We start from the raw sequence: 55,709 nt of genomic DNA, 5'->3' as shown, positions 1-55,709 counted from the left end.
GAGAAATCGCTTGGCTGCTTTGGCATTGCGCGTCGGCGACAGATAGAAATCGATCGTGTTGCCGAACTTGTCGACGGCCCGGTAAAGATACGTCCATTGTCCGCGAACCTTCACATAGGTTTCGTCAACGCGCCAACTCGTCGACTGTGGCCGGCGCCAGTGCCAGCGTAGTCGTTTTTCAATCTCTGGCGCATATTTCTGAACCCAGCGATAGATCGTAGAATGATCAACAGGCACGCCCCGTTCACCCATCATCTGTTCAAGATCCCGGTAGCTGATCCCATAGCGGCAGTACCAGCGGACCGCCCAAAGGATGATTTCACCCTGAAAATGGCGCCACTTAAAATCGCTCATTAAAAGTCTCGCTGAAAATCTTCAGCGCTCTTTCGGCGATCAGCCGATTTTTTGCAACAGAGCCGATCAGCCCGTATGCCTGGACCACCTGCGAAGGTTGACTTGTCTCGTAGTCATAGACCTCAACGGAGCGTACGTTCGCGACTTTGAGAATGTTGGCGGCCATCGCGTGACCACGTTCATTAACGGAGGCCATGAAAAGCTCCTCGTCGGACAGAAATTGAGCGGACGCATCAGGCACTCGATATGCGCGATGGTTATGTCCCTTCGCCCCGTTGAGCCATAAGGTTTGCCCTGGACCATCCGATTTATGGAGGTGCGAGACTTCCCGGGCATCCGCTCCGCAACCTCTAGCCTCTCATTGCCTGTCAGATTCGGTAGATAGCTCTCGAAAATCGCCATCTGACCTTCAGAATCGGGAAGAGGAAAATGGACGTGTTTTTCGAGTCTTCCGCTTCTCAATGGCGGGGTTGATCTTATCTGGATCTTATGAAACGCCGCGTCGTTACCTGCCACGAGGCCATGCAGTCGCGCGACGGCAAGTGGCTGGAGACCGCCGGCATACTCGGCGTCTACGCCCGCACCAGCGGGAAGGGGAGGTGGTGCATCTCCTTACTAACCTCCCGGGAGAGCCTAGAACCGTCGGAGACCTTGATGACACATTTCCGCTGCTGCATGGGTGCGAGGATGAGTTTCATAATGGATCCTCGACGCCCCATCCCCGCGAGTTGCCGAAGGGGCCACGGCCACGTGACATTGTCGACCCTATCTCCATCTCGATTTGATCAGGGTAACGACACGGAATTTCAGGTAGCCGCGGCGTAATTCGTTCCGGTGCGAGTGGTCAGGCATATCGCTCGATCGTCATGATCATCAAAGGCAGATAAGCAGGCGGCCCGCTGAAAGCAGAAGCGCCAGGTAGGTCAGGATCATGCCAACTCCGCGAAGCGACGCCAAAGATTGGAGCATTCCAATGGCGTGCAGAAGCCGCCCGAACGCAAGTGCCGCACCTATCCCCCACACTAGCCATTCCGGCGCACCTTGAGCCTCGACAAAACCGAGGCCGATTAGGCTAAGTGGAACATACTCGATGAAGTTACCCTGAGCGCGGATCCGACGCCGCAGCAAGTCGTCACTGCTGTCGCCGACCATATCCCCGACTTTGACGCGCCGTGAGGAGATGGGGAGCGAGAGGCTGACCAGAGCAACAGAAAAGCCCGCCACAAACAGCGATGCAATTGGAAGAGATATCATAAGCCATTCTTCTCGCTAGTCAGCTATCTTGCACGAGGTCGAACTTGTTCCCGTCGGGGTCCGACAAGGTCGTATAGCGAATCTGCGGGAGTTCGGTTTTCTGCACGACGGTCGCGCCCAGCCCTACCAGACGCTCCGTCTCGCCGTCGAGATCCGTTGTTTTGAGATCGACATGCACACGGTTTCGTTGCGTTGGCACGTCTTCAATCTTCTGGAACTGAAACGGCAGGAAATTCGGAGATGCAGCTAACTGAACGATCCGGCCATAATCGTTCCCGATCCCGATCCCCAAGACTTCGGACCACCATGCCGCCAGTCTTTGCGGGTTCGATGTGTCAATTGTGATAGCGTGAATCCTCATATTCAATTTCCTTTTTTGGATGTTGGAATGCGCGGCGGTGGAGGCTACTCTATGGCGCGGCGCGGCCCCACGGCGGCGGCCACGATGGCCAAGACCGCTTGAAGAAGGCCGCGCCGCTGCAGTGCTTTAGCGCGCGCTGTCGATGATCATTCCGCCATCGGGAGTAAGCGAGTAGCCGGTCAGGAATTGCGCATCTTTGCTCGCCAGGAAGAGCACTACGGGCGCGATGTCTTCTTCAGGGGAGCCGTAACGTCCGAGCGGATTGGTCGCCGGCGGAACGTTTGCCTCTGGCCCCCAGGTCTCAGCGACCGGCAGGACGTTGTTGACGGTGATCTTGTCAGCAGCCCACTCGCGCGCCGCCGTTCTCGTGAGCGCGCGCACGGCTTCTTTCGCCATGTTGTACGGCCCCATGCCAACCAGCCCAACCATGCCGGCCATTGAGCCGAAATTGATAATGCGGCCTTGTTCGCTCGCCTTGAGGTGCGGATATGCAGCCTGCATAAAGCGCAGATAAGCAATCGGGCCGACATCGAAATTGCGCTGTAGCTGATCGGTTGAGAGTTCGAGGATCGACGAGTAAGGGATCGACGGATCGAAGGCGTTATTCACGAGAATATCGAGCCCACCATAGGCGGCGACCACCTTGTCCACCGAAGCCTTGATCTGGTCGGCGCTCCCAATGTCGGCGGGAACCGCCAGCGCTGTCCCACCGGCGGCCTCGATCTCGGCCACGACCGCCTCGACGCTCGCTGGAGTGCGCGAGAGAACCGCGACCTTGGCGCCTTCGGCGGCAAACAGCTTAGCCGTGGCGCGGCCGATTCCGCGACTCGCGCCAGTGACCAGCGCAACTTTTCCGTTAAGTCTTCCCATTTAAAGCTCCATTTAGTTGGGTTGGTGGGGAATTCGAGCCGCGTCAGTGCGCGACGGCTTCGTAAGCAGGCGCGTAAGGCGACGGTGCGTCGCGAGCGGAGTTCTGGGTTGCGAAGGAGGCAGCCAAGAGCGCGAGGCCGATAAGAGCTGGCACAGCCCCCTTGGGCTTGCGCACGCCAAGGTGGGCCGAGCCGGACAGCAGCAGGTGAAAGAAGATGCCGGTATAGGCCAGATCGCTCAGCGGCACGCTGATACGCGAGAGGATCGCCGCAGGCCCCAATACCTTCACCACGATCATCAGCGGCACGAGGTAAGGCGCTGGATAGTTCAGCTCGGCGAGCGTCTGGCGAACCCAGGTTGCCTTGGTCAGGTAGAGAAATGCCGAGCTGAGATAAAGCAGCGACAGCAATATCGTGCTGATCCAGTATGTGATTATCACAGCCATGTAGTTTTCCTCGTCGCCGCTCATTGTAGGATTTTCTGTTTTGCAGTTTTCAAAGCTACGAACGGTCGCGCTGCTACGGGCTCCGTCGCCGATCACATTGAAAATGTCCTTCAACAATGATATTTTCAAGTAGGATGAATTTATCGCAGTAAGTATGGAAAACATGACTATGGCCGGTGAAGAGATCAACATGCATGAAGAGATGCGGCGCGCTTTCGGAATGCTCTCCGGGAAATGGAAGCTGGAGATCATGTGGCTTCTCCATCAGCGCACCCATCGGTTCGGTGAGCTTCGCAAGGGCATACCAGGCATCACGCAGCACATGCTGACTGCTCAACTTCGCGAGCTGGAGGCGGACGGCCTAGTATCGCGAACAGTATTTGCCGAGGTGCCGCCTCGCGTCGATTATGAGATGACTGACAAAGCGCGTGGCCTTGGACCAACGATGGTAGCTCTGACGGCGTGGTGGAATGATTACGGAAAAGACTCTCCCCCCACACCAAAGCCTAGGGGACGTAAAGCCCGGAACTGATAGAGAAGGCGCCCCCAGAAACAGCGGGGAGTATGGTATTGTGGTTCTGGCACGAAAGCCATCCACGGGTGCGGCGCAGTCTGAATAGTCCGCGCCGCGCCAACCATTATTTGCTTGTTTCGGTTGTTTTAGGGAACGTGCCATAAGGCGACAGCTTGCGGCGCGCAGCGTTCTGGGTGGCGAACGAGACGAGCAAGGCCATCAGGCCGACCAGCGCAGGTGCAGCCTCAACGGTCTGACCAGCATTGAAATGAGCGGAGATCGCCAGCAGCAGGTGATAGAACATGCCTGCATAGGCGAGGTCAGATAGGGCGACACTGAACCGCCAGAGGATCGTGACGGCCGCGAGCGGCTTCAACACGGCCAGGATCGGCACAAGATACGGTGGGTAGCCGAGTGTCGGGAAAATCTTTTGCACTCCGGCTATGTCGGAGAGATAATAAGCACCGCCCGCGAGATAGATGAGGGCGAGCAGACCGGTGGCGGTCCAATAGATCCACTTGAGCTTCATTGATAACTTCCTTGTTTGTAAGTCGTTGGCCGGCGCCGTCAGGCAGCCGAAGTTTGGAGAAGGGCGACGAGCGCGTCGCGTAGCGGCTTAGGCCGTCGACCGGCGAGACGCTCTACATCACCCGTCACGATGTCGAAGGCCCCCTTTGCGAAGCTCCTCTGGATGCTCACAACGGCATTAACGATCGTTTCCGGCAGTCCGGCCTGCACCAGTCCGGCCCGCATTTGCTCTTCCGGCAACAGGATGAAGGATAGTGGCCGGCCTGTGATTTCTGCGATGAGCGCGGCGCGTTCAGCTCCCGATATACGTTCCTCACCGGTCGCGTTGTAAATGGCGCCCGCGTGTCCCTCACCGATGAGCAGTCCTGCGGCGGCTGCGCTTACGTCGTCCCGCGAAACGAAGGCGACCCGATTCTCCGCAAGAGCGGCGAGCATGCCTCCATCCAGTGAGCTCCGCGCTTCGTCCGCAAGAGCCTCGGCATAATAGCTCATTCGCAGGATGGTCCAGACGGGAGCTGTCACGATCAGATGCTGTTCGGCATTCCAAAAGGACGCTCCTAGGGCCGGTTCTTGTGCTCGTTGTGTACCGGTGGCGGACATGAGGACGATCTGTTTGACTCCCGCCTGCGTCGCGGCGTCGATCGCTGCGATCAACTGTGTCGCGCGCCGGCCGGGCTCCAGATCGACAGTTGGGATCAGCAGCAGGCGATCGAGGCCCGCATAGGCCGCCGCGAGACTGTCGGGTTGATCGTAGTTCCCAAAGCGCGGTTGCGCGCCTGCCAGAACGGCTTCGGGAGTTCGCGAAATCGCCACCACCTCATGTCCCGCCTCCCGTTGAAGCAATTCCGCGACGACGGATTTGCCGAGATGGCCGCTCGCACCACTCACACCGATTTTCATTATTTGCCTCTCTGCGTTATTTAACGAACATTCTGTTCCTAACGTTGTATATGTTCTTGCAGCAGCGCGTAAGAATGGACAAAACTGTGCGTCACGCACCTAGATGTTCGCGGAGAGTGATTATGACGGTCAGGCCAGTAGAGGTAATCTGTCTTGAGGATCAGCAGCATGAAAAATGCAAGCTCCTCGGTCAAATATTGGACCGGATTGGCGATAAGTGGACGATCATGGCGGTGGGCGCTCTTTCAGGCGGCCCAATGCGGTTCAACGAGCTCATGCGTCGCATCGGTGGGGTATCGCACCGCATGCTGACCCTGACATTGCGTGGCTTGGAGCGCGACGGTATGGTCCGCAGGACCGCCTATCCCACAATTCCGCCCAAGGTCGAATATGAGTTGACGCCGCTCGGCCGTTCACTCACGGAACCGTTGGCGATCCTATTGCAATGGGGAGAAAAGCACAGCGGTGAGATCGAGACTGCGCGAAACGTGTTCGATCAAAGCAGAAATTGATCCCGAACGCCCGTTGTGCTGGAGCTGTCGGGCGTCAGCTTGGCGTCAAATGCTAAATGGTCTAAAATTTGGGGAGATTTAGTGCCGACAACGATGCGCAGTAGATCGGTCTTAAACGATCCATCCGCCTCCACACATGCTATGCCGCTGCAATTTCATCGGGAAAAGCCTGTTTGGTCGACGGCCCGAGTCATCGTCATATCTCAAACGAGCTCGACGATAATGTCGAGCACATCACAGTCCTCCTATCTAACGCTCCGCTATCGAAACGTCGTGAACTTAATTCGATAGCATGACGCGAACGCCGTCAGAGACACCTTCTGTACCGGATTGTTTGTCAGGTCGAACCGGCGCATCCACGACGCCGCGTAACTCTCGATACTTGAAACGCGCATGGCCAATGCAAAATATGCATTGGCCATGCGCGTTTTGATGTGCCAGCGTATTGATCAGTAATCTTGCTGCAAAAAAGGAAGTCAATGTCGTGCACCAAAAGAGCTTAATCGGCATTCTCGGCGGGATGGGCCCCACAGCCACCGTAGATTTCCTGTCGAAGGTTATCTCGGCCACCAAGGCCGACGTAGACCAAGAGCACATTCCGCTGATTGTTCATGACGTGCCGCAGATTCCGGACCGCTCTTCGGCAATTGAGAACGGGCGGGATGACCCATTCTTGCCGATGCTGGCTGGAATACGGCTGCTCGATGCCGCCGGAGTCGAATTTATCGCCATTCCTTGTAACACGGCACATTATTGGCACGGCAGACTACAGCGTGGATGCAGAGCCAAAATCCTGCACATCGCGGACGCAGTCGCGCACTACGTTACCCAGATGGCTGAGCGTCCCCGCACGATTGCCGTAATGGCGACACGTGGCACGATTTCAGGAGGTATTTACTCGCAGCGTCTTCTTGAGGGGGCCGAGCAGGTGTTGGTCCCCGATGAGGGCACGCAGCTATTGATCGACCGCGCGATCACCGGCGTGAAGGCCAACCAAATTTCCGCGGCGCGCAAGGCTGCGACAGAGGCGGCTGGCCTTCTCGCCGATGCGGGGGCGGACTGCCTTCTCTTGGCGTGTACCGAACTGCCCGTCGCGTTGAGTGACTTTGATCACGGTCCGTTAATCATGGATGCTACCGAAGCGCTTGCTCGCGCTTGTGTGAGGGCATCTGTTGGCGAGGCTCGAATGGAGACGGTGGGCTGATATGGACATTACATGGCTCCAGGATTTTCTGGCGGTTGCCGAGACCGGTAACTTCACGCGAGCCGCAAATGATCGCAACGCCTCGCAGCCAGCCTTCAGCCGGCGGATTCAGGCGCTCGAGGCGTGGCTGGGCGTGGCTTTGATCGATCGCAGTGTGTTTCCCACCCGATTGACTATTGAGGGCGAACGGTTTCGTGATCAGGCGGCGCAGATCCTGCGCAACTTGCTTGATTTGCGCACGGAATTGGGTGCTGAACCCACACTTCGCCGTGATCAGGTGCGCCTGGCGCTTCCTCATGCACTGGCGACAGGACGGCTGCCAGAATGGTGGGTGGATTGGTCTGAAGGGCGTGCCCTGAGTTGTCAACTCGTGCCTGGGAACGTCCACGACACGGTGACGTCACTGGTTGCCGGGGATGTGGATATGCTGGTGTGCTTCCATCATGCCCAGCAACCCATTCATTTAGATCCAGACGTCTACGAGCGTGTAGAGCTGGGTACCGAAAAACTCAAGCCGTACGCCGCTCGGCATGTTGCGGAAAAGTTCTCGCTGCCAGGTGATCCGTCGGCCCCTTTGCCGCTGCTCGCCTACTCGTCTGGAACTTATTTGGGGCGCATGGTCGATCTTGCCATTGAATCTTCGGGGCAGTCTTTTTCCGCGACGCCGATTTTCAAAAGCGACATGGCGGACGTACTGAGGGAACTTACGTTGACAGGAACTGGAGTTGCATGGCTTCCCGATTGCACAGCCAGCAGAGCCGAAGAACGTCTCGTTGCATTGGATGATGACAAATGGAGCATGACACTATCCGTCGTTGCCTATCGCGATCGCAATAATGGGTCTCGCGCGCTGAACCGTTTGTGGTCGGCGATCAGTCAGTAGCACAATCCGACACACAACCGGCATGCGAGGCACTTCTGAACCACGGCGCGAGCTCGGACGCGACCGCTGGAAAAACATGACCACCGAGACCACAGAAAATCCCAACCAGAGAGGGAAAAGAACATGCGAATGAGAACAATGTTGGCTGTTTTTGCCGTCGTGGCGACAACATCATCCTTTTCCACTACCGCGTCTGCTCAGAGTGAGACACTGGAGCGGATCAAATCAACTGGCGCTATCACCATCGGCTATCGTGAGGCCTCGATCCCCTTCTCCTACCTTGGTGCAGAGCAGAAGCCGATCGGATTCTCACTCGATCTCTGCGCGGGCATCATCGAAAAAATCAAGTCCAAGCTCAATCGTCCTGACCTACAAGTCAACTATACCCCAGTAAACTCGTCGAACCGCATTCCGCTTATCCAGAATGGTACGGTTGATCTTGAGTGCGGTAGCACTGCGAACAACGCGCAGCGCCAGGAGCAAGTTTCATTCAGCGTCGCGATCTTCATGGTGCAGCCAAGCTGGCTCGTGAAGACATCTGCAAATGTCGCTGGATCGAAAGACTTGGCCGGCAAGACAGTCGTCGTGACGCAAGGCTCCAACGCCGTCGGGTTTGCCCAGGGGTTGAATGCGAAGGACAACCTGAACATCAACCTTATCCAGGCAAAGGACCATGCCGAGTCTTTTCTTACACTCAATACCGGTCGCGCGATCGCGTTTTTAGAAGATGACATCCTTCTCGCTGGCCTGAGGGCCTCATCGGGCAATCCATCGGCGCTGACGATCGTGCCGGGCAGTTTCGGCAACATTCCCTACGGCCTAATGTTTGCCAAAGGCGACACCGACTTCAAGGCCCTTGTCGACGGCGTCCTGGCCGAACAGATGACCTCAGGGGCGTTTACGAAAGTCTACGACAAGTGGTTCACCCAGGACATTCCTCCACGCAATGAAAATCTCGAGTTTCCGATGGGCGAGGCGTTGAAGGCCCGTGTCGCGAATCCGAGCGACGCCCTTTGATGATCAATCGGACGGCCGCGATTTCGTCGCGGCCCCAGCTTCAGGAGTGAATCTATGTTTAACGCTCTCTTGCAGCCAGCGCCGGATGGTCAGTTGTACATTCAATGGCTCGTTTCGGGACTTGGATGGACGCTTCTACTGGCCTTTTGTGGCTGGTGGATCGCCTTCGTGCTCGGCGTGATCATTGGCGTCGGCCGAACGGTGCCGTCACAGGTCGTATCCTGTATGGCGCGGATTTACGTCGAGATATTCCGCAACATTCCGCTGCTCGTGCAAATGTTCCTCTGGTACTTCGTCATTCCCGAGTTACTGCCTCAACCGATCGGCGACGCGATGAAGCAGATGCCGCCACCGTGGGGAGCCTTCTGGCCAGCTCTGCTTTGCCTCAGCCTCTATACTTCGGCGCGAGTGGCAGAACAGGTGAGGGCTGGAATCGAGGCATTGCCGAATGGCCAGAAGGAAGCTTCGGCTGCGTTGGGTCTCACAACGGCCAAGACCTATCGATTTGTGATCGTGCCGCAAGCTCTCCGACTCATCATCCCCAGTCTAACCAGCGAGGTGATGGGAATCTATAAGAACACATCGGTGGCGTTGACCATTGGCCTTCTTGAACTCACCGCACAGGCGCGTGCGATCAGCGAGGCGACATTCCAGACCTTCACCGCATTTGGAGCGGCGACGGTCATTTACCTCGTTCTGGCGCTTTGTGCCTACCAGCTGATGAAAGTCATTGATCGGAGACTGACCATCCCAGGAATGAAAGCGCGATCGAAGCCACGCAGACGCTTTACTCTGTCGAGAGCCACGGGAGCCTCAGCATGAACACGATCGACTTCTCCGTTGTCCTGCCAGCGTTGCCATATCTATGGGCAGGCCTCAAATTCTCGCTTGCGCTCACGCTAATTGCGTTCGCAATCGGGATGGTGCTCGGGACCGGGCTCGCACTCGTTCAACACCTGGAGGTGCCTGTCGCGAGCCAATTTGCGCGAGGCTACATCACGTTGATGCGTTCCATTCCGCTCATCCTTGTTTTGTTCTGGTTCTTCTTCCTTGTGCCGATCCTCATCGGCATGTTGAATGGATCAGGGCGCCCGGTACCGATCGGCGCCACCTATACAGCATTCCTGACGTTCGGGATGTTCGAGGCCGCCTATTATTCGGAGATAATCCGGGTTGGCCTGCGTGCCTTGCCGAAGGGCCAGTATGAAGCAGCGCAAGCGCTTTCCGTATCAACAGGTAAGACATATCGGTTCATCATTCTTCCTCAGGTCATCCGGGCGGTCGCCCCGATCATTCTCAGCCAGACGATCATTCTCTTCCAAGACACATCTCTCGTCTATGTGCTTTCATTAACGGACCTGCTTGGCGCTGCGTCGAAACTTGGCCAAATCAATGGGCGCCTGGTCGAACTCTATCTGGCGGTTGCGGCTGCCTATCTCATGATTTGCTTGGGGGTATCGCAGGTGGTCGCGATCCTTCGATCGAGAACAGCCATCAAGACTCGGTGACCGGTCTCGTCCACGAACCGCGTTTCCATCTTTTTGCAAAGAGGATTTCATCATGAAATTGAACTCGCAGGCACAGACCGGGCTCTCCGGCGACAGGAACCAGATCATCAAAATCGAAAGGCTTGAAAAGCGCTACGGGCACTTTACTGCCTTAAATCTGATCAACCTAACCGTGCGTAGAGGAGAACGGATCGTCATTTGCGGTCCCTCGGGCTCGGGAAAGTCCACCCTGATCCGTTGCATCAATCGCATCGAGGAGCACGATGGCGGGCGCATCGTCGTCGACGGCGTTGAACTCGATGGGAAACTGAAAAACATCGATGCGATCCGACGGGAAGTCGGAATGGTATTTCAAAGCTTCAATCTCTTTCCGCATCTAACGATTCTAGAGAACTGCATGCTGGCACCGATCCAGGCCCGAGGTGTCGCCAAGTACGAGGCGCGCGAACGTGCCATGCATTTCCTGACAAAGGTGAGGATTCCGGACCAGGCAGACAAATACCCGGGCCAATTATCCGGTGGACAGCAGCAGCGCGTCGCGATCGCAAGGGCTTTATGTATGCAGCCGAAGATCATGCTGTTTGATGAGCCAACCTCCGCGCTTGACCCGGAGATGGTGAATGAGGTGCTGGATACAATGGTCGAACTCGCCGGCGAAGGCATGACGATGCTCTGCGTCACTCATGAGATGGGTTTCGCCAAAGAAGTCGCCGATCGAATCGTGTTCATGGATAAAGGCGAAGTCATCGAAGAGAGCGCACCTAAAGAGTTCTTCGCCCGGCCGAAAAGTGACCGCGCGCAGGACTTCCTCGGCAAAATCCTGCACTGACTGAGATCCGAGACGAACTCATCAAACATTTGAAGGAAGAACAAATGTCCGTCGTAGAAAGCTATCGTCTGGAAAGGGATCCTCTCGGAGAGGTTTGCGTTCCAAAGACTGCGTATTATGGCCCCCAAACCGCACGGGCTCTGCAGAATTTTTCGATTTCCGGCATTCCGATCTCACATTTCCCTCAACTCATCCGGGCGCTCGGAATGGTGAAAAAGGCGTGCGCGCGTGCCAACATGACGTTGGGAAATCTGCCGGCTGAGAAAGCGGGCTGGATCGAAGCCGCATGCGACGACGTTGTTGCCGGCAGACTTGACGCGGAGTTTCCTCTTGACGTGTTCCAAGGCGGTGCTGGCACCTCCACCAACATGAACGTCAACGAGGTGATAGCGAACCGGGCGCTGGATCTGCAGGGGCTTCCTTTGGGGCAATATTCTGACATCCATCCGAACAACGATGTCAACCTTGCCCAGTCCACCAATGATGTCTATCCAACGGCCATCCGGCTTGCGATTCTCTTCTCTTACGTCGATCTCAGCGACGAATTGACGAAACTGGCGGATGCCCTCGATGAGAAGGCAACCGAATTCCGCGATGTCCTCAAGCTCGGGCGCACACAGTTGCAAGATGCCGTTCCGATGACGCTCGGACAAGAATTTGCAGCGTTCGCAGCCACGCTGCGCGAGGATGTCGAGAGGCTCTCAGAACTCTCGCTGTTCCTCAAAGAGATCAATCTCGGCGGCACGGCGATCGGCACGGGCATCAACACGGATCGGCGTTATGCGGAGATCGCTATCACAGAACTGTCAGCCATATCCGGACTGTCTCTGAAGTCAGCGAGCAATCTTGTCGAGGCTTGCTGGGATACGGGGGCCTTTGTCCTATTTTCTGGAATGCTCAAGCGAACGGCGACGAAGCTGTCGAAAATTTGTAGCGATCTCCGTTTGCTCTCCAGCGGACCGCGGGGAGGCTTGAACGAGATTAACCTGCCGCCCTTGCAACCGGGATCCTCGATAATGCCCGGAAAGGTCAACCCGGTGATTCCGGAGGTAGTTAATCAGGTAGCATTCCAGATCATAGGTGCCGACTTGACAATAACAATGGCAGCAGAAGCGGGGCAGCTTCAATTGAACGTTATGGAGCCGGTGATCACCTATAACATTCTCCAGTCGCTTTCGTTGCTCAAAAATGCCGTTGTCGCTTTGAGGAGCAAATGCGTGACCGGGATATCCGCAAACGTGGACCAATGCCGTGCGCATCTCGAATCCAGCACTGCGGTTGCGACCGCACTCACGCCGATCATAGGTTATGAACGCGCGGCTGATTTGGCTAAACTGGTTCTACTCTCTGGCAGCACTATTCGAGAGGTTATGGCATCGCAGGCTGACATAACGGAGGACCTCGTACGCGTAGCAGCGGATCCAGCCGCACTGACAGCTCCCAGTGCACGGCACTCGTGAGCAGACTGAAGAAGGAGGCAGGTGCCCATCTAAGATAAAGACAACAGTGAGATAGCAGCGAAAAGGGGTTCTTGGCCGCCGTGGTGAAGGTCGGCTGTCCAAGCGGGCCTGTTAGTGGTGACAGCGCCCCGCGAACTAAAACGCAGTTCGTTGGAAACGATAATCATGACGTCGACCGCCAACGACGTAACGGTCGACGGAGATGTGGATGCTACGATTCGATTTCCGCCCTACTGGCTTGGGCATAGCAAGAGCCGCCACCAAGACGATGACGCAAAACAGGATCATATAGTAGCCGATATAGTGTGGCGTTCCAGACTTGATGAACCAGGTGGTGATCAGTGGCGATGTCGATCCGAACACTGCCCCGGCAAGTGCACAAGGAACACCAATTCCGCTCGTCCTAACTTCCGCCGGGAACAGATCGCAACTTATCGGTGATATGACTCTCGCGGCCTTGGGAATGCTTCTTACAACTCCAGAGCGCGCCCTTGCATGCCCTCAGGGCCGTCGGTTCTATTGCGAATAGGCCACAAGTGGTTCGTAGTCGATCTCCTGAAAGGAAGACACGCCTGTCTCCCAATAGTCGCGAACGAAGGCCTTATGCCGAGGGTCGGAATTGTATTCCGCGTAGCCGGCCTCATTCTCGAACTCCATTGAGAACCCGAACATGAAGCCACATTTTGGGCTGATTTGGCGAAGTCGCTCAAAACTCCGCACAGAGGGAATGTCGGCCAGCACTATCGCTTGCTGCAGGAATTCAGCCTCTTCCGCCGATTCAAACGCATGCCTGAGACTGAATACGATTGTATGTCTGATCAATTTAATGCTCCTGGAAGTTCCCGAGTTCGTCCTGTTCGATTTCATAGTGAAGGCCTGCAGTCCGTCGCCAAGCGTCAAGCACCCCCATGTTGCCCAAGGAATCCTCCCAGCTCATCCCCGGCGCGTTGAATTCCAAATTCCCCGCATGGATTGAGCGGGCAACATCATCGATCTCGAACGTATAGAGCCAACGTTCGTCCCTCACTTCAATGTTGGAAACCATGTCTGCCTGCGTAAGCGTGATCGTCCCCACTCCCCCGTTCCGCCCTGAGGCATACCAGAAGTCCCTAACGGCAATTGTCCCGGCCGATCCAAAGACAAAAAGCGTGTTGTCCAGCTGTGCCATCATCGAGCAAGACAGTTCGCCGATGATGCCGTTTGAAAACTTCAGCGTGGCCGAAGACCAAAGATCAACATCACCCTCGATATGGGCGGCGCCGCTGACCAATTCAGGATCGAGGAACGGCAGGCTTTCTGCGGCCCCTGCCAGGAGGCGAACAATAGACGCGGGATAGCCGCCAAGATCGAGAATGGCACCGCCTGCAAGGCTAGGCTCAAACAGGCGATGCCCGCTCAGAATTCGTCCCGCGTTGAACCCGAAGTTTGATCGAATGATTCGGGGCGTACCAATTGCACCGTCCCTAACTAGCTCCATTAGCTTTCGAGTCTGCGGATGGGGTCTGTACATGAATGCCTCACCAGCAAACCGGTTCGCCTTTTTGGCCTCCTCATAAACCCGCTTTGCACCCGCCTGGGTCATCGCAACAGGCTTTTCGACGAGGACATGCTTACCCGCCCTCAGACCTTTTATTGCCCACTCTACGTGATTGACATGCGGTGTTGCGATGTAAACAACGTCCACATCGGTGCTGTTCAGCAGATTTTCGTATCCATCAACAATACGGGCACCTGCAAAATCCTCGGCCAGACTAGCGCGGGCAGGATTGCGTGTACCAACGGCGGTCAGCATACCTGTATCCGATTTTCGGAGCGCCGCAGCAAAAGTCTTTGCGATCTCGCCGGGGCCGACGATGCCCCAGCGTAGCTTGGCTTTGTTCATAGGTCCTCTCGCTTACTGGCTTAGTTTGAGATCGTTGAAGTCTTGGCCGAGCAATTCGGCGATGCATTCGACAGCAAGATTGTGGTCGTCGATATTCGGCAGTCCGGAGACGGTCACTGCACCGATGATGCCGATATCGGAAACCGCAATTGGAATGCTTCCTCCGCCCAAACCAAAATTGACGAGATCCATTCCGAATGCTTCGAGCGAGATGCCATGCTCCTTAAACATCACGTCGGTCAGGTAGCTGCTTTGCCCCATCCGTAAAGTAAGATTGCGCTTGCGCCTAACCCAATCGGCCAGATTGTTGTGAGCCTTTGGAGATGCGGCAGCAAATCGCACCCCGCCATTTACAAAAACCTCCATGAACAGAGGCAAGTGTCGCTCGATCGCCTTCGTATAAAGCGACTGACCAAGACACCAGGCATCCTCGTATTTAAAGCCGGGCAGAATGAGTGACTGCTCCTGCTCTTTTATGGCTTCCATCAGTTCTTTGTAATCCAATACCTTTTCCTCGTTCCTGAAATCGATCCCAAGGCAAGCAAGCGGAATCGAGACTACAATTTCTGGTGTATTTTCTTCGGAGGTCCATACGCTCCCGTTGCGCAGCTCTTCAACAAAGCAAATGACGGCCTCATAGGATTCTGGCAGCTCGAGCACCCTCCTCTGAGGGCCTGCTTGCCTTAATCTCTCGCTCAAGGCCCAACAGAGTGGAACCTGTTCAAGTTTCTGCAGTGAACCTACTACGTGCGGCACGGGAGATGAACCCGCAGATTGGTCCGATCATTGCGGAGATTTGAGTCCGCAATAATCATTTGCCTATGTGGAGATTTGAACTGATGAAGTCGATGAACGCCCGCGTGCGTGGAGGCGGATTGCGGCCGGCACTCCAAAGGAGGTGGATCTGGTTTCGGAACGTTGCAAAATCATTCATCACGAGTTTCAAGACGTTATTGTCAACGAGCCGCCGCACTGAAAAGTCAGGCAGATAGGCGAGTCCAACACCAGAGGCTGCAAATGCAATGCGCCCTTCAATGCTGTTGCACACGGTTCTTACAACCGGATGATGTGGCCGAAGACTTCCCTGCACCTCTAAGAGCCAGGGCTGGATGCGGCCGGTGGCGGGTGAGCGGAAACCTATGCAGGTGTGCTGCTCCAGATCCTCTGGCAAGGCTGGTTCACCAAATTCACTCAAGTACGATGGCGCGGCCACAACGACCATTCGAAACGATCCCAGCCGCCTGCTCATCAGGTAGCTATTCCCGATGTCGCCACTGCGCAGCGCAACGTCGAAGCCCTCCTCTATGAGTTCCACTTTTCGATCTGCGAAATGCACATCGACCTCAACCTTTGGGTGGGCCAGTTGGAACTCCGCAAGGGTGGTCGAAAAAGGGTCACCAAACATCGGCAAACTGACCTTAAGCCGGCCGATCGGTTCCTCTGTGGACTGACGAATTTCCTCTTCGGCCAACTCGAATTCTGCGAGAATTCGACGACACCGTCCAAGGAACACCTCACCTTCTGGTGTCAACGTGAGGCTTCGCGTGCTTCGCAGGAAAAGCCGCGCGCCCAATCGATCCTCAAGCCGAGATATTGCCTTTCCAACGGCTGAAGACGAAACACCCAACTGCCTCCCTGCCGTCACAAAACTGCCGCTGTCGACCACCTGAATGAACGTTGCAAGCGCGCGCACTTTCTCCATTCTCTCTTGCCTTCGATTTGACTAACAGGGGATGACGATATCTAGAACCACGGGTACGAGGCCTAAGTCCACGAACGGGCTTCAGGTGGCCTGGATTGCGATAACACGAATTCGCAACCAGTGGGAGACACTCAGCCCTCTGGCTCAAGGGGGCGCGAGCAGACGGCTGCATGGCGGGGATCCGGCAGAGAGTTGCGGGGAAGGGGCTATCGACGAGTGAAGTTCGCTCCGAATTCGAGCAAACCTCATAGCTTATCGGTTTGTCCAGACGCCCACGAGCGCCGCCCGGGGCGAGACGAGCTCTCGCGGACGACGAGTTCACCCGGAAGGAGCGTCAAGGTCGGAGGCGGCAAGGGGCCATCCGTCTCCATGAGCGCGATCAGTCGTTCTACAGCTGCCTTTGCCAGCGTCCCACCGTCGTTGCGGACGCTGGTCAGAGTAGTATTGGAGAACTCCCCATATTCGATGTTGTCATAACCCACGATGGACAATTGTTCGGGAACGGACACTCCTTTGACTTTCGCCCACCGCATAGCCCCAAGCGCAAACATGTCGGACGCTGCAAAAAGGGCTGTAAGTCCGAGATCCCGCTCGGCCAATATGGCCATACCGTCATATCCGGCTGCCATGCTGAAGCCAACGGGTTCATAGATTTGTCGTTCATCGAGAGGAAGGCCATGCACCCGGTGCGCATGCCGGAAACCTTCGATTTTCAGAGGCTTATCCTTGGTTGGCCCGAGCGCGCCGATCCGTTTGTGGCCAAGCGCTATCAGGTGTGTCGTGGCGTCGTAAGAAGCCTGAAACTCATCGACACCAACGGCATCGAGACCAGTGTCCCGGGCGCCGACCAGCATGACGACCGGAAAATTTCGTTCTCTTAAGCGGTGCAAATGGCTTAGGTTGGTATGGTCCACCGGATAGATCAGCAGCCCATCGACCATGTGCCGTCGGAACATCTCGATCGCGGCGGCTTCCTGTTCCGGTGTGCTGCTTGTCGCAAAGAGCACGCTGTAGCCGCGATCCGACATTTCCCGCTGTAAGGCCGTAGCGACCGCTGTCGGCTGCGGATTGGTCAGATACTCGACCAACATACCCACGGTATTGCTGCGTTTCAGGACGAGCGCCTTGGCCGTGTTGTTCGGTACATAGTCCAGCGCTTCTGCAGCCTTGATGATCGTGTCTCGGGCCGCCTGCGATATCCGCGTACTGCCCCGTAAAGCCAGAGATACCGTGTTGGTGCCGTATCCGGTCTTCGCAGCGATATCCGCCAAAGTCGATTTCCGCTGCCGCGTCAATGCGTTCTCCATACAGTCAGTGCCTCAGTTGTGCATACAGCACAATAAACCACTTGCAAAGCGAATGTAGTAACGCTACCACACTAAATAGACGCATCCTTACTACAAATTTCTGACCTACGAATGGTGTGCCATTGAGGAGTGGGGCGCTAGGGAAAGAGAAAGAAGGTTGCCGTCAATTGGCCTGACCGCCGTCGCCAGGAGGCAGATCGCGGAAGTCTTGCAACCCTGGAGGAGGAAACTGGAATGCTTCACGGTAAGATGGCTGCTCTTGGCGGTCTAGTCGCGCTGTTGCTGACGACGTCGGCGCAGGCGCAGGACCTGAGTGTCGAGGTTTATACCAATTGGGTGTCGGGCGGTGAGTCGGTCGCCCTGAACGCCATAGCATCAGCCTTCGAGGCCAAGGGTGGGACTTGGATCGATGATGCGGTCCCAGGCGATTCGATTGCTCCGGCAGTGACACGCATTGTTGCGGGGGATCCGATGGGGGCGGCGAAGTTCGCCACGGGCAGCGATCTGGACGAACTCTACAAAGCGGGCCTTCTCTCTGACATCGATTCCGTCGCTACAGAACAGAAATGGAAGGAGCGGCTCCCTGATTTCGTTTGGAACGCCATCACCCGTGATGGTCATGTCTATGCTGCGCCGGTCAACGCACAGTCTGAAGTCTGGTTGTGGTATTCGAAGGCCGTGTTCAAGAAAGTAGGCATTGAAGAGCCCAAGACCTACGACGAGCTTTTCGCCGCAATGGACAAGATCAAGGCGGCGGGCGTGATTCCTCTGGCCGTTGGCGGCCAGGACTGGCAGCTGGCGATCCTCTTCAACAAGGTTCTGGCCGGTGTGGCCCCGGATGTCTATCGGCAGATACAGACGGACGATTACGAGGCGGCCATCAAGTCGGACGGGTTCAAGAAGGCAGCGGAAATTTTCGGGCGGCTGAGAAACTATGACGACGAGGGCAGCCCCGGGCGTCAGTGGAACGTCGCGGTCAACATGGTCGCAACCGGTCAGGCCGCCATGATGGTGATGGGCGATTGGGCCAAGGGCGAATTCTCGGCGGCCGGGCAGAAGCCGGGTGTGGACTATGGCTGCATGCTGGGACCACAGAGCGATGCGGTGATCCTGTCCGGCGACGCATTTATCTTCCCGAAGAAGGAGTCACAGCGGCCCGGCCAGATCCTCCTGGCTTCGGTCATGCTCGATCAGGCGACCCAGGTGGCTTTCAACACTGTGAAGGGCTCGATGCCGAGCATCCTCGACGCCGACGTGAGTCACATGGACGAGTGCACTCAAAAGGCCATGGCCGTACTCCAGGACCCAGCCAAGCGCCTTCCTGCCCATTCCTACATTCTGTCTGCCGACCGCCGCAAGGGCATGCTGAACGTCATCGCACAATACTGGAGCGACGAAGGCGCGGCGCCAAAAAGTTTGGTCGACGCGATGCTCAAAACGTTCCAGTCCACGAACTAGGCTCTGGTTCACGCCGGCGGGTTTCTCCCGACCCGCCAGTAGCCCGTCTCGCCCCATTCGCAAGGAGCTTAACCAGCTATGCTCCAATGGAAACACGCCATGGCCCTGCCTGTATCGCTACGCAGACTACCTGCCGTCGTTGCCATGACCCCGACAATCTTTTTTGTCGTCGTCGTGCTTTGCTTCGGCCTCTTGTGGACGGTCTGGACGTCTTTTACGTCCTCCAAACTGCTTCCGAGCAATGATTTCGTCGGTCTTGAGCAATATATCAGATTATTCGGGTCCGACCTCTGGCAGGTGGCGGTCGTCAATGTCGCGGTCTTCGGCCTTCTGTTCATCGGCGGATGTCTGGCGCTTGGCTATGTGCTTGCGGTCCTCCTGGACCAAAATATTCGGTTCGAAGACGGTTTCCGCACGATCTTCCTGATGTCGGCCTCGCTGAGCTTCGTGGTGACGGGGATCGTCTGGCAGTGGCTGTTCGATCCGACATATGGAATTCAGGCGGCCGTTCGGAATTGGGGCTTTTCCGACTTCAAGTTTGACTGGCTGGCACGCAAGGAGACCGCCATCTACGCGCTGGTCGGTGCTGGCGTGTGGCAGGCGACCGGTCTTGGAATGATCATTATGCTCGCCGGGCTGCGGGGCGTCGACCAGGACATCTGGAATGCAACGCGTGTTGACGGCGTCGCCAGATGGCGGGTCTATATTTATGTCATTCCCGCAATGATCCGCCCGATGATCGCGACTGCGGCTGTGCTCCTGTCGCTGACCGCGATCAAGATCTACGACCTCGTCGTCGTCATGACGGGAGGCGGGCCGGGCATTTCGACCGAAGTTCCGGCCAAATACGTCATGGACATGCTTTTCCAGCGATCCAACCTCGGCCAGGCGACGGCAGCCGCAATCATCATGCTGCTGGCCATCTCGCTCTTGGTAGGCCTGCCATGGATCATCATCCGACTGCGCCAATTGCGCTCGGCAGGGGGAGAGCAAGAATGAACCGCGCCGTTACTCCAGAGGGACCCAAGCCCCGGACAATCTCCGCGTCCCGCATCGCCATCTATGTCTTCCTCGGTGTGTCGGCGGGGTTCTTCCTCTTGCCCGTCTATGTGATGATCATCACGTCGCTGAAGCCGATGGCAGAGATCCGGACCGGCAATCTTTTTGCCTTTCCAAAGGAACTCACATTCGATGCCTGGGCCAAGGCTTGGTCGAGTGCTTGCACTGGGCGGGTTTGCAAAGGGATCAGTCCGGGCATGCTCAATTCTTTCAAGATCGCCATTCCAGGCACACTCTTTCCAGTGATCCTCGGAGCCATCAATGGCTATGCCTTGTCCTTTTGGCGGTTTCGCGGGGCAAATCTCGTGTTCACGTTGCTGTTGGTGAGCACCTTCGTACCGATCCAGGTCTTCATCTTCCCGCTGGTCCGCATGATGACGTCAACCGGCCTCTTCGGCACCTTGCCCGGGATTATCCTGATCCACACGGGGTTCACGCTTCCGATCACCACACTTCTCTTTCGCAACTTCTATGCTGCGGTTCCTGAAGAGATGTTCAGCGCGGCGCGCATCGACGGCGGTGGGTTCTGGTCGATCTTCGCCTATGTCCTGCTGCCCATTTCCACACCGATCGTGATCGTGGCAGTCATCCTGCAATTTACCGGCTCTTGGAACGACTACCTCTTCAGCCTGATCTTCGCGGGGCGACCGAACCAACCCATCACGGTGCTGCTCACCTCGATCGTCACCAGCCAATACGGCGAGAAGGAATACAACGTGAATATGGCTGCCACGATGCTCGCTGCCATGGTGCCACTCTTGGTCTATTTCGCCTCGGGCCGATGGTTCGTCCGTGGAATTTCCGATGGCGCGTTGAAGGGATAAGACATGGACAATATTTTGAAAGAGGGAAAGGCCAAGGGCGTCTCTGTCCGCAAGGTGCGCGTCTCATACGGGGCGGTTCACGTGATCCGCGAGCTGGACTTCGAGATCGCCCCGGGAGAATTCATCGTTCTTCTCGGGGCCTCGGGCTGCGGCAAGTCCACGCTACTCAGCGTCATCGCAGGGCTTCGGGACGTCTCTGGCGGCCAGATCTGGATCGGCGACGAAAACGTCACCTGGCATGAACCCAAGGATCGCGATATCGGCATGGTGTTCCAATCCTACGCGCTTTATCCGCAAATGACGGTGCGGGGAAACCTGTCTTTCGGTCTGCGCATGACCGGGGCCGACAAGGCAGTGATCGACAGGCGGGTGACCGAGGCGGCGGAGATCCTGCAACTGACAGCACTTCTCGAGCGCAAGCCGCGCCAGCTTTCAGGCGGCCAGCGGCAGCGGGTCGCGATCGGACGGGCGTTGGTGCGGCATGCCGGCGTCTTCCTCTTTGACGAACCCCTGTCCAATCTCGACGCAAAGCTCCGGACCGAGTTGCGCGGAGAATTGAAGCGGCTCCACAAGCAATTGGGCACGACGATGATTTTCGTAACCCACGACCAGATCGAGGCGCTGACCCTTGCCGATCGCATCGCCGTGATGGAAGGCGGCGTGATCCGTCAGATCGGAACGCCGAAGGAGATCTACCGTCACCCGCAAAACCGCTTCGTGGCAGGCTTCATCGGTTCGCCCAGCATGAACTTCTTCGATGGCGAAGTGCAGGTGCGGGGCGCGGAGGCGACGTTCGTCGGACGCGGGTTTGAACTGTCCCTGACCGGCTACAAGTTTGCCACCGCGACTCCCATACCCGGCAAGGCTACCCTTGGACTACGGCCCGAGCATGTCGGAACGCGCCTTACCGGCCAGTCACTCTTTCATGCGTCCAGCCCCATCGTCTCGGCCGAACCTATGGGCGCGGAGACGCTCCTCTGGGGGCGTCTTGGCCAAGATCCCCTTTCGATCCGGGTCGATACGCTTCAGGGCTTCGACGAGGCCTCCCATATCACATTTGAAATCGATCCAGCTCTGGTTTCGCTCTTCGACGCACAAAGCGGGCAGCGGCTCTGAGCACCTGCGGTTCACTTCACCCTCCACCCGAAAGGACATTGCCGATGACGTACGCGGATGAGAATGGTTTTACCCCAATTTTCGATGGCAATACGCTGAACGGCTGGTTCGCGACGCCGCGTACCTATGGCCAGATGTGGCCGGGCGGCCCGACCGTGCAAGAAGCTCATCCGGATGCCTTCCCAGCCGACTACAACGAGCAGGCTGCCCTGCATCCCGCGGTCTGGACAGTGGAGGATGGAGCGATTGTCGGCCGGCAGGACAGGCCCGGCAGCGGCTGGGGCGGCTATCTGGTCACCGAGAAGACCTATGGCGATTTCGAACTGATCTTCGAGGCCAAGCCGGACTGGCCCGCCGACACCGGGATCATGCTGCGCAAGAAGCCTGACACCTTTCACGGCTTCCAGGTCCTGCTTGACCACCGACAATCCGGCTCGATCGGTGGCTTTTATGGCAATGGCATCAGCGGCTTTCACGCCGTGCCTTTCGCCCTGGATGTGGTGCTCGACGCCGATGGAAAACCCATCGGCCTCTGCCAGGACGATCCGAAAACCTCGATCGAACCCTTCACCCAGGCCAAGCGCGATTTGCTGACCGAGTCTTGTTCCGTCGAGGACTTTCTGTCCGCCTGGAAATTCGACGATTGGAACGCCTTTCGCGTTCGGATCGCCGGGCCTAAGCCCAAGGCTTCAGTGTGGATCAATGGATTGCTGATTGCGTCCATCGACCTCGCCACGATGAAGTTTCCGAACTACGACGCCGATGCGGTGACCGATTTCCTTGGGCCTAAGGGACATATCGCTTTCGAGGTTCATGACAACGACAAGAGGCTGGGCGAGGGGCGCTGGGGCCGCACAGCCGCTTGCCGCTGGCGCAATATCCGCATCAAGGAGCTTTGAGCAATGCCAGAGACCGCCGACATCGGCTGGGGCATCATCGGCCCCGGGTGGATTGCCCAACTGTTTGCCGAGGATCTCGCCCGCACCACCGGTGCGCGCTGCGTCGCGGTTGCTTCCCGCGATCTTGTTAGGGCCAAAGCCTTTGCCGATCGCCATGACATCGCGACGGCCTATGGCGATTACGCCGCGCTCACAGCCGATCCACGGGTTGACATCGTCTATATCGCGACGCCGCACAGCCATCATCATGCCCACGCCCGGATGGTGCTGGAAAGCGGCAAGCCGGTGCTCGTCGAAAAGCCCTTTGCGATGAACGCATCGCAGGCAGCCGATATCATCCAGCTGGCCCGGACGCGGGGTCTCTTCGTCATGGACGCCATGTGGACGCTTTGCAACCCGCTGTTTCGCAGGCTGGCAGGTGTCATCGCGGCAGGGGACATCGGAATGCCGCGTGCCTTTGCGGCCTCGATCGGACCAATGGGCGCGACCAGGGGGCATCGGATCGAGGATCCGGATCTGGGTGGCAGCTTTACATTGGAATGCATGGTCTACCCGATGAACATCCTCGCCGGACTTGCCCCGAACCTCATGACGGGTGCGCGGGTCGCCGCCTCGGCCCTGCTTACCGAGCGCGGCGTCGACAGCGGCTCGATGATACAGCTGAAGAACGACGATGGTTATGCCACGATGTCGGGCGGCTTCGTTCTGGGCGCCAAAGGTGGCGGTTCGTCCAGCTTCCAGCTGATCGGGGACGAGGGCTGGCTTGCGGTCACCGACAATCTCTTCAATCCCGGGCGAGCACTGATCAGCGCCCGGGGCCGCGAGCTGGAGGAGGTTAACGAACCTTCCAACGCTGAACGCTATCGCTGGGAAATCGAAGAGGCCGGGCGCTGCCTGCGGGAAGGCTGCGGTGAAAGTGCTCTGGTGTCGCATGAGTTGACGCTCAGCGTAATGCGGTTGTTGGATCAGGCCGTGATCCAGATCAGAGGAGGGCTCCTGCCATGAAGATTCCACCCCGCGAACTGGCCGCAGGCCAGCGCTGCCAAGTCTGGATTCATGACACGGCCAGCGGTGAGAACCGCATGATCCTGGAGACCACGGACCTCCTGCTGGAAGCGCCGAACTGGACCCTTCAGGATGATGCGCTGATCCTGAACGGGAAAGGGCTGCTTTGGCGATTGCCACTCGAAAATCCGCGCCTGCAGACGATCAATTTGCAAGGGGTGCCGCCCTTGAACAACGATCATGTGCTGGATCCCGACGGAGAGCATATCTTTGTTTCGGCCTATGACGACTGGCAGCTTTACCGGGCGCCGATATCGGGCGGGAAGGCCGTCCAGATCTCCGGCAAGGAGGGCCCCATCGACCTCTTGCACTTCCTGCATGGCGTATCGCCTGACGGGCGGCAGCTCTCCTTTGTCGGCGTCCAGGCGCGGATCACTGAGGACAGCTTTGCGTTTCTCTCAGCAGAGATCTGTACCGTCGGTTCGGACGGAACCGGATTTCGCCAGATCACCTCGGGCGGAGCACCCGCTGACGGGCCGGAATATAGTCCAGACGGCGCCTGGATCTATTTCAACACCGAAGCCTTTTCGGGCCATGCTCAGATCGCACGCATGAGGCCGGATGGATCCGAGATCGAAAGGCTGACCCATGCCTCGACCGTCGACTGGTTCCCGCACCTGTCTCCTGATGGCAAGCTTGCAGCCTATTTGGCCTATCCACCTGGAACCAAGGGACATCCGGCCGATCTTTGGGTCGAGCTGAAATTGATGCGCGATGGCGATTGGTCCGCCGCTGCCACGGTGGCACGGATCTTCGGAGGTCAAGGCACAATCAACGTCAACAGCTGGTCGCCCGACAGCCGCCGGTTTGCTTTCGTGGCCTATCCAATGGATTGAACCAATGTAGGACCGTGCGTCTTGGTCAGCATGGCCCGGCCTTCTCGAACAATAAGCTGGAAGACACCCACGATGAACCACACGCTCGATACGCTTGCCGAAGAACTGAAGGACCTGCAACTTGCGACGTTTGACTATGATTTTGCCTGGAAACTCGGCTGCATCATGCAGGCGCACGCGACCGCTCGGTCACTGCCGGCAGCAATTACCGTAGCACACGGGACCGATGTGGTGTTCGCCCTACTAATGCCCGGCGCTACCCCGGACAATACGGACTGGGCCGCTCGAAAGCGATCCGTTGCCCATCGATTTCATCGCAGCTCCCTGGCGATGCGACTGGAAGCTGAACAAGGAGGATTTGATTTCAACAGTCGTTTTCGACTGCCGGAATCTGACTTCGTGGCCAGCGGGGGCGGGTTTCCCCTAATATTGCGGGGTGGCACGCTGATTGGAACGGTGGGCGTCAGTGGGCTTCCCGACTTGGAAGATCATCTACTCGTAACAAATGCCCTGCGGGAGCTGTTGACCGTGGATCGATGAGGACATTAGGGAGTCGCCAACGCAAACTGGGACCTGATCCTCATCATCGGCGCGCGAAAGAACACCAAAGCTTCAAAACAATTCAACGGAGAAGACAATTGGCCAAAACGATACGATGGGGAATATTGGCGACTGGCTGGATAGCCGATCTGTTCGTCAAAGATCTGATCCAGACAGGTCATTCGGTGGCGGCGGTAGGATCCCGCGCACAGGAGAGTGCGGATCGCTTTGCAAAGATCTACGGAATCGTAAGGGCGCATGGCAGCTATCAGGCGTTGGTGGAGGACCCCCACGTCGACATCATCTACATTGCGACCCCGCATCCCCAGCATGTCTCTGCAGCGAAACTTGCGCTCAACGCCGGCAAGCACATTCTTGTCGAGAAGCCTTTCACTCTCAATGCCAAGGAAGCCGCCGAGATTGTGGACTTGGCCCGCGCTAAGGGCTTGGTCGTACTCGAGGCCATGTGGACACGTTTTCTTCCGCACATGCGCCGCATCCGTGAGCTCATCGCCGACGGCATGATCGGGGAAGTCCGTTCCATCACCGCTGATCATCGCCAGAAGCTTCCCGATGATCCGAAGCATCGTCTGAACGCGCTGCAACTGGGTGGTGGCGCCTTGCTGGACTTAGGCATCTATCCCGTATCGTTCGCCTGGGACATTCTGGGCAAGCCTGCGTCGATTAAAGCGATGGCGACGTTCCAGGACACAGGTGTGGACAGGCAGATCGCGATGCTCTTTCAATATGCATCAGGTGCAATCGTCACTACCTTGTCGTCAAGCGACAGTTCGGGGCCAAATCGGGCAAGTATCGTTGGGACGAAAGGGCGGATCGAGATCGACCGGGTTTGGTATTCGCCGACCACATTCCGCGTGCATGACAATGAAAACAATATTCTTGAGACCTTCGATGGTTCAGTTGAAGGCCGCGGCATGCAGTTCCAAGCCGAAGAAGCTGAGCGCTTAGTCCGCAACGGGCTGATCGAAAGCGAAATCATGCCACCGTCCCAATCTGTCGATATTATGGCCACGTTGGACGAGGTGCGCGCGCAGATTGGATTGAAATATCCTAGTGAACGCTAAACGCCCACTGAGCTTGCTCGTCAGAGCCCGTCGAAGCGGCGGTATCAGAACGACAAGGGACGCAATATATGAAGTTCGCGTTCATTGCGGAGGAAATACGGCCGAGTTTTGTGGATGGGTCGACGCAGCCCGAGCGCGATCCGATGCGATGATCTGCAACCTCGCGCGCTACCTGAGCTAGATCACCGGTGGCATCGACGGGGATGCTTGCTATGCGACGGATTCTGCCCGCAGACTGCTACGCCGCGCCACGAGACGGGGATGCACTAGAAAATGCTCGCACTTCGACCGTCCTTCAATTCGCTCAATTAACAGGCGCGCGGCCTGTAAACCGAGCTGCTCACCGGATTGGTCTACACTTGTGAGACTGTTCTGGTGAAAATCGCAGTAGATCGTATTGTCGTGGCCAACCACTGCGATGTCGTCGGGTATGTTTAGTCCACTAGCCTGGGCAACGCTGATGACCTCGAGAGCGACAAAGTCGGTCCAGCAGAAAATCGCATCAGGTCGATCTTGTCGAGAGATTAGGGCCTTTGCCGCCACCTGTATTTCGCGGAGCGATTGCGAGACTCTTACAACTTTGATCGCGCCTTCCAGACCCGCTCCCTCCATTTCGCTTCTATAGCCGGCTTCACGTCGCTCGATGACCGTGCCGTTCTCTGTGTCCAGGCTCAGCATCACGATCTTACGATAGCCCTGCTCGACAAGGTGGCGCACGACCAGCCGCCCGCTTATTTCGTCGTCGTTGTTAACCGTGTCGACACTTTTGGTATCAGGTAGGTGATGGCCTATAACTGCGGTCGGTTTTTTCTGACCAACTGCGGACAGCGCCTTCGAGGTTGCTGTGGTTCCGACAAGAATCAGTCCATCCATCTGCATGTCAATCATCGACTGCACAAGCGACGGCTCTGTTGAATGGCGCGCGATACCCTGGACCGACTCGTACTGCGTGCGCTCCAGAGCCGAACTGATCCCTGCCAGGATGTCCGCGAAAAACGGATTGCGCATATCCGGGAAGATTACACCGACAACGAAAGTACGGCCACGCATCGCACGCGCCGCTGTATTCGGCGTGTAACCCAGCTTCTTGATTGAGATGTTCACCTTTTCGCGGAGTGCATCGCTGACGCCGTAGGCGTTTCGTAGCACTTTCGATACCGCGGCAAAGGACACCTTTGCGTCCTTTGCGACGTCAAGGATCGTGACGCGTTTCTGTCTCGATTGTCTGGCCACTTACCGCTCCATCACAAGTCTCATATTGGAGATAGCATCTCGAACGGCGCGCGCAAAATGAATCTAGTTGCAAAAGGCCTTCGAATGTACAACATTGCACGTGCAATGTTGTACATTCGAAGGCGGAGGACAGTCGTGGATCAATACGTGCATCGCAAAACCGGAGAGGAACCCCCGATATCCAGCGCATGGGAGGCACAGATGATCCGGCCGCTATCGGACAAGGGTGTGGGCACGCCGGGGTCATTTGTCGGTCGTCGATTTCAAATTGCAGAATTGTCCGGACTAGAGACGTTACGCATCTCAGCGCTGGGACTGTACCGTGCGTTTATCAATGGCCGCAGGGTAGGCGACGACCAACTGACGCCAGGTTGGACGGCTTATGATCGCCGCCTGTCCTATCAGGTATACGACGTCGCCGATCTGTTAGTGGAGGGCGAAAACGCAATCGAGGTCTGGCTCGCGGACGGCTGGCTTCGATCGCCGCTGATGTGGACGGGCTTCGGTAAGGAGAACGTCTGGGGAGACCATATCGGTGCGATCGCAGAGCTGCGCGATCGTCCAGGCGGTGGCCTGATCGTCGCGACGGACGAAGCCTGGAGGAGTGGCGAAATACCGGTGCGCAAATCGGGCATTTATTTCGGGGAAGTGTATGATGCGCGTGTAGTCCTCGAGATGACGCACGGCGTTGCCGCACTGCCGTTCGATCATTCGACACTGGTCGCCCATGAATGCGGACCTGTTCGCGAACTTGATGCGCTTGTTCCGGTTAAGTCGTGGGAGGATGCCGAAGGCCGGACCATCTTCGATTTTGGGCAGAACGTCGGGGGCTATGTCGCTCTAACCCTGAAAGGCGAGAAAGGCTCCTCGATCATTGTCGAGCATGCCGAAATTCTCGACCAGCAGGGACAGTTTTACAACGTCAACTATCGAAGTGCCGAAGCCAAGCTCGAATACATTCTCGCCGGGGATAGCGAGGAACGCTACCGCCCTCTCTTCACGTTTCAGGGTTTCCGATATGCCCGCGTGACGATCAATGGGTCGGCAGAACTTGCCGCGATCGTCTCGGTGCCGATTACGTCGGTTCCTGAGCCGCGGGCGACTTTCACGTCCTCTAACCCGCTCGTGAACCGTCTTGTCGAGAACACGATCTGGTCCCAGCGGGCAAATTTCATCGAAGTTCCGACTGATTGCCCGCAACGTGACGAGCGACTGGGATGGACGGGCGACGCGCAGGTTTTTGCCGCGACGGCCTGTTACCTTGCGGACAGCAGCGGAATCCTGACGAAATTCGTGCGCGATATGATGGTCGACCAAGGGGAGGACGGCTCGATCGCCCATGTGTCGCCGAACCCGCTGCGTCTGAAGCCGTCGCCAGAATTCAACAACTGGGCCGGCTCGACTGGTTGGGGCGACGCAATCAGCGTCATTCCATGGGCAGTCTACCTGCATTACGGCGACACGGCGATCCTTGAAGAGGCTTTTGCGGCCATGACGCGGTGGAATGACTTCGTCTGGTCGATCAGCAATGGGCCGATCGTTCGCCCGCCCGCAAAATGGGATGGTCGCGGTTTCACCTTCGGAGATTGGCTGCAGCCCCAGAACGACTGGTTGAAGGCCGTGCCGACGATGGGCGACGATGCGGCGGCCACAATCTACCTCTACATTTCCTGCATACAAATCTTGGAGATCGCCCGCCATATTGGCAAATCAGCGGCTGTCGAAAAATTTGATCAGCGGGCGATGGCGGTCAGGGCCGCGTTCCAGCAGGAATTCATCACTCCGACCGGTCGCCTGCTCTATGATGACCAGAGTTCCTACGCCCTGGCATTCCTCCACGATTTGATCCCCGAAGAGCATGACGAAGCGGCGAAACGCTATTTCAAGGCGACGATCGACCGTTCGCACGGTCGCATCGGTACGGGCTTCATCGGCACGCCTGCCTTGTTGCCTGCTCTCGTCAAGATCGGCGAACCGGACCTGGCGGCACGCGTCTTCCTGCAGGAGGAGGTGCCGGGCTGGCTTGCCCAGGTGAAGCGTGGAGCGACCACAATCTGGGAGCGATGGGACGGCATCAAAGCCGATGGATCGATCTTCGAGCCTGCCATGAACTCCTACAATCACTATGCCTATGGCGCCGTGTGCCAATGGCTATTCGAAGCTGTCGCCGGCTTCCGGCCCGACGCGGATGCGCCCGGCTTCAGGCACATCATTTTCGAACCGACGATTATTCCGTCGCTCTCGCCCGTCACGGCATCGCACGACGCGCGCATCGGTCGGATCGAGGCGGCGTGGACCGTCACGGGCGATGTCGTCGAATACGTCGTCACTGTTCCTGAGCGATCGGAGGGTTCGCTCCTCCTGGCTGAAGAATATCGGGACATCGTAGTGGATGGTGCACGGCTTGAACCACAATCCGAAGGAAAGGCGCGCTGCCGGCTCGCGCCGGGAACGCACAGGATAACGTTCCGAAACAGTCGGAATAGCCACTGATCCGCGAGTGCGGATACCAAACTTGGGAGGAATTTCATGTCTAATACAATAGTGAAACGACGCGTCGGCTTTATCGCCGGCCTGCTCTGTGTGACCGCGCTTTTCGGTGTGGCACACGCCGATCAAACAACAATAACGTTCTTTACCGCCAACGATGCAGCAACCGTTGCCGTCTCGGAAGAGCTTGCCAAAGATTTCGAGGCGGCCAACCCGGATGTGCATGTCGAGGTTGAAGTCGGACCGGGCGGGACGGAGCGCGACAACCTGGTCAGATCTCGTCTCGCGACCCAGTCGATGAACGACGTCTTCCTCTACAATTCCGGTTCGCTGTACCGGGCACTCAACCCGGCGCAAACGCTGGTAGACCTCAGCAACGAGCCTTGGCAGGCCAATATCGTCCCGGAATTCAAGGAAGTGGTCACTGCTCCCGATGGCACTGTACGCGGTGCCCCGATCCAGACAGCGATGGGTGGTGGGATTTTCTACAACATCCCACTGTACAAGGAACTTGGCCTCTCCGTCCCGAAGAGCTGGGGCGAGTTCATGGCGAACAACGCCAAAATCAAGGCAGCAGGCAAAGTTCCTGTCGTGCAGACGTATCGCGATACCTGGACGAGCCAGCTCATGGTCCTCGGCGATAACTATAACGTCATGGCGGAGACGCCGGATTTCGCCTCTCAATATACGGCTGGCAAGGCCAAATTCGCATCGACTCCTTCGGCGCTCCGCAGCTTTCAGAAACTGGAAGAGCTGCATGCCGCTGGCTATCTCAACGAGGACTTTGGCGCGGCGACCCTCGAAGACGGGCTTCGCATGGTGGCAACCGGGGAGGGCGCGCACTATCCGATGCTGAGCTTTGCATTCGGATCGATCGCTAAAACGGATCCGGACAACCTCAACAATGTGGGTTTCTTTGCCATTCCCGGGGACGATCCTGGCAAAAATGGGCTCACCATCTGGCTTCCAAACGGTCTTTACATTCCCTCCGCCGGCCCGAATGTCGAGATTGCCAAGCGGTTTGTCGCGTTCGTGGCGAGCGTGAAGGGCTGCGAGTCGCAGAACAAGGCAGCGGCCGTCACAGGCCCTTATCTTGTCAATGGCTGTGAGCTGCCTGCTGGCGTGCCACGCGGCGTGTCAGACATGCTTCCCTATTTCAAGGAAGCGGGCAAAACTGGTCCGGCGCTTGAGTTCCTTTCTCCGGTAAAGGGGCCGTCCCTTGAGCAGATCACCGTCGAGGTCGGCTCCGGCACGCGTTCGGCAGCTGATGGTGCTGCTCTCTATGACGAGGATGTCCGTAAGCAGGCGCAACAGCTGGGTCTGCCTGGCTGGTAAGGCTGATAACAGCGCCGGCACGGCTGACCCGGGCGCCTCCCTGCCCGGGCCAGCCGTACATCAGGAGAGACTCAATGTCCGTCACTACCCAACATCTTGGCGTCAGAACCCGGGATTCGGTTCGCAGGCCGCGCCGCCGCCCAGCTTATCCCGGATGGTTCTTCCTGCCGGCGGCGATAATCTACGGTGTGCTTTTCCTCGCCCCGACCTTCGCTTCGCTTTATTTCAGCCTGACGCGTTGGACCTTATTCAACGCGACCTTCATCGGCTTCGACAACTTCGTCCAGTTCTTCCGCGAACCTTTCCTGATCCAGGGGCTGATCAACACCGTCATTTATGCGGCAGTCACATCCGGAGCCAAAGTGGTTCTCGGAATGCTCCTGGCTTTGCTGCTCACGAGCCAGATCTTGGGCCGTGCCTATCTGCGTTCGGTGGTGTTCTTCCCGGTGCTCGTGTCGACGGTCGGTGTCGGCATCACCTTCACGGTATTGATGCATCCCACCCAGGGCATGATCAACGAGGGTTTGGCCCTGCTCGGAATTAAAGGTCCCGGTTGGCTGACCGACCCGACGCTGGCTCTGTTTTCGGTTGCGCTCGTAGACGTCTGGAAAGGACTTGGCCTTGCCACGGTCATCTACATTGCGGGCGTCGTCGCAATACCCAAGGACTACTTCGAAGCCGCGCGTATTGATGGAGCCACAAAGGTCCAGAATTTTTTCTACGTGACATTGCCGCTCTTGCGACCCGCGACCAACACGGTGATCGTTCTCAGTTTCATCGGTGGTTTGCGTACATTCGATCTGATCTGGGCGATGACCAAAGGCGGGCCGGGGTTCGCTTCCGACACCATCGCCTCAGTGATCTACAAGCAGTACCAGGCTGGTTTCTACGGCCTGTCAACCGCGGGCAACGTCGTGCTGTTCATCCTCATCGGAGTTCTTGTCGTGCCGCTAACGATGATGCTGAACCGGCGGGAGGGACATGAATGAGGCTCGTTCGCAAATATGGAGCGAGCGCCATAGCGGCTTCGCTGTCGGCACTCGTCTTCCTGGTGCCGTTTGCCTTTATCGTGCTCATGGCTTTCAAGGATCAGAAGCAATCCTCGCGCATTGATTTCTCCTGGCCCACAGGCAACCATCTTTGGGAGAACATCGTCACGGTCGTGACCACGCGAAACTGGATGCTGGTATCGGCATTCATCAACTCGGCAGTCTTGACGGTCGCGAGCGTAACCCTGATCGTCATTTTCGCAGCCATGGTCGGATTTGTTCTGCAAAGGCGCAAAACCCGATTCAATGGTCTGATCGAATTTCTAATCCTGACGGGATTGATGATCCCGCCTGCCGTCGTTCCGACCATCTGGCTGCTACAGGGTCTCGGCCTTTTCGGAAAGCTCTATGGGCTCGTGCTTATCGAGGTGGCATACGGCCTTCCATTTTCAATACTGCTCTACCGCGCCTTCATCGCCACCATTCCGCGAGAACTCGATGAGGCGGCCATCATCGACGGCGCGCGACCGCTGGATGTGTTCTTCCGAGTGATCTTGCCCCTGCTTTGGCCAGTGACCGTCACTAACATCGTCGTGCAGTCCGTTGGAATCTTTAACGATTTCACCAATCCACTCTATTATCTGCCGGGCAACAAGAACGCGACGGTGCAACTGACGCTCTTCAATTTTCAGAGCCAGTTCAACACTTCATACAACCTGCTCTTCACCAACATTCTGCTGATCACCATCCCGCCGCTGATCGTGTTCCTGTTTTTCAACCGACAGATCGTTGCGGGGATGACGGCCGGCGCAGTCAAAGGATAAAAAATGGCTGGACTAACTCTAAGGGCGCTGCGAAAGACCTATGGTGCTCTCGAGGTCATCAATGGCGTTGATCTTGACATCGAGCATGGCCAGTTTGTCGTTTTCGTCGGCCCCTCAGGCTGCGGAAAATCTACGCTCCTGCGGATGATCGCGGGGCTTGAAGAAATATCGGGTGGCGATCTTTTCATTGGCGAGAAGCACTGCAATGACGTGGAGCCGCGCGACCGCGGCATCGCCATGGTCTTCCAGAGCTATGCCCTTTATCCGCACATGACGGTCTACGACAATGTCGGATTCGGCTTGAAACTCGCAAGGACGCCGACCGCCGAGCGCGATCGCAAGATCCGCGAGGCAGCACGAATACTTCAGATGGAACACCTGTTAAAACGCAAGCCGAGCCAGCTTTCCGGCGGGCAGCGCCAGCGCGTGGCGATCGGTCGCGCGATTGTCCGAAAACCCGAGGTCTTTCTGTTTGACGAACCACTCTCAAACCTTGATGCAGCGCTTCGTGTGGACATGCGCATGGAATTGGCGCGCCTCCATCACGATCTTGGTGCGACGATGATCTATGTGACACATGACCAGGTCGAGGCGATGACGCTCGCCGACAAGATCGTGGTCTTGAATGGTGGAGTGGTCCAACAGGTCGGATCGCCGATTGAGTTGTATCAGCGACCGGCGAACCTTTTTGTGGCAGGCTTCATCGGCTCACCGAAGATGAATTTCATCGATGTCTCCGTCGAAGCTGTGAACCCTGGTGAGGTCGCGGTCTCCGGCATAGATATGACATCGCAAAGGATCAAAGCCGACACGACCGGCCTTCGATCGGGAGAGAAACTGACTCTTGGGATTCGTCCGCATGGATTGACAGCCGGTTCGAGTGGCCCGATCACAGGAAAGATCAGCTTGATCGAGCGCCTAGGCAACGAGACCATCGTCAGTTTAGCCTTGAGGTCCGGCAAACCGTTTCTTGCGGTGCTCGACGGTGACCGCGACCTGCGTATCGGGGGCGATTTCGCCGTTGATTTTGATAGCGAAAATGCGCGGCTTTTTGACGGTTTGGGAGTCGCGCGGTATCCGGCAAACACCACCGGCCCCCAGAACCAGGACCTCAATCTCTAGGAAGTCTGAGGACGAAACGAACGCAGCAATGACACCGTTTGGCGATGTGATTGCCGCCATGGCCAGGAGGTTAAGCATTGTTGCGTTTCTTTTGTAGGCGCCCCGCGGCGGCGTAGACCGACTCGGTTGTTGGTCGCTGCGATGCCCTGACCTGCAATTCGCGGCCCGCAGCGGACAGCTTATAGGCGGACAGCAACCTGCTCCAGGCGAATTGGACGGCAAAGTGTTCGGTTCAATAGTGATGGTGATAGGACGAGGAAATGCTTTCAACGCAGGCTGTGGTGAATATTCTCAGCCTCTCCAAGTAATATGTCATCTTGCTGGTCGACAGCGGTAAGCTCCCCGGCCAAAAAGCTGGCAGACACAGGGGCTTGAAGGCAATGGATGTTGCGACAGACAAGGCCACGCGAGACGCCAAGCGGGCACTGGTACTGGATCGGCTTACAGGGTGAGAAGTTCGGGATTTCGCTAATCCTGAACATGCGCGGGGGACAGTAGGATCACTGCATTTCTTCATCTCCACGTTCATGGCGGAGCTTCTTTCAGATATGGTATGACATTTCATACCTACCGCAACTAATTCATCCTACTTGCGCACACGCCTCTCGGCGGGGTTAGGTACGGGGATGAAACTCTCAATGAGGAAATGCCCTTCGATGCGCCGATCATAATCTGAAAGGGGTTCGGACACAAAGCCTCTCGACCTGGGTAGTGGTGCCCAGTCGGTCCAAAACCGCTCGCGAGTTCCATAAACCCGATTACGCAATTTATCTCCTTATAGTTGTATCCGCAAAGCGCGTTACCTTCGCGCGACTATACGCGCGAAGACTCAATTAATAAATTGAATCTACTAAATAAAATTATGTTCTTCACGAAAATGTGACGTGCAAAATCTCTGCGTGCAGAAAGTTTTTCTTCCCCGCACTGGAGTGATCAACTAAACCTATAGTAGGTACACCGGTGAGCCATGAGCACGAGAGGCTAGCCGGTCGAGCGGCGATGCCGGAGTGATCTTGCGAGTAATGCAATAGTATGGGGCCGACAAGGATGGTGCGGTGTTCGCCAACAGTTCCTCACCAGGCATTCTCGCTGCCGAAATCGCCGACGTCACAAGCGTCGAATATTCTGGCTATCGAAGCGGCTCGACCGCTCAAAGCACCCCGGGCACGGAACCAGCTCAACTTGCAACAACAGCTGAGGCCACCGACGTGCGATTGCGTCGGACAACAATCGAACAAAGAGCTGCCGAATGCCGTCAAACACAAGCGATTCTATCGCCGAAATTTGTCTATGCGGGCGGTGCTCTCTAGCACCTGCGTGACCCGTCTAAACTTCATGGAGTGCGTGTCACAATGTTAGAGGTATTGGCAACTCTGACACTGGAGGTTCCATATGACGGGCTCTCAGGCATTGCGGGCATGGGCTTTGCGCTCGACCAATTTGCTCGCGCGCAGGGATTCCACAGTTTTGCGGAATGGGCGGCAGTACAGTTTCAGAAGGGGCGCTCGATCACAGCCTCGGTCGCGAAGTCCGACGATCTCGATACCTCAATCAACCCTGTCCCCGATCGGGCAAGCGCAGGGTTCGGCTATGAGGTGACGGTGTGGGTCGCAGCGTCCGATGACGACTGAGTGCTGTTTGGTGTCCATCCATTAGGACATTGCGTCGAGCGCGACCATCGACTGGTGCCTGCGGGAAGTACCTACTTCGATATCTCGTCTGCCACCGCGGTGGTTTTCGCCCCATCGAAGATGGACCGCCCGGTCGCCTTTACGTGGATTTTGTCCATTTCAGCCACCGCATCTACCCGGATCTGGAGCATTTTCGCGGCGCGACCCTTCTTTACGTTCGGCGTATGAATTCGCAATAACACATTGCGGTCTTCGAGGACCTGCGCGAGCAGCATGATCTGGGATTGGTGATTGCCGGTAAGCTTGGCGATAGTCGAGACGCTGGGCATATGGCCGGCGGCAGCTTCGACGGCAATTGCCGTCACCATAGCGCACTGGCGCATGCGGGCTGCACCATTGTCATCCGGGAAGCGCGAGCCGAGGATCGCTCGACAGAGATCATCGATGGAATTGCCCGCTGAAGATCTCGAGGCGGCATGAGCCATTGCGGCTTGAGGCGTTGCCTCAATCTCCGGAACCTCCTCAACGCCTCGCTCGTACATCGTCAACGCCGAAATCACGAGCTTGCCGACCAGGATCGGGAGCTTTTCACCGAGAAGGCCGGCAAGAACCTTGATACGGTCGTGACCTTCCTTCGGCACGGTAGCGCGGCACTCGACGAGATCCTCGTCGAGGGTCACTGACCACCATTTCTTCCGGACATCCAGTTTACGAGACCCTGCAGTCATCTCCATTCCATCGGCGCAAGCGTTGCTTGGCGACCGTTGTAGTAGACTTCGGCAGGACGCGCCATTCCATTTTCCGAGCCGCCTGTGGGCGGACCTGGAATTCGGTATCGATCGGGAAGAGGGTGGCAGTCGGAAACTCAGGGCATGGGTTTTGCGGATAGAAGCGTGTTGTTGGGGTGGGGCAGGTCGGCGAAGGCCCAGAGGCCCTTGCGGGCCTGCTGGGCAATGCCTTCCTCGATGAGATAGTGGAGGTAGACGGGACGGCCCTCGCTATCGATGGCAGCGAAAGCAAAGCCCTGGGTGATCATCGTGGCGCCGAGATCGAGCCTCTTTCCATGGACCTCACCTGTGCAGATCACCAGAACAGTGGCCGGCTGCGATTGTCCCGCGGCAATCAAGGCGACGGGCGCGCAGACCGGCTTCAGGTCGCGGACGAAGGCGGCGAGCATGGCCGTGGAGACGGCGCCGCAATCCTGATGTTCGCCCGCCTTGTCGGTGTAGAATGTGCCGCGCAGGCAGGATTGCACACCATAGAGCCGGAAGCGCTGGCCCGCCTGCTGCCAGCTGTCGCCCGTCAGGAAGGTGACGCCGGCCTGCGGAATCGCAAACGTTCGATCGGTGTTGTCGGCCAATGCCGAGGAGGCGAACAAGAGACTCGCGCACGACAAGCGCAGGAAGCGACGCGGATTACGCATAGCCTATTCGCCTTTTGTCCCGCCCTCGACGGGCAGGCAATCCACTCCATCACTGGAGCTGGTGATGCAGCTGACAGTGTAGCCGGCGCCGGAGATCAGATAGGAGCAGACGCTTGTTCCCGCGCCGTCCTTCGTTCCCGGAGCGCTGCAATCGAGCCCGGACTGCATGAGGTTGTAGAGCTTGCCGCCCTTGCCGCAGCCGAACTGACAGGCTTTGAGGATCGAGGACTGCGAAATGACAGCGCAGGTCCCGTTGTAGCAGACCTGCTGGCCGACCATGCCGATGAGACCGAGGCGGTTGGCTTGCGCCCACTGATTGTTCTCATATTTCTGCCAGGCGGCGACCTGGGCGGAGGGACTGGCGAGAAAGTCGGCCGTCGAGCCCGACCAGTAGGATTGCAGGGTACCGCTGTCGCAGAACTGGAAAGCCCCATAGCAGCGGGTGCCGTTGACGGCTGGCGAAGTGCTACCGAAGCTACCTTCGCTCTGCGTCACGTTCGAGGCATATTCGGCGCAGTCGGCGGGCATCCCGGCGGCCATCAGGCTGACGGCTGATTCGCCCGCAAAGGCGAACGAGGCGATGAAGCCGAGAACGAGACCGGTATTGGCGCTGACGTCGCGCCGGCCGGGCCGGAGCCAGCGGAGAATGGAAAGACGAAGGGAGATGTTCATGGGATCGGCGCCACGTCGTAGGAGCCGTCGAGGGGACGGCCGTTCTGGTCGACTTCCTTCGTGGCGAGTTTTTTGTAGTTGAGCGACAGCATGGCCGTGCCGCCGAGCGGGAGCTGCGGATTGGCCATCGTGACGGGTGAGACCCCCGGCTTCTTAAGAACCAGAAGGGCGGTACACATGCCCTGAATGTTGCAGTCGCCGTTGGTCTGGGAGAGCAGCCATTCCCCCGCCGGCGTGGTGATCCGGGCGGTATAGATGGCCGGTGTCTGGCCCGATTGCCGGATGAAGGCGAGATCGTCATCGCTCCAGACGCCGTCGGGATCGTGACGGGCATCCGGCGCCGTCCGCTCCAGCTTAAATGTATAGCCTTGCTGGGCATAGCTTTGCCGGGCGGTGGCGAGGACGGCGGAAACGATTCCTACCGCAACGATGCCGGTGAACAGGAAGCGGTTAGGTCTCATATGAATTACGTCCTAATTCTAAAGAGGCGATTACGGACCCCGCGCAGCAGACCGCTGACGAGATCGGCAAGGGCGAGGATCATCGCACGACCAACACTGAACAGCCGGCGGAGAATTCGAAAGGCGCTCCAGACGAGTATGCCGTGGGCGAGCGCGAAGATCGCAAGGACCATGAGGGTGTAGAATGGCGCCTCGAACGGGTGGCGGATCACGGCTCCGGCCTCCCGCCACATCCAGCTCAATCCCCACGACGCCAGCAGCAGGACAATCACGGCGAGCCAGAGCAGGCCCCAGTATTTCACGCCGTCCGGATCGGGTTTCCGGGCCGGTTCGTGGATGACGATCCTCTGGTCGCGCATATCGGTCACCTCTCACAATAAACTTCACATATATAAAGTTATTTTACTCAATGGTTCAAGTCGAACCAGAAACGTTGCGTGCCTCCGGACGACTGCCGGATATCGAAATAATACGGCTGGCCTCTCACCGGACGCGGCAGCGAGACTGTCTCGGCGCAGCTGTCACCGTTGTGGCCGGAAGAGGAGCCCGATCCGCAACGATTGTCAGTCTTCACGCAAAGATTGGGCTCGCTGCGAGAGCTGTTGTCGCCACCCGACCAGGTGTAGCCAATCGTGTAACCTGCTGGGCAATCGGCATATTTCTCGTATCCAGGCGCCCCGGTACCGGCGCCGGAGCAGATCGGCCAGGAGAAGTGGGGCTCCGCCATCGCCGTGATCAGCTTGACCATCGGCGGCACGCAATAAGGCACGCCATGCCAGGAGGGGTTCGTGGAAGCGGCGCACAGGAGCACCTGGCATCCCCATTCCGCATCGGCGGCCGATGCCGGTGCTGGCGTCGAAAACGTTCCCCCTATCGAAAGAGCGCCGAGAACGGCGGCCCGCCACCCACTTACCATTAGTTGCTCCACAGCAATTTTAAAGATTGATTCAGCCTATTAACTTTGTATATATAAAGTTCTCAACGCAGGCAACATCATGAATCACCGTCTCCTCCCCCTCGCATTCATAGCTTTGGCAATCGCTGCGGCGCCGGCCGCTTCCGCCGACAATGGCGTAATTCCCGGTGTTGCCACCTGCACCGACGGCGCTGTCGCGCCCGAGGCGATCAAGGAGATGATCGCCAAGGAAAGTGAGCGGCAGGGCGTCGATACACGACTGGCGCTGGCGATCTCTGATCAGGAGTCCGGCTTCGGGCGTAACGTCAATTCGCCTTCCGGCGCACGTGGCCCGATGCAGCTCATGCCCGCCACCGCGGTCCGCTATAACGTGGCCGATATATGTGATGCCGCCCAGAACATTCGCGGTGGCATTGCCTATCTAAAGGATCTCAGCGACCACTTCGGCGGCAATATCTTTCTGGCGGTCGCAGCCTACAACGCCGGCGAAGACCGCATCATCCGCTCCGGCGGGGTGCCGGCGATCGCCGAGACGGTCAACTACACAGCACTTGTCGCCAATGCCTATTACGGTTTCGACAATTCGCTGAAGGGCGGCCGCCGTCGCAAGGACGCTGTGGCGCCGGCCGAGGCTGCCGCGGGCGTCGGCCTTCTCGACACCGGCCCCATCGACGCTAGCACCGTCTCCAACCAGCCGATCCCCATCAATCGAAACAAATCAGAACCCTCCGTCCCCAGTTGGATCGGCGGCTCGGTTCTTTATGTCCAATAGCAGGGAATCATTCATGAATACCGTCCGCCGCACCATGAAGATGCTCGTTTCCCCTCGCAGCCGTCTGCTTGCCGTCCACGGTCTGGCAATTGCCGCCATCCTGTTCGGCCAGACCGATATCGCCCTTGCAGCAGGCGATGTCTTCCAGCCAATCCAATCGGTGTTTACGACGCTCCTCAACTTCATGACGGGCACCTTTGCGACGACTGCGGCGACAATCGCCTGCGCGGCAGTTGGCTATCTCGCGCTGACCAGCCGCATTCCGTGGTCCTGGTGTTTCTCGATCATCGTTGGCATTGCCTTTATCTTCGGCGGCTCGCAGCTCGTCTCTTCCATGTCCTCGGGGCTATCGAACTGATGAGCGAGCTGGAAAAGCCTCAGGTCGCACCGCTCGTTATCGCGCTGACGCGTCCGCGGATGATGTGGGGCGTCCCGATCGGTCTCTTCGTCGGCGAGTTGATGGTCGTGGTGATGACCTTCCTCAACACCAAGAACCTAGCAACCTTCCTGCTTTTCCTACCGCTTCACGCGGCGGCCTATGTGATGACCGTTCGCGATCCGCACCTCGCCAATGTCGTCAGGATGCGCTTCGCCAAATGCCCCTGGATCCGGAACCGCCACTTCTGGGGCGGCAATTCCTACCAACCCTGAGGAGAGACGACATGCAGAGCGCCGTCCACAAGGGTCTCCGTTTCGGTGGAGAGATCGCCCGGGAGAAACCGGTTTCGAAGCATGTTCCATATCTCCGCCACGTCGACGAGGAGACCTTGCGCACCAAGGAGGGGATGCTGGTCTCGATCATCCGGTTCGACGGCTTCTGCCATCAGACCGCCGACCAGGCCTTCATCGACAACGAGGCCGCCAATCGCAACACCCTGCTGCGTGCTCTGTCGGACAGCCGGTTTGCGGTCTATTCCCACGTCATCCGTCGGCGCATCCCGCCTGTCATTGACGGGGCCTTCTCCGTCGACTTCTGCAAGACGCTTGACGAACGCTACATGCAGGCGCTGTCGAACACGCGCATGTATTCCAACGAACTTTATCTTACCGTCATCCGTCGTGGTTTCCAGGGTAAGGTCGGCCTTGCCGACAACATGCTGTCCCGGTTCCGTAAGGCGAGCGGCATATCCGGCCGGGCGCTTGATCTCGAGGCGCGGCAGGAATTGCGCGACCACGTCGCCAACATCGTCAAGGGGATGGAAGGGTACGGTGCGCGCCTCCTGAAGGCGACGATGCGCGACGGCAGCGCCTTTTCCGAACCGCTCGAGTTTCTTGGCCAGCTCCTGAACGGTGGCGTGCCGATCAAGATGCTTCTGCCCCGAATGCCGCTCGACGAATATCTGCCGACGCGGCGTATCACATTCGGACGGCGTATGCTGGAAATGCGTGGCAGCAGCGACACGGAAACACGCTTCGGCGCCATGCTCTCCGTTCGCGAATACCCGCCCTATACCGCGGCCGGGATGCTCGACGGGCTGCTGAAGGTTCCGGGCGAGCTCATCGTCAGCCAGAGCTTTGCCCTGCAGGACCGGGCGCCGGTCCTCTCCGAAATGGACAGGATCGAGCGTCAGATCAGCGTTTCCGACGAACGCGGCACCAGCCTCGAAAGCGCGATCTCGATCGCCAAGGACGAGCTGGTCAACGGCCGTGCCGTGATGGGCTACCATCATCTCTCTGTCATGGCGCTCGGCAATTCCATCAAGGAGACCGAAGCTTGCTCGCAAGCCGTCACCAAGGAGCTGCAGAACGCCGGCATGGTGGTGGTGCGCGAGGACCTCAATGCCGAGCCAACTTTCTGGGCGCAGTTGCCGGGGAATTTCAGCTACATCGCCAGGCGGGCGATGATCTCCTCGCGGAACTTCTGCGGCATGGCCTCCTACCACAATTTTGCGCTCGGAAAACCGCGCGGCAATCGCTGGGGGCCGGCGATCTCGCTCCTCCAGACGACGTCGATGACGCCGTACTATTTCAATTTTCACAAGGGCGAGGTCGGCAACTTCATCGTCACCGGACCGACCGGATCCGGCAAGACCGTCGGGCTGCTCTTCCTGCTCTCGCAAGCGATGCGTACCAGCCCGCAGCCGCGCTGCGCCCTGTTCGACAAGGATCGGGGCGGAGAGATCTTCATCCGGGCCTGCGGCGGGCAATACGAGGTGCTCAAGCCTGGCGTTCCCACTGGCTTCAATCCCCTGCAGATCGAGGACACGCCGGAAGGCCGGACCTTCCTCCATGACCTGCTGGCCTATCTCGTGCGCCCTCGCAGCGAAGGCGACAAACTTTCCGCCGAGCAGGAAAAGATCCTGACGATCGCCGTCGAGCAGATCTTCGCAGCGCCCATTCGCGAGCGGCAATTCCACGATGTCATCCATCTCCTGCGCGGCGCGGAAACGGCCGGCCGCGACGATCTCGCTTCACGCTTCGAGGTCTGGTGCGACACGCATGGTTGGCTCTTCGACAATCCTCTCGACCGGTGGGATGCCGATCGCGGCATCTTCGGCTTCGATCTGACCGCGATCCTTGATGATCCGGAGATCCGCACCGCAGCACTCGGCTATATCTTCTTCCGCATCGGCGGGATGCTTGACGGCGTGCGACCGATGATGCTCTTCGTCGACGAAGGCTGGAAGGTGCTTGGCGACGAGAAGGCAGCGAACTTCCTCAATGATCAGCTCAAGACCATCCGTAAGAAGAACGGCATCATCGGCCTTGGAACGCAATCGCCGCGTGACATCACCACGGCGAAGATTTCCCATACGCTGCTGGAGCAGAGCCCGACGAATATCTTCTTCCCCAATCCGAAAGCCGATCGCGACAGCTATATGGGCGCCTTCGGCCTATCGGAAACCGAATTCGACTGGGTGAAGTCGACCTCGTCCACCAGCCGGCAATTCCTCGTAAAGCACGACCATGACAGCGTCATCGCAAGGCTCGATCTCTCGGCACTGCCTGAGTTCATCAAGGTCCTGTCGGGACGCACTGAAACCGTCGCCGAATGCGAACGCCTACGCGAGAAATTCGGCGATGTGCCGGAGGACTGGCTTCCCTATTTCTGCGGCTGGAAGGAGGAATGACCATTCGTCATCCGCTCATCGTCCTCGTCGGCGCGAGCCTTCTGCTCGCCCCAGCTCCATCCTTCGCCGAAGTGCCGGTCAATGATGCGCAGCGGCAAAAGGCCGAGACCAACACCGCCGTCTGCATGCAGCGCGCCCGGACCTTCAAGCAGAGATCGGTCGCGCCGACGCAGAATATTCATGGCAGTGTCACCATCCAGAGTGACACCGGCGGCATTCGATCGGTGAACGGCCAGACGGTGATCGGCAAGCCGCTCAGCGGCACCACGATCGGCGGCAACGACTTCGCGCTATTGCTCGGCGTCGCCAATACGGTCCAGGCGATCAAGACGAAGAATGTCGGGCAGGCGGTTGCCTCGCTTGCAGCGGTTGCCGCGGCGATCTCCGCCAATTCGACATCGCTTACGACCCAGTCCGCCACAATCGGCCAAGCTATGACGATCAAGGGCGCCTTCGAGCAGAATGCCATCACCCGGCTCACCAATGCGCAGGTCTGGAACCAGGCGATCCAAGCGGTCTCGACCGCCAATCAGCTTCGCAACCAGCGGCTGCTCGATCTCACGGCAGCCGCCAGCGCCACCGCCAAGGTCATGACCTACGACCCGTCGAAGGTGACGTTGACCAATCCGGAACATCAGGAAGGGAACCGATAATGCCGTCCTTGCCCATTCGCTGCAGCGCCCCCGCGACATTTCTCTTACTTTCGATCCTTACCGCAGCCCCGCCAGCCTTTGCGGAGGTGCCAGTCATCGACGAGGCGACACTGTCCCAGGCGAAGGAGACTGCCTCGAACACGGCCGAAATCATGAGCAGCAACAGCGATATTCTGCAGACCGTCAACAAGACGCTGGCTGCCGTCACCGGCAATCGCTCGACCGCCGAGATCGCAGGCACAGCGCTCGGTTCGGGCTTCACGATGGGCAATGCGCCGGACTTCTCGTCACTTCTCTCCGGCCAAATGGCCTGGGGCAAACTCGGCTCCTACGGCACGGCCGCCTCGAAGATCCTCAACGGCCTCAACCTCGTGAAGACGCTCTCCGGACAGACGAACAGCGCGAGCTATACCCGCGGCGACAAATCCTACCAGGCGCTAGTCAACACCGCGACCGCGCTGACGGCGGCGATCTCCGGCACGCAGGCCAGCACCGAGCAACGTGTCCAGACGTTTCAGGGGGTCGAAAGCCAGATCGGCACGGCCTCTGACATCAAGGGCTCGATCGACCAAAATTCGCAGGTCCAGACCCAGACAGCGCAAACCGTCAACGAACTGGTCGGAGCGGTCAATGCCGGCAATGCGGCGCTCAATGCCCAACAGATGCAGCAGATCGCCGCTGAAGCCGCCATCGCCGAGTTCATGACCTACGACAGCAGCAAAGTGACCCTCACGGGCAAATAGGAATCCCCATGCGTCGACCCACTCTTGTCCTTGTGCTCGGCGCACTTCTCGCCGCCGCCTCAGGCTGTGCCGGCCACAAGGAGCTGAAAGCTCCCTGTTCAGCGCAAAATACCGCGAGCTTTTTCTCTTCCGCCGCCTATGCAGCCGAGACCCATTGTGGCCCGCTGATCCGCCAGAACGGCGTTACCATGTTCTGAAAGCTCCCCGCCCATGGCCAATGACATATTCGATACCCTGTTCGGCAAGGTCGACAGCATGGGGACCTCGGCGGTGCAAAGCATGTACGAAGCGCTCGCCACCTATCTCGGCCCGATCTTCCTTGCCGCGCTCACCGTCTATGTCATCTGGTGGGGCTACGAGATGCTGTTCGGCCGGGCGCCGATGACGGCCGGCGCTTTCGTCTGGAAGTTCGGCCGCGCCTTCATCGCCTACAGTCTGATCGTCTCCTGGGCGACCTACCAGCCGCTGATCGTGACACCGCTCGTTCAGGCGCCGAACGCGGTTGCCTCCATCGTCTGCGAGGCGGCAGGTGGCGAGGGCTGTGGGACAGGTGGTTCATCGATGGGCCAGAGCCTTTCCGACATCTGGCACGCCGGCATGTCCGGCGCGTCTGCCGTCGCCGCGCAGGGTGGTGTGACCGCCTTCTGGCTGTATTTCATTGCCGGCGCGATCATCATCTTCGTGCTGATCCTTTGCGCCACAGCCGCCGTGATCCTGATCATGGGCAAGATGACCATGTTCATCCTGCTCGGGATCGGTCCGATCGTGCTGTGCTGCGCGCTCTTCAACATCACGTCGGGCGTGGTTGACGGCTGGATCCGGTCGCTTGCAACCTATTCGCTGCTGCCGATCCTCGTCTATACCGTGCTTGGCCTCATGACGACCCTGCTCGGCAATACCGTGACCGCGCTTCAGTCTGGGGAGCCGACGCTCGGAACGGTCACCCCCTTCATCTTTATGTGCATGGCCACGACCCTGATGTTGAAGGAAGTCGTCGGCCTTGCCGCAGCGATTGCGGGCGGCGGCCCGCGTATCGACAGTTCCACCAGCTCCGGCTTGCTCATGATGCGCACCGGCGCCCTTCTCGGCGCGACAGGCGCATGGCGTGGCGGCCGCGCGTTGTGGAGCCAGTTTTCCGGGCCACCCGCAACCGTTTCGGACGGCAGTGCATCGGCCGCTCAGGTCATGTCAGCGGCGGTCAATGCCCGCAAGTGATTTCCAGGAGATTTTGAATGCAAGTTGAAGACAATGCCGCGGCGACGCCGTCATCGGCGCCGCCGGGCATAGACCCCCGCTACTATCAGGAAGGCGAGCGCTGGGAGAAGTCCGTCTATCGTACGATTGCCGCCTCCCGCGCCGTCTGGCGGATGGTGGCGATCACGCTCGGCATCGCACTGCTTGCCATGATCGGGCTGCTCTGGGCGACCCTACCGTTGAAGAGTTTCGACGTTGTTGTCCTCGAGGTCGACAAGACTACCGGCTATGTCGAGGCAAGCCGCCCGCTCTCCGAGGCCGGCGACCTCACCCAGAACGAGGCCGTAACCCGCGCCAACATCGTTCGCTTCATCCGCGCGAGAGAAACCTACGACCCGAAGGGCTTGCGGGATAATTTCGATCTGGCATCCCTCTATTCGACCGGCAAGGCGTCCCAGGATCTCGCCAACACCTATTCCGGTTCCAATCCCGACAATCCCGTCAAAATCTATGGCGCCGACACCACGGTCTCGGTCGCGATCAAGAGCATCATCTTCCTCAACGAAAAGACGGCAGCGGTCCGGTTCTCGACGACCCGCAACGGCCAGGCGGGACCGACAGAGACAAACCATTGGGTTGCCAATGTCCGTTTCAAATACACCTCCGAACCGATGCGCAACGACTGGCGCTTTGATAATCCGCTGGGATTCCAGGTCACCGAATACCGCCGTGACCAGGAAACAGTGACCTCGACGGAGGATCGCCAATGATTGCTAAGAACGGGAAGTTATTTGTCATTGGCACGCTCATGCTTACCCTCAGTTCACCGCTGGCCCTGGCGGAAAGCGTGCCCCAAGCGGTGAGGGCGGATGCACGGATCCGTACGGTTCCCTTCCAGAGGGACAACATCATCTATCTCGCCGGCATGATGGGCGTCTCCACCATGATCGTCTTTAACGATGACGAGAAGATCGCAACGGTCGCCATGGGCGACAGCGTCGCCTGGCAGGCCGTGCCCGACCAGTCGCGGCAGTACCTGTTCATCAAGCCGCTCGAGCCGAACGCCGTCACCAATATGAATGTCGTGACCTCGAAGCGGGTCTATAATTTCATGCTGACGGGTGCGACGCCGGGCAATACCCGCAATGCCGTCATCAAACTGCGCTTCGCCTATCCGGACGACGTGGCCAGCGCAAAACTCCTGGCGGCGGCAAGCGAGAACGCCGCCATGCCGAACATCAAGGCCGCACTCGCCAACCCCACCGGGCTCAATTACGACTATGGTTACAAGGGCGCCGTCGACAATCGCCCGACCGCCATGTTCGACGACGGCAAGAAAACCTTCCTCCAGTTCTCCGGCGAGCTGCCCGCCTTCTTTGCAGTGAAGTCCGATGGCCGCGAAAGCCTCGTGAACTTCCGGCGAGAGGGAGACTATATCGTCATCGACAAGGTCGCCGACCAGTGGACCTTGCGCAACGGCGACGTCGCCACCTGCGTTTTCAATCTCAGAAAATCCACGCATCGACAACCCGTTGTCACCGTCGCCGACAACAATCACGGAGGCGGCAATGGCCATTGATTTCGAGGAAGAGGCAAGAATTACCGAGACCGTGGCGCGGCCTGCCCGTGGCAGGGGCGGGAAACTCGTACCCCTTCTCCTTGGCTCCGCAGCACTCGCCATTCTCGGCTACGCCGCCTATGTCTCCTTTGGCGGCCAGAAGGCACCGGCTTCCACCAACGCGAAGGAAGAGTTCAAGACCGCAAGCCGTTCCGGTCATCTGAACCTTGATCCCAAGGCCGTTCCGGAACCAGAAGACAACAAGCTGGTGATCACGCCGCCGGTTGTCGAGGCGGAGCAGAAGGTCCAGCCGGTGGTCATCGCCGCGCCGCCGGTTGACGATGGTGCAGCCCGCCGGGCAGCCGAAGAGGAGGAGCGCGCGCGAAAGGCTGAAGCGCTGAGGCAGGCCAGGTTGCGCTCGAACATGCTGGTCGTCGACCAGACGCAGCAGAGGAACGCGTCGGATTCGCTTATGGGCGGAGCTTCATCGAACACGACGGCAAATGTCGGGGCGGCGGATGACGATCCGAACCGTAAATTCGTGGCCGCCGTCGGCGCCCAGGACGTCGAGACCGTCAAGGCGACCCGCAACGACCGGATCGATGCGTTGATTCCGCAAGGTACGCTCATCCGCGGTGTCCTTGAGACCGCGATCCAGTCCGATCTTCCCGGCATGGTCCGGGCGGTCATCTCGACCGATGTCTACTCCTTCGACGGCCGCCGCATTCTACTGCCGAAGGGCACGATGCTGACCGGCGAATACAAGAGCGGGATCGCGCGTGGCCAGACCCGGGTTCTGATCGTCTGGACGCGGGCGCTCAGATCTGACGGCACCTCGGTTGCGCTCGGCTCCTATGGCGCGGACGATCTCGGCCGGTCGGGCCTGCCGGGTGTCGTCGACAAGCATTACCTCGAGCGTTTCGGCGCTGCCTCCGTGCTGAGCCTTGTCGGCGGCGTCTCCTCCTTCATCGCCGGCCTCAACACCGATGGCAGCAGCTCGACGACCTCGTCGTCATCCACGGCGTCCAACGCGCAGAGCCAGGCGCAGCAGACCGTCTCCCAGACAATGGCCGAGATGGCGAACATCGCGCTGAAGGACTCGATCAACATTCCGCCAACCATCTATGTCGATCAGGGAACCCAGATCGTCGTCTTCGTGCGCCGCGATCTCGATTTTTCCGCCCTCTATCCCGATCCCGTGAAGGAGGCCGTCAATGAGCTTCGCCGCGCCCAACTCTCCGGCAAGCGGCGCTGACGGCGCCTCGCTCTGGCAATCCCTCCCGATCTTCTTCCGGCAGGTCGCGCAACCCATTCGCTTCCTGCTGGAGGATCCGGCCGTCATCGAGATCATGTGCAATCGTCCCGGCGAAGTCTGGGTCGAGCGCACCGACCAGGCAAGGATGGTCCAGCACGCGGTCGCGGCCCTCGATGAACGTGCAATCCGCGGCTTGGCCCAGATGATCGCCGGCTCCACCCAACAGAGCGTCAACGAGGAAACGCCGCTGCTTTCCGCCGCCATGCCGCACGGCGAACGGTTCCAGGCGGTGCTGGCCCCGGTTGCGGCTGCAGGCGGTGCTTTTGCAATCCGCAAGCAGGTCATCCGCGACATGAGCCTCGACGACTATGTAGCACTCGGCGGCTTCGACAGCGTTCGGGTGTCGGGTCCGGCAAGGATCGAAGGCGATCTTTCGGACCTCGATCGCGAGCTGGTCGAACGCCTGGTCGATCCGTCCCCGGCGGCACGGCGCGACTGGTTCCGCTTCGCCGTCGAAAACCGCGTCACCATGCTGATCTCCGGTGGCACCTCCTCGGGCAAGACCACCTTCTTCAACGGGCTCCTGAAGGACGTCCCGGTCTGGGAACGGCTGATTTCCATCGAGGACACCCGCGAACTGAGACCGCCGCAGCCGAATACGCTGGCGCTGATCGCCTCCAAGGGCGGGCAGGGCAGGGCGAAGACCACTATCCAGGACTGCCTCGAGGCTGCCCTGCGCCTGCGCCCGGATCGCATCTTCATGGGGGAGATCCGCGGGGCGGAAGCGTTCTCGTTCCTGCAGGCGGTCAATACCGGTCATTCCGGCTCCATGTCGACGCTGCATGCCGACAATCCCATCGGCGCTTACGAGCGTCTGGCAATGGCGACGATGCAGGCAGGCCTTGGTCTTTCCAAGTCCGAGCTTCTCGAATTCGTCCGCTTCGTCGCGCCGGTCGTCGTCCAGATCAGCCGCGATCCTGTCACCATGAAGCGCGGCGTCACGGAGATCTATTTCAACAAGTGGCTGGCATCATGAAGCGCTACGAAAAGATCGCCCTGATCGTCGCGGGTCCATTCCTTGCCGCTGCAGTCCTGTTCTTCGCCTGGTCCACCAACTACGCGGCGGCCAGCTTCTTCCTGCTGAAGAGCACGGCGATGTGGAAGAGTTTTACGACCGACGACTTACTTATGCCGGCCAAGCAGGCATGGGTCTATCTGGGAAACCCGAAGGTCCGCAATCTGATCGGCATTGCGGCGATCGCGACGCTGGTCGAGGCGGCCATCGCCACCGGCGGCATCTTGGCTCTGATCTTCCGTCCCTGGGAAGTCCGCCCGCCGGGCGACGGCTCGCGCTTCGCTACGCTGAAGGATCTGGAGAAAAGCGGGCTGACCCAGGGCGAGCCCGGAAAATCCATCCTGCTCGGCACCTTCGGCAATGGTAAGAAAGCGGTCGACATCCGCTATAGCGGCGACAGCCATTTCTTCGTCAACGGTCCTTCGCGCTCCGGCAAGGGCCGTGGCTTCGTGATGACGAACCTGCTCGAATACACGGGCTCAGTTATCGTCCTCGATGTGAAGCTGGAAAACTTCGCCCTGACCGGTGCCGCCCGCCTCGCCATGGGACAGAAATGCTTCGTTTTTGCGCCCGGCTCGCAGAAATCGCACCGCTGGAACCCGTTGGATTTCGTGCGGGACTGGCCGGAGCGGGCAACAGATCTCATCAATCTCGCCACCACGCTTCTGCCGCTCAGCGAAAAGGAGGAGGCCCACTGGAAAACGACGGCGAGGGGCCTGATGGCGGCTCTCCTTGGCTACGTGCTGGAATCCAAAACCATGGAGGGACGGCGGAACCTGCGATCGGTGCTGAGACTATTTTCGACGGGCAAGCCGTTTTCGCAGGTGCTTGAAGCGATCATCGCCGGCGAGCAGGGACTGAACGATTTTATCCTCGCCGGTTTCCGCCAGCATCTGGGCCGAGACGAAGAGCAGCGTCCTTCATTTGAGGGTCATGTCGTCACGGCTCTCGCTCCCTTCAACAATCTTCTCTTGGGCGAGGTCTGCTCCGCGAGTGATTTCGATATCCGCGAGTTGAGACGCAAGCCCTTCTCGTTGTTCATCGCCAGTCCTGTATCGGATTTTGGCACGGTGGAACCGTTGATCCGGCTTCTGATTCAGCAAATCCATGACGTCATGCTGCGCCGGCTGCCGGGACCGGAGGAACCGCACAAGATCCTGATGATGCTCGACGAGTTCTACCAGTTCGAGCGTCTCCCGGAGATCGTCAAGCGGGCGCCGCTGGTCGCGGGCTACGGGCTGACCATTGCGCTTGTTGCCCAGAACATTCCGCAGATCGACGAGCGTTATGGCCAGAAAACCCGCGATGCTCTGATCGGCAATATGGACATCAAGCTGTTCGTCGCCGTCGGCGATGAGACCACCGCCAAGTTCGTATCCGTTAATCTCGGCCGGAAATACGAGGAGCGGGAAGGGTGGGGGCGCAATCGGGGAGTCCTGACCTCGAAGACAGCATCACAGGGGCGTTTTGAACTGGTTCCGCTTATGGATCCCGATGCGGTCCAGCGCCTCGACGACGAGAAGACCATCCTGCAGATTCGTAGCGGCTATGGCGCCATCCTCAACAAGCTGAATTTCTACACCCAGGATCGGTTCATCGCCCGGCGCCGGCAGGTCGAGCCGTATGCCAGGGACTTGTCCATTCCCGAGATCGTGCTGCAGCCGGAATGGCCGTTGTTCGAGGCAAGGCTCAAGGCCGCGGAGTCGGAAAAAACGGAGCAGGTGACGCAGTCCGACACCGTCGGTCCCGACCATGATGCCACCGTTCTGGCGCGGACTCGCGGTGTCTTTTCCGATCCCGCCAACCTCATGCATGCCTATAGACAGGCGATCATGGCTACCGACGATCAGGTGGTCGCCGATCTGCTGTTTCGGCTGCGAACCGCGCCCGAGACGATCGGCCCATTGCATGGTAATCGGAAGCGGCTCGACGCCAAGGGGCGGCAAGCGCGCACAACCGCCCTCGATGCAGTGTGGCCGCTCCGCGACGCAATCATCGCAGCCCGCTGGGCTGCGATCGCCGGACGTCTCGAACGGACTGCGAACGGGGCGGAGCTGTTCTTCTCTCCGGGCACGCCGCTGCCCCCGGTTCCGATCGCCGGGGAAACCGGAGACGACGAGGACAATAGGCTCGACCTCTTCTTCCAGGACGGAAGCGCCGTCCTCACCGAGATCGAAGAGCTGGTGGATGATGACATTGCTGCCGGCCGTGCGGCAGATGCCGGCGCGTTGACGCGCGCCCTTACCAATCTCCGCACCGGCTATGAACAATCGATGAGCGAACCGGAAGAGGTCAACGAATTACGGTTGGCGGATATCGCGACCGCCAGGCAAATCCTCTGAACGGGGTCGGAAGGAGAAAACCATGCGCCGCTATCGGATCGATGGGATCGAACTTGCCGAGGATTCGCCGGAGCTCGGAACCGCGCTCGCCGACGCCTTTGCCCGCAAGCTCCGCCCGCTCTGCCTTTGCAGGCCCGATGGCGTTCCGATGTATATTGCCCGCTTCGATGGACAGCACCTCGTCAAACGCATGCCGTCTTCCGGAGGAAGCCACGATCCTTCCTGCGGCGCTTATCAGCCTCCGCATGAGCTTTCGGGCCTCGGCCCCCTGATCGGCGATGCGATCCGCATCGACGAAGAGAACGGTGTCGCGGCGTTGCGGCTGGATTTTCCGCTGGCAAAGACTGGCACACGGCCGGCACCTACTACGGAGGCCTCAGCCTCCGACACCGTGAAAAACGTCAGCAAGCGGCTCTCATTGCGCGCGTTGCTTCATTATCTTTGGCAGGAGGGCGAACTGACCGAGTGGACTGCGGCCTGGGCTGGCAAGCGGGGCTGGGGCAGGGTGCGCGCCAGCCTGTTAGAGGCCGCCCGACGCATGACCGTCAGCAGCGGCTCGCTCTCCGAAGTGCTGTTCGTGCCGGAGGTGTTCCATCCGGAGGAAAAGTCAGCCATTGCCGCGCGCCGGGCGACGACTCTGGCCGTGCTCGCCAATAGTGGGACGGACAAGCGCAGGCTCATGGTTCTGGTTGGCGAGGTGAAAGAGTTCGCCGAGGCGCGTAGCGGCCGCCGGCTTGTCGTCAAGCACATGCCTGACTATCCGCTGGTGATTGAGGAAGGCACATGGAAGCGGCTGGAGAAGACTTTCGCGACCGAGTTCGCCTTCTGGAATGCCGATCCGGCCCTTCACCTCGTCGCCATCCTGACCTTCGGGCTCAATGCGGCCGGTCTCGCCGTGGTCGAGGAAATGGCCCTCATGATGACCACAGAGAACTGGATCCCCTTCGAGACGGTGCACGAGCGGCAATTGCTGGAACGGCTGGCCCGCCTGCGCCGCAAGAGCGTGAAGGGGCTGCGCTTCAATCTTTCCCCCGACAAGCCGGTGGTCAGCATCACTCTGCCGGAGCCGCGACCAGATCCGGTTGCCATGTTCATCGTGGCGGCAGATGCCGATGAGGCTTACGAAGTAGCGCTTGCCGGCATGATCGACGCGCGGCCAGAAATTCGGGCATGGATCTGGCATGTGGGCGAGGGGGATATGCCGAAGCTGCCGTAAGGATATCCTCGGGTTAAGCTTCCTTTAGATCGGCCAGCTTTGCACTTTAAATTGGTCAGAAACGTACTTTAAATCAGTCGCGCCTGTCGTCCGGGTCTGAAACGCCTTTTCCCAGGCGCTGTTCTACCAGAACGCCCAGGTGTTTCGTAATGGTCCACGAGCGCTTGGCAATAGTGGCGAGCCGCTGTTGGCATCCTAGAAAAAGCTCGGGCGAGGAGACTCGTAATGTTGCGATATATTTGCTATATGAAGGCAATCACATATCGAAACTAGGACGCCGTGATGGTTGCGACACCTCTGACCCATCTGGAAAACCGCCGAAAGCCTCATGGGCCGCACGCAGACCCGCATGGCACGCACATGCTCTATGCGTCTGACGACATTGCTGTCTCCGCCCTAACGGCAGGCTCGGTTCGTATTAATGTATCCATCGATGCCGATCCAGCCGACGTGGACAAATGGCGTGCGATTATCGAATCCGACAACGCGACGACCGCAGTGCGCGTCGCGACCAAGCGGGTCGGCGATAAGGTGTCCGGCGCCCTTCGGGAAGCCATGAAGGCAGCCTTTGTCGCCGTATTCGCCAAACGCTTCTCCGGAGAAATCGACAAGGTGGTCGACGCCTATCGGGTCATGCTCCGCGAAAGCCTCGCGAAAGGCGACGACGCCGATTTGCAAACTGCGCTTAATCGCGCTCGGCTGCAGGAAAAGATCCTCGCCAGCACCTCCATGGTTGATCAGGCGCAGGCTTGCGAGTTGCTCGGGCTGTCGGGGGCGAATCCTTCTGCCACGATGAAGCGCAAGGAGGACAAGCGAGAAATCCTGCGCTTCACCATCGACGGTCGTGTCTCTTACCCGTTGTTCCAGTTCGATGTCGAGGGACGCCGCATCTTCCCGGCTATGGCAAAATTGATTGCGCTGAAACCCGATACATGGAGCGATTTTCGCCTGCTGCACTGGTTGACGCGACCTCATCTCGATTTCGGGACCACGCCTGCCGAAAAGCTTGGTGCGGAGGAGGCCGAGATGGTTGCGGCATTCAAACGCGAGATCGTGCCCGTGGAGCATGGTTGATGCGCTTCGATATGACGATTCCCGATTCGTCGACGATGCGAGTCGGGAAGGAAGCCTATGTCGCGCTCGCCAAGGACACAGAATTGCATCGCATTCATCCGACGGCCTATAAGGCCGAGCAGTTCAATCCCACGGCTGCCGGCGATGCCCGTTTTTCGCCGATCCGCAACGCAAGTGGGGCCATAATCCCAACCATCTATGCGGCACAGACATTTGACTGCGCCGCTTGCGAAATCATCCTGCGCTGCCCCGATACGCTGCCCATCGATCCGAAGACAGGGTTGCCTACCTTCCAAATCGTCTTTCCGGCTGATTTCAAGGCCTACGGTCACAGCATCGTCAGAACCACGGCAGAGCTCAATCTCGTTGACTTCACCAATGCCGGGCAGCGGAAGATCGGCGTCAACCAGAATGCTCTCCTAGCCGGGCCGCGAAGCACCTATCCAGCGACCCGTGCCTGGGCGGAGCGCATCCACGCTGCTTGCCCAAAAGCGCAGGGCATCTACTACAGCTCGGCACAATTTGGCCCCGACTTTGCAGTCGTGCTGTTCGGCGACCGTGTGCCACCCGGCGTTCTTGACCCGATTTCGAGCCGATCCGTGCCAGACGCGGCCTGTCACGCGGATATCCGTTCCTTAGCCAACAGCCTTTCGATTGAGTATGAAGACCTTTAGGGTGGATTCTGGGGTACGGACACGAGAAAGCGTCATTTGCGGCCGGGGACGAACTGGGCTCGGTGGCGAAAGCGGCTGGCTCCCCGTGCCTGCGGATATCCCAAGCGAAGCCCGCTAGGTCGCGCGCATCACCGTGATGATTTTGGACTCTAGTTTTCCGGCTACGGCAGGACGCCGGTAGCGCTGGCAGAGCCTTGCTTGCCCTTTCCATGCAATCGACCCGATCTCGTCCGGCAGATCTGCGCCTCTGCCGATCAGCCACATTTCGCGGAAACGACGTCTAGCCACCCTGGGGTTCTGGCGCCTGTCGTTTTGGAGACGATGCGAACGCAGGCACCGGTCTTCAAGACACCAAATGTCCCGTAGGTCACGCCCGGGCCGGCGCGAAGATAAACCTCGGAGTCGGCCTTCAGGATCTGACCAGGCTGCAAGCTATCGAACGAGGGCAGCGGGCCGGACGACATCTTTGGCGGATGCAGCTGGTTGGCCTTTGTAAGCCAGCCATCTGGACCGACTTCGTAAAACACGGACGAACGGAAATTGTTGATCGCCCTGTCGATCGAGGCGTTCAGCG

The 55,709-nt window shown here is 58.6% G+C and carries 61 protein-coding genes and 1 pseudogene (2 of these 62 cut by a window edge); 41 read left to right on the top strand and 21 right to left on the bottom strand.

Annotated features, from left to right (window positions below; genetic code table 11):
- The 6 genes and pseudogenes from RHSP_RS34235 to RHSP_RS32075 all read right to left on the bottom strand — a co-directional run.
- Positions 1–354 (bottom strand): annotated as a pseudogene (locus RHSP_RS34235) (IS6 family transposase) (it extends 419 nt beyond the left edge of the window).
- Positions 341–550 carry a hypothetical protein gene (locus tag RHSP_RS32095; RefSeq protein ID WP_157385481.1) on the bottom strand — a complete coding sequence of 70 codons (210 nt, stop codon included), beginning with the start codon at positions 548–550 and terminating at the stop codon, positions 341–343. Before RHSP_RS32095 ends, RHSP_RS34235 begins: the two are co-directional and overlap by 14 nt.
- 677 nt (positions 551–1,227) lie before the next feature.
- Positions 1,228–1,608, bottom strand: a complete 381-nt coding sequence (locus RHSP_RS32090; RefSeq protein WP_004129510.1) for an MAPEG family protein — start codon at positions 1,606–1,608, stop codon at positions 1,228–1,230.
- Between the two features lie 19 nt (positions 1,609–1,627).
- Complete coding sequence (locus RHSP_RS32085; RefSeq protein WP_004129508.1) at positions 1,628–1,969, bottom strand: VOC family protein; 342 nt, start codon at positions 1,967–1,969, stop codon at positions 1,628–1,630.
- Between the two features lie 126 nt (positions 1,970–2,095).
- Complete coding sequence (locus RHSP_RS32080; RefSeq protein ID WP_004129507.1) at positions 2,096–2,839, bottom strand: SDR family NAD(P)-dependent oxidoreductase; 744 nt, start codon at positions 2,837–2,839, stop codon at positions 2,096–2,098.
- A gap of 43 nt (positions 2,840–2,882) precedes the next feature.
- The gene (locus RHSP_RS32075; RefSeq protein ID WP_037155925.1) at positions 2,883–3,284 is read right to left on the bottom strand and encodes a DoxX family protein; all 402 of its coding nucleotides are present in this window, start codon (positions 3,282–3,284) and stop codon (positions 2,883–2,885) included.
- 154 nt (positions 3,285–3,438) lie between these two features.
- Between RHSP_RS32075 and RHSP_RS32070 the strand changes: the two genes are divergently transcribed.
- A complete protein-coding gene (locus tag RHSP_RS32070) occupies positions 3,439–3,816 on the top strand; it encodes a winged helix-turn-helix transcriptional regulator (protein WP_037155841.1) in 378 nt (125 codons plus the stop codon).
- A 106-nt stretch (positions 3,817–3,922) separates the two neighbouring features.
- Here the strand turns inward: RHSP_RS32070 and RHSP_RS32065 are convergent, their stop codons facing one another.
- Both RHSP_RS32065 and RHSP_RS32060 read right to left on the bottom strand, forming a co-directional pair.
- Positions 3,923–4,327, bottom strand: a complete 405-nt coding sequence (locus tag RHSP_RS32065; protein WP_004129502.1) for a DoxX family protein — start codon at positions 4,325–4,327, stop codon at positions 3,923–3,925.
- 38 nt (positions 4,328–4,365) lie between these two features.
- Positions 4,366–5,226, bottom strand: coding sequence for an SDR family oxidoreductase (locus RHSP_RS32060; protein ID WP_004129492.1), 861 nt, complete (start codon positions 5,224–5,226; stop codon positions 4,366–4,368).
- Between the two features lie 122 nt (positions 5,227–5,348).
- On the opposite strand from RHSP_RS32060, the gene RHSP_RS32055 reads away from it, so the two are divergent.
- The 8 genes from RHSP_RS32055 (at position 5,349) to RHSP_RS32020 (ending at position 12,639) form a co-directional block, all read left to right on the top strand.
- A complete protein-coding gene (locus RHSP_RS32055) occupies positions 5,349–5,738 on the top strand; it encodes a winged helix-turn-helix transcriptional regulator (protein WP_004129489.1) in 390 nt (129 codons plus the stop codon).
- Positions 5,739–6,183: 445 nt separating this feature from the next.
- Positions 6,184–6,942: a cysteate racemase gene (gene cuyB / locus RHSP_RS32050; protein WP_157385480.1), complete on the top strand. Its 759-nt coding sequence runs from the start codon at positions 6,184–6,186 to the stop codon at positions 6,940–6,942.
- Between the two features lies 1 nt (position 6,943).
- Positions 6,944–7,825 (top strand): LysR family transcriptional regulator, encoded by an 882-nt coding sequence (locus RHSP_RS32045; RefSeq protein WP_004129483.1) that lies wholly within the window; start codon positions 6,944–6,946, stop codon positions 7,823–7,825.
- A gap of 129 nt (positions 7,826–7,954) precedes the next feature.
- Positions 7,955–8,842: an amino acid ABC transporter substrate-binding protein gene (locus RHSP_RS32040; protein WP_167332685.1), complete on the top strand. Its 888-nt coding sequence runs from the start codon at positions 7,955–7,957 to the stop codon at positions 8,840–8,842.
- Positions 8,843–8,896: 54 nt separating this feature from the next.
- Positions 8,897–9,664: an amino acid ABC transporter permease gene (locus tag RHSP_RS32035; protein ID WP_004129477.1), complete on the top strand. Its 768-nt coding sequence runs from the start codon at positions 8,897–8,899 to the stop codon at positions 9,662–9,664.
- On the top strand, positions 9,661–10,350 hold the full coding sequence (locus tag RHSP_RS32030; protein WP_004129474.1) for an amino acid ABC transporter permease: 690 nt from the start codon (positions 9,661–9,663) through the stop codon (positions 10,348–10,350). Before RHSP_RS32035 ends, RHSP_RS32030 begins: the two co-directional genes overlap by 4 nt.
- Positions 10,351–10,402: 52 nt before the next feature.
- A complete protein-coding gene (locus tag RHSP_RS32025; RefSeq protein ID WP_004129472.1) occupies positions 10,403–11,179 on the top strand; it encodes an amino acid ABC transporter ATP-binding protein in 777 nt (258 codons plus the stop codon).
- Positions 11,180–11,223: 44 nt separating this feature from the next.
- Positions 11,224–12,639 carry an aspartate ammonia-lyase gene (locus RHSP_RS32020; protein WP_004129469.1) on the top strand — a complete coding sequence of 472 codons (1,416 nt, stop codon included), beginning with the start codon at positions 11,224–11,226 and terminating at the stop codon, positions 12,637–12,639.
- A 516-nt stretch (positions 12,640–13,155) separates the two neighbouring features.
- Here RHSP_RS32020 and RHSP_RS32015 read toward each other — a convergent pair.
- The 5 genes from RHSP_RS32015 to RHSP_RS31995 form a co-directional block, all read right to left on the bottom strand.
- On the bottom strand, positions 13,156–13,461 hold the full coding sequence (locus RHSP_RS32015) for a Dabb family protein (RefSeq protein ID WP_004129467.1): 306 nt from the start codon (positions 13,459–13,461) through the stop codon (positions 13,156–13,158).
- 1 nt (position 13,462) lies between these two features.
- Positions 13,463–14,521 (bottom strand): Gfo/Idh/MocA family protein, encoded by a 1,059-nt coding sequence (locus tag RHSP_RS32010; protein ID WP_004129466.1) that lies wholly within the window; start codon positions 14,519–14,521, stop codon positions 13,463–13,465.
- Between the two features lie 12 nt (positions 14,522–14,533).
- A complete protein-coding gene (locus RHSP_RS32005) occupies positions 14,534–15,181 on the bottom strand; it encodes a heme-degrading domain-containing protein (protein ID WP_004129464.1) in 648 nt (215 codons plus the stop codon).
- A 151-nt stretch (positions 15,182–15,332) separates the two neighbouring features.
- Positions 15,333–16,223: a LysR family transcriptional regulator gene (locus RHSP_RS32000; RefSeq protein ID WP_004129462.1), complete on the bottom strand. Its 891-nt coding sequence runs from the start codon at positions 16,221–16,223 to the stop codon at positions 15,333–15,335.
- Positions 16,224–16,468: 245 nt separating this feature from the next.
- Complete coding sequence (locus RHSP_RS31995) at positions 16,469–17,494, bottom strand: LacI family DNA-binding transcriptional regulator (protein ID WP_240535551.1); 1,026 nt, start codon at positions 17,492–17,494, stop codon at positions 16,469–16,471.
- 270 nt (positions 17,495–17,764) lie between these two features.
- Between RHSP_RS31995 and RHSP_RS31990 the strand changes: the two genes are divergently transcribed.
- The 9 genes from RHSP_RS31990 to RHSP_RS31950 all read left to right on the top strand — a co-directional run bounded on the left by RHSP_RS31990 (position 17,765) and on the right by RHSP_RS31950 (position 26,412).
- Complete coding sequence (locus RHSP_RS31990; protein ID WP_004129458.1) at positions 17,765–18,988, top strand: ABC transporter substrate-binding protein; 1,224 nt, start codon at positions 17,765–17,767, stop codon at positions 18,986–18,988.
- A 99-nt stretch (positions 18,989–19,087) separates the two neighbouring features.
- Complete coding sequence (locus tag RHSP_RS31985) at positions 19,088–19,987, top strand: carbohydrate ABC transporter permease (RefSeq protein ID WP_037155830.1); 900 nt, start codon at positions 19,088–19,090, stop codon at positions 19,985–19,987.
- Positions 19,984–20,871, top strand: a complete 888-nt coding sequence (locus tag RHSP_RS31980; protein WP_004129454.1) for a carbohydrate ABC transporter permease — start codon at positions 19,984–19,986, stop codon at positions 20,869–20,871. Before RHSP_RS31985 ends, RHSP_RS31980 begins: the two co-directional genes overlap by 4 nt.
- 3 nt (positions 20,872–20,874) lie before the next feature.
- Positions 20,875–21,987 (top strand): ABC transporter ATP-binding protein, encoded by a 1,113-nt coding sequence (locus RHSP_RS31975; RefSeq protein ID WP_004129452.1) that lies wholly within the window; start codon positions 20,875–20,877, stop codon positions 21,985–21,987.
- A 44-nt stretch (positions 21,988–22,031) separates the two neighbouring features.
- On the top strand, positions 22,032–22,886 hold the full coding sequence (locus tag RHSP_RS31970) for a 3-keto-disaccharide hydrolase (RefSeq protein ID WP_037155826.1): 855 nt from the start codon (positions 22,032–22,034) through the stop codon (positions 22,884–22,886).
- Positions 22,887–22,889: 3 nt separating this feature from the next.
- The gene (locus tag RHSP_RS31965; RefSeq protein ID WP_037155823.1) at positions 22,890–23,891 is read left to right on the top strand and encodes a Gfo/Idh/MocA family protein; all 1,002 of its coding nucleotides are present in this window, start codon (positions 22,890–22,892) and stop codon (positions 23,889–23,891) included.
- Positions 23,888–24,787, top strand: a complete 900-nt coding sequence (locus RHSP_RS31960) for a TolB family protein (RefSeq protein WP_037155820.1) — start codon at positions 23,888–23,890, stop codon at positions 24,785–24,787. The genes RHSP_RS31965 and RHSP_RS31960 overlap by 4 nt, the downstream gene beginning before the upstream one ends.
- 72 nt (positions 24,788–24,859) lie before the next feature.
- Positions 24,860–25,327, top strand: a complete 468-nt coding sequence (locus RHSP_RS31955; RefSeq protein ID WP_051074183.1) for a heme-degrading domain-containing protein — start codon at positions 24,860–24,862, stop codon at positions 25,325–25,327.
- Positions 25,328–25,425: 98 nt separating this feature from the next.
- Positions 25,426–26,412, top strand: coding sequence for a Gfo/Idh/MocA family protein (locus RHSP_RS31950; protein ID WP_037155817.1), 987 nt, complete (start codon positions 25,426–25,428; stop codon positions 26,410–26,412).
- 210 nt (positions 26,413–26,622) lie between these two features.
- On the opposite strand, the gene RHSP_RS31945 is transcribed toward RHSP_RS31950, so the two are convergent.
- Positions 26,623–27,645 (bottom strand): LacI family DNA-binding transcriptional regulator, encoded by a 1,023-nt coding sequence (locus tag RHSP_RS31945; RefSeq protein WP_004129441.1) that lies wholly within the window; start codon positions 27,643–27,645, stop codon positions 26,623–26,625.
- Positions 27,646–27,846: 201 nt separating this feature from the next.
- Here RHSP_RS31945 and RHSP_RS31940 point away from each other — a divergent pair, with 201 nt between their 5' ends.
- The 7 genes from RHSP_RS31940 (at position 27,847) to RHSP_RS31910 (ending at position 36,036) form a co-directional block, all read left to right on the top strand.
- Positions 27,847–30,138 (top strand): alpha-L-rhamnosidase, encoded by a 2,292-nt coding sequence (locus RHSP_RS31940; protein WP_051074182.1) that lies wholly within the window; start codon positions 27,847–27,849, stop codon positions 30,136–30,138.
- 36 nt (positions 30,139–30,174) lie between these two features.
- A complete protein-coding gene (locus RHSP_RS31935; RefSeq protein WP_004129437.1) occupies positions 30,175–31,470 on the top strand; it encodes an ABC transporter substrate-binding protein in 1,296 nt (431 codons plus the stop codon).
- A gap of 74 nt (positions 31,471–31,544) precedes the next feature.
- Positions 31,545–32,459 (top strand): carbohydrate ABC transporter permease, encoded by a 915-nt coding sequence (locus tag RHSP_RS31930; RefSeq protein WP_004129434.1) that lies wholly within the window; start codon positions 31,545–31,547, stop codon positions 32,457–32,459.
- A complete protein-coding gene (locus RHSP_RS31925) occupies positions 32,456–33,283 on the top strand; it encodes a carbohydrate ABC transporter permease (protein ID WP_004129432.1) in 828 nt (275 codons plus the stop codon). Before RHSP_RS31930 ends, RHSP_RS31925 begins: the two co-directional genes overlap by 4 nt.
- Positions 33,284–33,286: 3 nt before the next feature.
- On the top strand, positions 33,287–34,405 hold the full coding sequence (locus tag RHSP_RS31920; protein ID WP_004129430.1) for an ABC transporter ATP-binding protein: 1,119 nt from the start codon (positions 33,287–33,289) through the stop codon (positions 34,403–34,405).
- A 1,055-nt stretch (positions 34,406–35,460) separates the two neighbouring features.
- The gene (locus RHSP_RS34220) at positions 35,461–35,715 is read left to right on the top strand and encodes a hypothetical protein (protein WP_004129428.1); all 255 of its coding nucleotides are present in this window, start codon (positions 35,461–35,463) and stop codon (positions 35,713–35,715) included.
- A gap of 42 nt (positions 35,716–35,757) precedes the next feature.
- A complete protein-coding gene (locus tag RHSP_RS31910) occupies positions 35,758–36,036 on the top strand; it encodes a hypothetical protein (RefSeq protein WP_004129426.1) in 279 nt (92 codons plus the stop codon).
- Positions 36,037–36,107: 71 nt separating this feature from the next.
- On the opposite strand, the gene RHSP_RS31905 is transcribed toward RHSP_RS31910, so the two are convergent.
- The 6 genes from RHSP_RS31905 to RHSP_RS31880 all read right to left on the bottom strand — a co-directional run bounded on the left by RHSP_RS31905 (position 36,108) and on the right by RHSP_RS31880 (position 39,508).
- Entirely contained in the window at positions 36,108–36,764 is a 657-nt protein-coding gene (locus RHSP_RS31905; RefSeq protein WP_157385478.1) for a hypothetical protein, read from the bottom strand.
- A gap of 137 nt (positions 36,765–36,901) precedes the next feature.
- Entirely contained in the window at positions 36,902–37,459 is a 558-nt protein-coding gene (locus RHSP_RS35005; protein WP_051074181.1) for a thermonuclease family protein, read from the bottom strand.
- Positions 37,460–37,462: 3 nt separating this feature from the next.
- Positions 37,463–38,131, bottom strand: a complete 669-nt coding sequence (locus RHSP_RS35000; protein ID WP_037155807.1) for a hypothetical protein — start codon at positions 38,129–38,131, stop codon at positions 37,463–37,465.
- The gene (locus tag RHSP_RS31890; RefSeq protein ID WP_004129419.1) at positions 38,128–38,592 is read right to left on the bottom strand and encodes a hypothetical protein; all 465 of its coding nucleotides are present in this window, start codon (positions 38,590–38,592) and stop codon (positions 38,128–38,130) included. Before RHSP_RS31890 ends, RHSP_RS35000 begins: the two co-directional genes overlap by 4 nt.
- A 5-nt stretch (positions 38,593–38,597) precedes the next feature.
- Positions 38,598–38,951, bottom strand: coding sequence for a hypothetical protein (locus tag RHSP_RS31885; protein WP_004129417.1), 354 nt, complete (start codon positions 38,949–38,951; stop codon positions 38,598–38,600).
- Positions 38,952–38,998: 47 nt separating this feature from the next.
- The gene (locus tag RHSP_RS31880) at positions 38,999–39,508 is read right to left on the bottom strand and encodes a hypothetical protein (RefSeq protein WP_004129416.1); all 510 of its coding nucleotides are present in this window, start codon (positions 39,506–39,508) and stop codon (positions 38,999–39,001) included.
- Positions 39,509–39,587: 79 nt separating this feature from the next.
- Between RHSP_RS31880 and RHSP_RS31875 the strand changes: the two genes are divergently transcribed.
- From RHSP_RS31875 to RHSP_RS31800, 16 genes are all read left to right on the top strand, one after another.
- Positions 39,588–40,280 carry a lytic transglycosylase domain-containing protein gene (locus RHSP_RS31875; protein ID WP_004129415.1) on the top strand — a complete coding sequence of 231 codons (693 nt, stop codon included), beginning with the start codon at positions 39,588–39,590 and terminating at the stop codon, positions 40,278–40,280.
- A 13-nt stretch (positions 40,281–40,293) separates the two neighbouring features.
- Positions 40,294–40,638 (top strand): TrbC/VirB2 family protein, encoded by a 345-nt coding sequence (locus RHSP_RS31870; protein WP_004129414.1) that lies wholly within the window; start codon positions 40,294–40,296, stop codon positions 40,636–40,638.
- A complete protein-coding gene (locus tag RHSP_RS31865) occupies positions 40,638–40,931 on the top strand; it encodes a VirB3 family type IV secretion system protein (RefSeq protein ID WP_004129409.1) in 294 nt (97 codons plus the stop codon). The genes RHSP_RS31870 and RHSP_RS31865 overlap by 1 nt, the downstream gene beginning before the upstream one ends.
- Positions 40,932–40,942: 11 nt before the next feature.
- Positions 40,943–43,351, top strand: coding sequence for a VirB4 family type IV secretion/conjugal transfer ATPase (locus RHSP_RS31860; protein ID WP_004129408.1), 2,409 nt, complete (start codon positions 40,943–40,945; stop codon positions 43,349–43,351).
- Complete coding sequence (locus tag RHSP_RS31855; protein WP_004129407.1) at positions 43,348–44,004, top strand: hypothetical protein; 657 nt, start codon at positions 43,348–43,350, stop codon at positions 44,002–44,004. The genes RHSP_RS31860 and RHSP_RS31855 overlap by 4 nt, the downstream gene beginning before the upstream one ends.
- Positions 44,004–44,747: a type IV secretion system protein gene (locus RHSP_RS31850; protein ID WP_004129406.1), complete on the top strand. Its 744-nt coding sequence runs from the start codon at positions 44,004–44,006 to the stop codon at positions 44,745–44,747. The genes RHSP_RS31855 and RHSP_RS31850 overlap by 1 nt, the downstream gene beginning before the upstream one ends.
- A gap of 8 nt (positions 44,748–44,755) precedes the next feature.
- Positions 44,756–44,944, top strand: coding sequence for a hypothetical protein (locus RHSP_RS31845; protein ID WP_037155802.1), 189 nt, complete (start codon positions 44,756–44,758; stop codon positions 44,942–44,944).
- A 13-nt stretch (positions 44,945–44,957) separates the two neighbouring features.
- The gene (locus tag RHSP_RS31840; protein WP_004129405.1) at positions 44,958–45,962 is read left to right on the top strand and encodes a TrbL/VirB6 family protein; all 1,005 of its coding nucleotides are present in this window, start codon (positions 44,958–44,960) and stop codon (positions 45,960–45,962) included.
- Positions 45,963–45,979: 17 nt separating this feature from the next.
- Positions 45,980–46,711, top strand: a complete 732-nt coding sequence (locus RHSP_RS31835; RefSeq protein WP_004129404.1) for a VirB8 family type IV secretion system protein — start codon at positions 45,980–45,982, stop codon at positions 46,709–46,711.
- A gap of 38 nt (positions 46,712–46,749) precedes the next feature.
- Positions 46,750–47,520: a TrbG/VirB9 family P-type conjugative transfer protein gene (locus RHSP_RS31830; RefSeq protein ID WP_157385477.1), complete on the top strand. Its 771-nt coding sequence runs from the start codon at positions 46,750–46,752 to the stop codon at positions 47,518–47,520.
- Complete coding sequence (gene virB10, locus RHSP_RS31825) at positions 47,510–48,754, top strand: type IV secretion system protein VirB10 (protein ID WP_004129402.1); 1,245 nt, start codon at positions 47,510–47,512, stop codon at positions 48,752–48,754. Before RHSP_RS31830 ends, virB10 begins: the two co-directional genes overlap by 11 nt.
- Positions 48,714–49,790, top strand: a complete 1,077-nt coding sequence (gene virB11, locus RHSP_RS31820) for a P-type DNA transfer ATPase VirB11 (protein ID WP_081615377.1) — start codon at positions 48,714–48,716, stop codon at positions 49,788–49,790. The genes virB10 and virB11 overlap by 41 nt, the downstream gene beginning before the upstream one ends.
- The gene (locus tag RHSP_RS31815) at positions 49,787–52,171 is read left to right on the top strand and encodes a type IV secretory system conjugative DNA transfer family protein (protein WP_004129400.1); all 2,385 of its coding nucleotides are present in this window, start codon (positions 49,787–49,789) and stop codon (positions 52,169–52,171) included. The genes virB11 and RHSP_RS31815 overlap by 4 nt, the downstream gene beginning before the upstream one ends.
- Positions 52,172–52,193: 22 nt before the next feature.
- Positions 52,194–53,387, top strand: coding sequence for a DUF1173 domain-containing protein (locus tag RHSP_RS31810; RefSeq protein ID WP_004129397.1), 1,194 nt, complete (start codon positions 52,194–52,196; stop codon positions 53,385–53,387).
- Positions 53,388–53,669: 282 nt separating this feature from the next.
- Positions 53,670–54,461 carry a hypothetical protein gene (locus RHSP_RS31805; RefSeq protein WP_037155797.1) on the top strand — a complete coding sequence of 264 codons (792 nt, stop codon included), beginning with the start codon at positions 53,670–53,672 and terminating at the stop codon, positions 54,459–54,461.
- Complete coding sequence (locus RHSP_RS31800) at positions 54,461–55,135, top strand: RES family NAD+ phosphorylase (protein WP_037155794.1); 675 nt, start codon at positions 54,461–54,463, stop codon at positions 55,133–55,135. The genes RHSP_RS31805 and RHSP_RS31800 overlap by 1 nt, the downstream gene beginning before the upstream one ends.
- Before the next feature lie 254 nt (positions 55,136–55,389).
- Here RHSP_RS31800 and RHSP_RS31795 read toward each other — a convergent pair whose 3' ends face one another.
- A protein-coding gene (locus RHSP_RS31795) for a caspase family protein (RefSeq protein ID WP_004129388.1) crosses the window boundary here: on the bottom strand, positions 55,390–55,709 show its end. Its footprint extends 1,675 nt past the window's final position; the window shows 320 of its 1,995 coding nt (coding positions 1,676–1,995); its start codon lies off the right edge, out of view; it ends in the stop codon at positions 55,390–55,392.

Origin of the sequence: Rhizobium freirei PRF 81 (assembly GCF_000359745.1) — a bacterium.
In the GTDB taxonomy this organism is placed as follows: domain Bacteria; phylum Pseudomonadota; class Alphaproteobacteria; order Rhizobiales; family Rhizobiaceae; genus Rhizobium; species Rhizobium freirei.
This window is presented reverse-complemented; position numbering and strand designations above follow the sequence as displayed.

Coding starts and splice junctions, on each gene's coding strand:
- RHSP_RS31940 (WP_051074182.1), top strand. CDS start 27,847: ATGATCCGGCCGCTATCGGACAAGGGTGTGGGCACGCCGGGGTCATTT.
- RHSP_RS31870 (WP_004129414.1), top strand. CDS start 40,294: ATGAATACCGTCCGCCGCACCATGAAGATGCTCGTTTCCCCTCGCAGC.
- RHSP_RS32080 (WP_004129507.1), bottom strand. CDS start 2,839: ATGGGAAGACTTAACGGAAAAGTTGCGCTGGTCACTGGCGCGAGTCGC.
- RHSP_RS31845 (WP_037155802.1), top strand. CDS start 44,756: ATGCGTCGACCCACTCTTGTCCTTGTGCTCGGCGCACTTCTCGCCGCC.
- RHSP_RS31965 (WP_037155823.1), top strand. CDS start 22,890: ATGCCAGAGACCGCCGACATCGGCTGGGGCATCATCGGCCCCGGGTGG.
- RHSP_RS32065 (WP_004129502.1), bottom strand. CDS start 4,327: ATGAAGCTCAAGTGGATCTATTGGACCGCCACCGGTCTGCTCGCCCTC.
- RHSP_RS31860 (WP_004129408.1), top strand. CDS start 40,943: ATGCAGAGCGCCGTCCACAAGGGTCTCCGTTTCGGTGGAGAGATCGCC.
- RHSP_RS31890 (WP_004129419.1), bottom strand. CDS start 38,592: ATGAGACCTAACCGCTTCCTGTTCACCGGCATCGTTGCGGTAGGAATC.
- RHSP_RS32075 (WP_037155925.1), bottom strand. CDS start 3,284: ATGGCTGTGATAATCACATACTGGATCAGCACGATATTGCTGTCGCTG.
- RHSP_RS32095 (WP_157385481.1), bottom strand. CDS start 550: ATGGCCTCCGTTAATGAACGTGGTCACGCGATGGCCGCCAACATTCTC.
- RHSP_RS31840 (WP_004129405.1), top strand. CDS start 44,958: ATGGCCAATGACATATTCGATACCCTGTTCGGCAAGGTCGACAGCATG.
- RHSP_RS31850 (WP_004129406.1), top strand. CDS start 44,004: ATGCCGTCCTTGCCCATTCGCTGCAGCGCCCCCGCGACATTTCTCTTA.
- RHSP_RS32025 (WP_004129472.1), top strand. CDS start 10,403: ATGAAATTGAACTCGCAGGCACAGACCGGGCTCTCCGGCGACAGGAAC.
- virB10 (WP_004129402.1), top strand. CDS start 47,510: ATGGCCATTGATTTCGAGGAAGAGGCAAGAATTACCGAGACCGTGGCG.
- RHSP_RS31805 (WP_037155797.1), top strand. CDS start 53,670: ATGGTTGCGACACCTCTGACCCATCTGGAAAACCGCCGAAAGCCTCAT.
- RHSP_RS31960 (WP_037155820.1), top strand. CDS start 23,888: ATGAAGATTCCACCCCGCGAACTGGCCGCAGGCCAGCGCTGCCAAGTC.
- RHSP_RS31930 (WP_004129434.1), top strand. CDS start 31,545: ATGTCCGTCACTACCCAACATCTTGGCGTCAGAACCCGGGATTCGGTT.
- RHSP_RS31830 (WP_157385477.1), top strand. CDS start 46,750: ATGCTTACCCTCAGTTCACCGCTGGCCCTGGCGGAAAGCGTGCCCCAA.
- RHSP_RS31885 (WP_004129417.1), bottom strand. CDS start 38,951: ATGCGCGACCAGAGGATCGTCATCCACGAACCGGCCCGGAAACCCGAT.
- RHSP_RS35000 (WP_037155807.1), bottom strand. CDS start 38,131: ATGAACATCTCCCTTCGTCTTTCCATTCTCCGCTGGCTCCGGCCCGGC.
- RHSP_RS31875 (WP_004129415.1), top strand. CDS start 39,588: ATGAATCACCGTCTCCTCCCCCTCGCATTCATAGCTTTGGCAATCGCT.
- RHSP_RS32085 (WP_004129508.1), bottom strand. CDS start 1,969: ATGAGGATTCACGCTATCACAATTGACACATCGAACCCGCAAAGACTG.
- RHSP_RS32045 (WP_004129483.1), top strand. CDS start 6,944: ATGGACATTACATGGCTCCAGGATTTTCTGGCGGTTGCCGAGACCGGT.
- RHSP_RS31865 (WP_004129409.1), top strand. CDS start 40,638: ATGAGCGAGCTGGAAAAGCCTCAGGTCGCACCGCTCGTTATCGCGCTG.
- RHSP_RS31920 (WP_004129430.1), top strand. CDS start 33,287: ATGGCTGGACTAACTCTAAGGGCGCTGCGAAAGACCTATGGTGCTCTC.
- RHSP_RS32020 (WP_004129469.1), top strand. CDS start 11,224: ATGTCCGTCGTAGAAAGCTATCGTCTGGAAAGGGATCCTCTCGGAGAG.
- RHSP_RS32030 (WP_004129474.1), top strand. CDS start 9,661: ATGAACACGATCGACTTCTCCGTTGTCCTGCCAGCGTTGCCATATCTA.
- RHSP_RS32000 (WP_004129462.1), bottom strand. CDS start 16,223: ATGGAGAAAGTGCGCGCGCTTGCAACGTTCATTCAGGTGGTCGACAGC.
- RHSP_RS32055 (WP_004129489.1), top strand. CDS start 5,349: ATGACGGTCAGGCCAGTAGAGGTAATCTGTCTTGAGGATCAGCAGCAT.
- RHSP_RS31935 (WP_004129437.1), top strand. CDS start 30,175: ATGTCTAATACAATAGTGAAACGACGCGTCGGCTTTATCGCCGGCCTG.
- RHSP_RS31985 (WP_037155830.1), top strand. CDS start 19,088: ATGGCCCTGCCTGTATCGCTACGCAGACTACCTGCCGTCGTTGCCATG.
- RHSP_RS31800 (WP_037155794.1), top strand. CDS start 54,461: ATGCGCTTCGATATGACGATTCCCGATTCGTCGACGATGCGAGTCGGG.
- RHSP_RS32035 (WP_004129477.1), top strand. CDS start 8,897: ATGTTTAACGCTCTCTTGCAGCCAGCGCCGGATGGTCAGTTGTACATT.
- RHSP_RS31905 (WP_157385478.1), bottom strand. CDS start 36,764: ATGACTGCAGGGTCTCGTAAACTGGATGTCCGGAAGAAATGGTGGTCA.
- RHSP_RS31810 (WP_004129397.1), top strand. CDS start 52,194: ATGCGCCGCTATCGGATCGATGGGATCGAACTTGCCGAGGATTCGCCG.
- RHSP_RS35005 (WP_051074181.1), bottom strand. CDS start 37,459: ATGCGTAATCCGCGTCGCTTCCTGCGCTTGTCGTGCGCGAGTCTCTTG.
- RHSP_RS32060 (WP_004129492.1), bottom strand. CDS start 5,226: ATGAAAATCGGTGTGAGTGGTGCGAGCGGCCATCTCGGCAAATCCGTC.
- RHSP_RS31925 (WP_004129432.1), top strand. CDS start 32,456: ATGAGGCTCGTTCGCAAATATGGAGCGAGCGCCATAGCGGCTTCGCTG.
- RHSP_RS31855 (WP_004129407.1), top strand. CDS start 43,348: ATGACCATTCGTCATCCGCTCATCGTCCTCGTCGGCGCGAGCCTTCTG.
- RHSP_RS31815 (WP_004129400.1), top strand. CDS start 49,787: ATGAAGCGCTACGAAAAGATCGCCCTGATCGTCGCGGGTCCATTCCTT.
- RHSP_RS32070 (WP_037155841.1), top strand. CDS start 3,439: ATGGAAAACATGACTATGGCCGGTGAAGAGATCAACATGCATGAAGAG.
- RHSP_RS31975 (WP_004129452.1), top strand. CDS start 20,875: ATGGACAATATTTTGAAAGAGGGAAAGGCCAAGGGCGTCTCTGTCCGC.
- RHSP_RS32090 (WP_004129510.1), bottom strand. CDS start 1,608: ATGATATCTCTTCCAATTGCATCGCTGTTTGTGGCGGGCTTTTCTGTT.
- RHSP_RS31990 (WP_004129458.1), top strand. CDS start 17,765: ATGCTTCACGGTAAGATGGCTGCTCTTGGCGGTCTAGTCGCGCTGTTG.
- RHSP_RS32040 (WP_167332685.1), top strand. CDS start 7,955: ATGAGAACAATGTTGGCTGTTTTTGCCGTCGTGGCGACAACATCATCC.
- RHSP_RS32010 (WP_004129466.1), bottom strand. CDS start 14,521: ATGAACAAAGCCAAGCTACGCTGGGGCATCGTCGGCCCCGGCGAGATC.
- RHSP_RS31970 (WP_037155826.1), top strand. CDS start 22,032: ATGACGTACGCGGATGAGAATGGTTTTACCCCAATTTTCGATGGCAAT.
- virB11 (WP_081615377.1), top strand. CDS start 48,714: ATGAGCTTCGCCGCGCCCAACTCTCCGGCAAGCGGCGCTGACGGCGCC.
- RHSP_RS31835 (WP_004129404.1), top strand. CDS start 45,980: ATGCAAGTTGAAGACAATGCCGCGGCGACGCCGTCATCGGCGCCGCCG.
- RHSP_RS31910 (WP_004129426.1), top strand. CDS start 35,758: ATGTTAGAGGTATTGGCAACTCTGACACTGGAGGTTCCATATGACGGG.
- RHSP_RS31880 (WP_004129416.1), bottom strand. CDS start 39,508: ATGGTAAGTGGGTGGCGGGCCGCCGTTCTCGGCGCTCTTTCGATAGGG.
- RHSP_RS31955 (WP_051074183.1), top strand. CDS start 24,860: ATGAACCACACGCTCGATACGCTTGCCGAAGAACTGAAGGACCTGCAA.
- RHSP_RS31980 (WP_004129454.1), top strand. CDS start 19,984: ATGAACCGCGCCGTTACTCCAGAGGGACCCAAGCCCCGGACAATCTCC.